This window comes from Rhodococcus sp. IEGM 1381 (assembly GCF_030056795.1).
Lineage (GTDB): Bacteria > Actinomycetota > Actinomycetes > Mycobacteriales > Mycobacteriaceae > Rhodococcoides.
Window position 1 is genome coordinate 1 of sequence record NZ_JASHKQ010000005.1, and the last position, 57,671, is coordinate 57,671.

The following is a 57,671-nucleotide window of genomic DNA, read 5'->3' on the forward strand; positions in this document are numbered from 1 at the left end:
TTCGGCACTGACATTCATCGACACACTGTTGAGTTCTCAAAGAACACGCACACACCATTGCAACCGTTGAAACGGTAACGCCGGGGCTTACACGCTCGAACCCCAGACATGGCTCATCACTTTCAAGCCTTGCCTGGGTTGTTCAGTGCATACTCCGTACAACCTCGTTGTCCCAGTCCGTGAAGACCGGGTCGGTGTCCGTGTCGCTCTGACTCGACAAAAGTTACGCGAAGACCAACACATACGCAAATCGCCTGGTCAGATGTAATTTCTGCGTGAACATCTGACCAGGCGACCCGGTGCGAGGTCCGTCAGACGATCGCAACCGCATCGATCTCGACCAACATCTCTTCCCTCGGCAGTCCTGTGAACACCGTGGTGCGGCTCGGCAGTACGTCGCCAGAGGTGTGTGCGGAGACAAAAGCGCCATAAGCGTCGTTCATGATCGAGAAGTCCTCACGCTTGGTGAGGTACACGCGCAGCATCACGACGTCGTCGAACGTCGCACCGCCGGCCTCGACGATGGCTTTGACGTTTTCGAGAGTGCGAGTGGTCTGTGCAGCGACATCGCCTGGGTACAGGTATTCGCTGGTGACGGGATCCACCGGGCCTTGTCCGGATACCTGCACGAACGGGCCCTTCCGCACTCCCTGGGAGAACGTGTGGGCGGGTGCCGGGGCCCCTGTGGTGCGGATTTCGATCTTCTCGCTCATTTTTTTCCTTCCATCGGGCTCTTGTCGGTTGTCAGACGGTCCTGGAGTTCCTGCGGCTGCCAGCCCAGCCCCTCGGAAATTGCGTCCACGGTCCGTTGCACCTCGGGCAGCGTCTTCAGTACTTGTTCATGGTCGAGCAGCATGTCGGGTACCGACATCGATACGGCTGCCACGACGTCGCCGGTTCCGTTGCGCACAGCGGAGCCGACGCAGTTGACGAACGACTCGTGCTCCTCGCGGTCCTCGGCGAATCCTTGCGAGAGCACGAGGTCCAGCTCACGCAGATATTGCTCTGCCGTTGTGATGGTTCGTTCGGTGAACGGCGTGTATGTGATGCGCTGCGCAATCTGCTCACGCTCTGCCCGTGGGCGTGCAGCGATCAATATCTTCCCGACGGCTGTGCAGTGCAACGGCGCAGGCTTGCCGACCCGCGAGTACATCCGCACACTCTGTTTGGCGTCGAACTTGTCGATGTAGATCACCTCACCGGCTTCGTACGTCGCCAAGTGGATGGTCTGACCGGTGATCGTGTTCAGTTCCGCCAGGTGTGGCCGGGCAATGCTCCGTATGTCGCGCTGTTCCAGTGCGTGGTTGGCCAACTCGAACAGTCTCGATCCGAGTTGATACCGGTGATTGGCATCGTGCTGAACGAATCGGTCGCTTTCCATGGTGCGAAGTAGTCGCAGCACGGTGGTCTTGTGGACGTCGAGAACTGTCGCCAGCTCGTCCAGCGATCTCGATCCATCACCGAGCAAGCCAAGGATCGTCAGCGCCCGCGAGAGACTCTGACTCACTGCGACACCTCTGAACAGCGGGCGGCAGTGGCCGCGTAGTCCAGTGTTTCCCACTCGACTTCGTCGAGTTCGGCCAGTCGGATCAGCACGTCGAGAGGAAGTACAGACGCGATATCGCCGTGCCCTGTGAGCGCACCCGCCGCACACAGGTGGCCGAACCGAACACGCTCGACAGCACTCCTTCCGAGCAGCAATGCCGTCAAGTAGCCACCCGCGAAAGCATCTCCCGCACCGATCTTTTCGACGACATCGAGTTTCAGTGCCGGTACATCGACTCGAGCTGAGCCCTCGAACGCCGTCACTGTGTGCGCGTCGTTCTTGATCACCAAATGCTGCGGTTGGGGGAACATCTGACGCAACTCGGCCGGATCCGACGTCCCGAACACCAGCGCAGCTTCGTCGGCTCCCATCGAGACCACATCGCTTCCGCGGACATGCTCGCCGAGTACGTCCGCGGCTGTGCCCGATCGCGACTTCCACAGCGCCGGCCGATAGTTGAGGTCGAAGCTGACGGTGGTGGATCGGTCCATCAATGCTCTGGTCAGTTCGGCCGCACTGTCCGAGATGGCCACTGTTATTCCGGTGAAATGAATCAGGTCGGCTCGGGACACCAGTTCCGAAGCCACCTCGCCGATTTCGCTGGGCGACAGTGCGCTCGCGGCCGATCCGGCACGAAAGTAGGTCATCGCACTTTCTCCGGACGCGAGGTCGTATCGGTCACCGGAGCCCGAGCCGCGCTCTTTGATGTACATACCCGTGGGGCGCTCGTCGTCGATCGCCACACCCGAAGTATCGACGCCTGCTTCCGCCAATTGCCGGGCCAGGTACCGGCCGAAGCCGTCGTTGCCGACCCGAGAGACCCACGCGGCGTCGACTCCCAACTGAGCGAACACCCTGGCCACGTTCGCTTCGGCACCTCCGGACGTGCGATGGAACGTTTCCGAGCTCTCCAGCGGACCCGCTTCGCCAACCAGAACGACGAGGCCTTCACCTACACACACCGCTCGGGGTGTTTTCACGTCGATCTCCTCGAGGTCTTGCGGGAACGCTGCATGTCGTTGCAGACTACAAAGCATAAACATATTGCGCAACCAACGTTGCGCATCGCGCAACGCAAACGAGATCTGTCAAATGGAGGAACGAACGTGATCGACACGGATGCCGTCGAGGAACTGAGTCGACGAACCCTCGGGCCCGAGCACAAATCCCTTCCCCCACGGTCGTGGGGCCATACCGTCGAGAGTTTTCTCGCCACGTCTCCCCTGCTTTCCGAATTCACGACCCCGGTGCTCACCCTCGATCGTGCGCGTATGGCGTCGAACATCTCGGTCATGGCCGACTGGACGGCACGCGCGGGGGTGTTGCTCGCGCCCCACGGAAAGACATCGATGGCTCCTCAACTGTGGAAACAGCAACTCGATGCCGGAAGCTGGGCGATCACCCTCGCGACCGGGTGGCAAGTTCAGGTGGCACGCGCATTCGGGGTCGGACGTATCGTCCTCGCCAACGCCGAGATCGACCCCGTCGCGTTGACGTGGGTTGCCGCCGAACTGGATTCACATCCCACGTTCGAGTTCTACTGCTGGGCAGACAGTGTTGCGACGGTGCACGAGATGGACCGCATTCTTGTGACACAGGGGCAGCGTCCCATTCCAGTCGTCGTCGAACTCGGAGGCCCACACGGCCGAACCGGCGCACGCACGATCGAGGAAGCAGTTTCGGTTGCCCGTGCGATCGCGGACTCGTCACGCCTGACCTTGGCCGGCGTCGGCGGCTACGAGGGAGCACTGAGCCACGACCGCTCCGAGGGCGGCCTCGAAGCAGTCCGACACTATCTCGACCAGGTCGCAGATCTCCATCGCGCGCTCGACGCCGAGGGGCTGTACGGCGAGCATGCGGTGGTGACCGCGGGCGGCAGCGCTTATCAAGATCTCGTTGTCGAGCGACTGCATTCGCTCACCACGGAAAACGGCGTACGTACCGACGTGGTGCTTCGCTCCGGTGCCTACGTGGTGCACGACGACGGCTTCTACTCACAGATTTCTCCGCTCACTCCCGCCCGCACCGACGCGCCACTGACGTCGGCGATGCACGGATGGGCGCGCGCTGTCTCCCGCCCCGAGCCAGGTCTCGCATTGCTCGACGCCGGTAAAAGAGACTTCCCGTTCGACGAGGGAATGCCTGTGCCGCAACACATCAGAGGGAACGAGCTGCTCGATCCAGGAGCCGAGGTGACCGCTTTGAACGACCAACATGCGTTTCTACGACTACCGGCAGAAGACGCGGCGGCGCTTCCGGTGGGATCGGTGGTTCGACTGGGTCTGTCACATCCCTGCACCGCATTCGACAAATGGCGTCTCGTTCCCGTGATCGACGACGCAGACAGCGACGATCCACGAGTGGTCGATCTCGTTCACACATTCTTCTAGAGAGCCGAAATACTATGCCCAGTACTCTCTTTCGAGGTGCCGACGTCATCGACGGCACCGGATCGCCACGACTGCGGCGCGACGTCCTCGTACGCGACGGTGTCATCGTGTCGATCGTCGAGCCCGGAACTGTGCCCGGGGCCGGCAGAATCGTCGACGCCTCGCCCGGTCAGGTCCTCTCCCCCGGGTTCATCGATATGCACGCCCATTCCGACCTTCGTCTGCTGACCGACCCCGATCATTTCCCGAAAATCAGTCAGGGCGTCACAACCGAGGTCATCGGGCAGGACGGCATCGCATACGCCCCGATCGACGACGCCACACTCGACGTGGTGCGACGTCAGATCGCCGGATGGAACGGCAATCCCGTCGACCTCGACTTCTCGTGGCGGTCGGTCTCGGAGTATCTCGCTCGGCTGGACCAGGGCATCACCCCGAACGCTGCATATCTCGTCCCTCAAGGCACATTGCGATACCTCGCGGTGGGTGCGGACCAGCGCCCGGCGACGCCGTCCGAGATCGTCCACATGCAGGAAATGTTGGCGCGAGGCCTGCAGGAGGGTGCCGTCGGGATGTCGAGCGGTTTGACCTACACGCCCGGAATGTATGCGGACACAAGCGAATTGCGGGCGCTGTGCGAGGTCGTCGCCGAATTCAGTGGGTTCTACGCACCGCATACCCGGTCGTACGGTGCCGGAGCGCTCGACGCTTACCAGGAAATGCTCGATCTCTCCCGGGATACGGGATGCGCGCTGCATTTGACGCACGCCACGATGAACTTCGGCGTCAATCGTGGAAGGGCACGTGAGTTCCTCGACCGCGTCGACTCCGCGATCGCCGACGGATGCGATGTCACCCTCGACACGTACCCGTATCTGCCTGGAGCCACCACACTGTCTGCGCTACTGCCGAGCTGGGCGATGTCCGGTGGCCCGGACCGAGCCCTGGAGCGGCTCGACGATCCGGACATGCGGCAACGCATCGAGCGGGATGTCGACGTGAACGGGTCCGACGGTTGCCATGGAGTCACGGTCGAGTGGGACACCATCCAACTCAGTGGTGTGGCCAATCCCGAACTCGATCGCTACGTCGGCCGAAAGATGTCCGACATCGCGGCCGACGAGGGACGGTCACCAGTGAACGTGTTCTTCGACTTCCTTCGCCGCGATGCGCTGGCCACGACGATTCTGCAGCACGTCGGGCACGAGGAGAACGTGCGCGAGATCATGGCGCATCCACACCACATGGGTGGCAGCGACGCCATTCTGGTGGGCGAGAAACCGCACCCTCGGGCCTGGGGCACCTTTCCTCGCTATCTCGGTCATTACGTGCGTGACGAGCAGCTTCTTTCGCTGGAGGACTGCATCAATCACTTGACCGGACGCCCGGCTGCGCGGCTACGGCTGCGCGGACGCGGCACGATTGCCGAAGGCCATGCAGCCGATCTCGTCCTGTTCGACCCGGCGATCGTGCGTGATACCGCCACCTTCGAGAACCCGAAACAGCAAGCCGAGGGAATCAGCCACGTCATGGTGAACGGCGCATTCGCCATCGACGATCGCCGCTCCACCCACTCATTGGCAGGCCGCGCCCTGCGCATGGATTCCACCCGAAAGCAGACGTCATGAACGCACTGTCGACAATTCTCGAGGACCGCGCACTGTCGGTGGTCCGTGCCCCGCACATCTCTGATCCCGCGGCGCTGGCAGATGCGCTCGCGCGCGGGGGAATTCACGCACTCGAGCTGACCTTCACCACTCCGGGAGTTCTCGACTTGATTCGGGCCGCGTCGGATGCGGGTGCCGTCGTGGGGGCCGGTACCGTGCTGACCGCCGATCAGGCACGGTCCGCGGTCGACGCGGGTGCACGCTTCGTAGTCACGCCCGGGCTGCGACCCGGGGTCGCCGAAGTAGTCACGGACGCAGGGATCCCGCTGATGATGGGCGCGCTCACCCCGTCCGAGGTGATGACAGCCCTCGATCTCGGGGCGGACGTGGTCAAAGTCTTTCCGGCACGGACTGTCGGTCCGGCGTATTTCAAGGATCTGCTCGGCCCCTTTCCGGACGCCCGACTCGTTCCGTCCGGCGGCGTGAACGCAGGCAATGCCGCCCAGTTCCTCGCGGCCGGTGCCGTGGCCGTGGCCGCAGGCACCGATGTGGTTCCACCGGCATCGGTCGCCGATGCCCAGTGGGACGACATCACTGCACGAGCGAAGGCGTTCGTGGCAGCTATCAGCGCAGACATCAAGGAAGGCTCATAATGAATTCTGTGGTCGACTGGCTCAGAACCTCCACACCCGGTCTACTCGTACTGTGCGGCATCGCAATTGCCGTGCTGCTGGTAGTCATCATCAAGGTCAAGCTCGAACCGTTCATCGCGCTCCTCATCGTCGGTCTCGGGCTGGCCCTCGCCGCTGGTCTGCCGGTCAACGAGATAGTCGGCACCGCGATCAAGAGCAACGAGTCGTTGCTCGAAACCGGCTTCGGTGGAATCCTCGGGCACATTGCGGTCATCATCGGATTGGGTACCGTACTCGGCGCGATCCTCGAAAAGTCGGGTGGTGCACAAGCATTGACCGCAAAGCTCCTGGGCGTGTTCGGAGAACGCGGTGCACCCATAGCGATGGGCCTGCTGGGCTTGATCTTCGGTATTCCGGTCTTCTTCGACATCGGTATTTTCGTGCTGGCACCGCTGGTCTACGTGGCGGCACGCCAGGGCGGAAAGTCACTGGTCCTCTACGCGCTGCCGATGCTGGCAGGTCTGTCCATGACACACGCCTTCCTACCGCCGCATCCCGGGCCGGTTGCCCTCGGCGGATTGCTCGAAGTGAACTTGGGTTGGCTGATCCTGTTCGGGTTCATCTGCGGCATACCAGGTTTCATCGCGGCAGGCCTGGTATGGGGTAATTGGATCGGCAAGCGCATCATCGTCGACGTTCCCGAGGACTTCATCAACGACGGCGACGACACGACCGCCGTGGGCGGTGGCGCAGGCACGGTAGCAACCAAGCGTCCGGTGATCACGACGCCACCGTCGGTGGGAACCATCGGAGCAATCATCGCTGTTCCTCTGGTCTTGATCCTCGGTGCCACGTTCGGCAGCATCCTGCTCGATCCCGGCAACCTACTCGAAGTACTGACGTTCTTCGGCACCCCGGCCGTCGCGCTTCTCATCGCAGTCCTGATCGCGTTCTACGTGCTGGGCATTCGACGCGGATCCACGGTGCAGGAACTCAGTAAGCTGACCGGAGAGTCGCTTCGTCCGGTGGGCATGCTGCTGCTCGTCGTCGGAGCCGGCGCGTTCTTCGGAAAAGTCATCTCCGCCACGGGAATCGGCACGGCCCTGGCCGACACGATGGCGGCCGCGGGTCTGCCGATCATCGTGTTGGCGTACATCATCAGCTGTGCGCTCAGGGTCGCCCAGGGGTCGGCAACCGTGGCCATCGTGACTACCGGCGGCATCGTCGGACCCCTGGTGGCAGCCCAGGATTACTCCGCCCCGGCCGTTGCGCTGATCGCCATGTCCATCGCAGCGGGCTCGATCATCGCCAGCCACGTCAACGACGGCGGATTCTGGATCATCTCGAAATTCTTCAATCTCACCGTCAAGCAGACACTGCAGACGTGGACGGTCCTCGAGACGATCCTGTCGGTGGTCAGCTTCGCCGTCGCGGGAATCCTCTTCGCTATCATCGCGTGAGTTCGGTGGCGCGGTTATGTGCCTCTAGCGGCACTCGATCGCGCCACTGCGCCAGCACTTAATCGCGCCACTGTGTCCGTACCTGATCACCGACGAAATGTGTGTTCTCGGCAGACATTTCTCGGCTACCCGATCGGCCCACCAGATCGTCGATCCGATCGTCCAGGCTGTGGGCACGGGTCATCGCGTCGGAAGTTCGAGCCTCGGTTTCGGACGACTCGACCAGATTTGCCAGGCGGACCAGCGCGGCCACCCTGCCGGTCAACTGCGTCCACACCACTTCCAGTGCGCCACGGCGTGATTCGACCTGAGCAGCAGTCTCCTCGTCGACCATCGTCTCACCGATCCGGTTCAGCTCGGTCGCTACCGTGCGCAGGGACGTAGCGTCGACCGAAATTTCGGTGAGCTCGACGAACAGGTCGAGTTGATTGCGCTGAATCTCGAAGTACGTGGACTGCCATGCCGGCGAACGACGCACTCTGTCGAACGCTGTGCCCGCCAGAAACAGCAGAGTGTCGTATCGATCGACGAACCGATCGTCCTTGCGATCGACGAATTGATCGACCACGCCGGTTGCCCACTCGACCCGGTCACCCACAGGAGTTCGGCGCGCAAGCATGCTCACGCGGTCCGTGGCCGCGTCCACCAACGACAAGCCGCGCTCCGCAACTGGACCGAACCTGCGCGGTGCAGGCGTCCTCATCAGCGCGTCGAAGACCGAATCCCGCTGGTCGAGATCGAGATGCAGACCTTCTCGACGCTCCTTCCGTGCCGCACGCACCCCGGTGGCGTAGTGCCGATTCGACATCACCACGGTGGTGCGTTGATGGTTGATGCGCTTGGTCAACTCGGCAACCCGCACTCGGTACACGAGCGCCGATCCTGGCTTGCTCGTCGTGTCCTTGGCGAGCCACCGATCGCGCTCGTCGACCAGATTTCGCAACGTGCCGAACCCCCCGATCGACGGCAGTGTGCGGCCGGAATGCCATCGATTGATCAGCACTGCACGCGTAGTCTCGTCCACCCGCCCGGCCGCGACAGCGATGGCGGCCGCATCGGACAGCGGCTCGGAATGTCCGGGCAACCGGCAGTCGGCACAGCGGCTGTGAACTTCGTCGTCGAATCGGGCGCGCTGCTCGGCCGACCCACTGCCATCGAACTCGGACATCGTCTCTCCTCGGTCACGCCCAACTGTCGCTGGTCCGCTCGCTTTCGAGTGTTCCAGATATTCAGATCAGCCCGCGGAGCGATTGCTCGGTCTGCGGCTTCTTCTCTGCGAGAAGCGTGCGCGCCTCATCGAGACCTTCCCAGACGTTCCACATCAGCACACCGCGAACGACGGCCTCGTCGTCGAGGTAGTACACGACGCCTTCCTTGCCGACCGACTTCCAATCCTCGACGGTGCTCAATGACGTGGACATTGTGCCGATGGCCTGATATCCGTCGTCGTAGATATCGGAGTAGAAGTACGGGGTGTACGAGTACGGCTCGGCTGCGCCGGCCATGTTGCGTCCGGCGGCCTTGCCCATCTCCGTGGCGTTGTCCACGTGCTCGACGCGTCGACGACCGAGAATGGCGTCGGGATAGTTCGCCACATCACCGGCCGCGTAGACGTGGTCGTCCTCGGTCCTCAAGAATTCGTCGACGACGATGCCGTCGTCCACTGCCAGTCCGGCCGCGTCGGCGAGCTCGGTGCTGGGCCGCACACCCAGACCGAATACGACGCCGTCCGCCTCGAGTGCGGAGCCGTCGTCGAGTTGCAGCTGGACGCGAGCCGACGCCTCGGCACCGGAGGTCACTTTCGTTCCTCGGCGCACGGTCACTCCGTGATCGGCGAATCCCTTGTCGAAGACGGCGGCCAGGCTCGGCGGAAACATGTGCCCACCGACTACGGCGTCGGATGTCACGAGAGTGACCTTCACGCCCTGAAGAGACAGGGCAGAGGCGATCTCGGTGCCGATATATCCGCCACCGACCACGGCGATGTGATCGGCGGTCTTCGTCAATTCACGCAATGCCCGGTAGTCGGCGAAGGTGCGGAAGTACACCACCCGCGGACTGGGTGCGAGCTCGATTCGCGTCGGTTCGGCTCCAGTGGCCAAGAGCAGAGTCCCATACTCGTAGCGCTCTCCCGTATCCGTCGACACCGAGGAATTCGACCGGTCGATCGACGCAACCCGCGTTCCGGTGTGCACGTGCGCGTCGGCCTCGGAGGCAGTGCCGAGCGGAACCTGATCGCGACCGAAGTCCGAGTCCGTCCACAGCTTCTTCGACAGCGCGGGCCGGGTGTAAGGCTCGTCGGAATCCGCCCCGAGAATGCCGATGGAGCCGGTTGTGTCGTGCTCGCGGATTCCGCGGGCGGCACTGTCGGCAACCATTCCCCCGCCGATGATCAGGTAGTCGTACTGCATCGTTCACTCCTCGATGTCGACGTGATTCGACGATCCGGTTACCCGGAACGGCGCAGTCGCAATCCCACGGACAGGCAGGCAGCAATAGCTGCAGGTCCGGGAGAACCGACCGGACTGTATCGAGCATCACACCCTCGAAAGGTTGGCCCAGGCCGGCCGAGTGGGCATCTTGGACTGGGCGACGAAACATCGTTTTAACTCGAGTCGGGCTGTAACGGTTCCGTTCGGCAGAACGACTCACACCTCAGGACGCGAACAAAAGGAGACGATGTGACTGTTCAGATCGATTCGCTGGCAATTGGCACCGACACCGCCGACATTGCGACAACCGACGTCGACCAGCTCTTCGAAGAAGTATCGACGCTCGACGCCACCATTCTCGACGCCATCGAGCGTCGCACGCGCATGGCGCGCACCCTCGCCGCGGCTACTTCCGACACCACCACGACGGATTCCGCTGCCGATCCTTACGTCGATCTCGGCAACGACGGCCACGTGGTCTCACGGATGCTGTCCCGTCTTGCACAGATGACGCGGTAACACCTCACACCCCCTTTCAGCTTCGCAGTCCGCGACCCCGTCGAGCATCGCTCGGCGGGGTCGCGTCGTGTCGGTGGGTACCTGCCCGGTGACTTCCGGGATCGGCCGCTGTCAATAGGAGCAAGACCGTCGTTCGACGGTTCCAATCGGCTTTCCGGAAAAGGTGCTCACATGTCTCGTTTGCTGTTCGCCAACATGCCTGTTCGCGACGTCGTCGCCACACGTTCGTTCTTCGAGGGACTCGGGTTCGCGTTCAACGACGTCTTCAGCGACGAGAACACCGCCTCCATGATCGTCAGCGACCACGCGACGGTGATGTTTCTGGCCACATCGCGTTTCGAGGACTTCATCTCCGACTCGATCTGCGACACGAGCTCGGCTCGCGAGGTCCTGATGTGCATCTCGGCCGACAGCCGCGACGAAGTGGATTCGCTGACCGACGCCGCGATCGTTGCGGGTGGGTCATCGTGGATGAAGCCCCAAGACCACGGCTTCATGTACGGCCGGGCATTTCGAGATCTCGACAACCATGTCTGGGAAGTGATGTGGATGGACCCGTCTGCGGTTCCGCAAAGCTGACCAGCAGTTCAGAGGCGGTCGGGAAGGCTGAATCGATCGAACAGAGTCAGATCGAAGAAGCAGGCCACGTGCCCGACCCCTCTGGCATCGACGTCGAGGACGTGCAGCTGAAACGCCCGATGGACACCGTCCTCGCCGAGCATGTAGAGCCCGTATGCGGGTTGACCGTTGGCCGACGTGGGCACCATTCTCATGTCGCCAGCGCCGTTTGCCGGGCAGTTGTGTCGGATCAGTGACCCGATCGTCTCGGCACCCTGGTACCACCCGACGAACGGTGGCATCTCCCACACCGCATCCGAGGTGAACAGAGTGACCAAGCGGTCGATGTCGTAGTTCTCGAAACACTCCACATACTGCGTCAGCAGTTCCTGCAGCTCGTCGGATCCGATGGGCTCGACATCGTCGAGTTCGGGCGCAATCTCGTCGAGGCGCTCTCTGGCTCGCTGCAGCAAGCTGTTGACCGCGGTCGTCGTCGTGGCGAGAACCTCGGCGACTTCCGATGCCTTCCATTGCAATACCTCGCGCATCAACAAGACCGCCCGCTGCCGGGGAGACAGGTGTTGCAGGGAGGCCACCAAGGCGAGCCGCACCGATTCACGCGCCACCACGATGGAGGCGGGATCACTCGAGTCGGCCAGATCCGAATCGGCGATCGGTTCGAGCCATGGAACCTCGTTGTTCTGTACGAGTTCGTCGGTAGGGCCGGAACTCGGTGCCCCCAAGCCAGTCGGGAGCGGACGCTTCGACCGACCGTCGAGAGCAGTGAGACAGGTGTTGGTGGCGATTCGATACAGCCAGGTGCGCAGCGACGAGCGCCCCTCGTATTTCGCGTACCCCCGCCACGCGCGAATGTACGTTTCCTGCAACAGATCCTCGGCGTCGTGAATCGATCCGGTCATGCGGTAGCAGTGCGCGAGCAGCTCTCGACGGAACGGATCGAACTGCGCGAGGAAGTCGTCCTGTTGCACGGAGGCCACGGTCATGCGGCACAGCCTAGACCGGAGGCAGACGCGTCACAGCTCGAATGCGCGCCACGTAAAGGTTTGCCCACATATCTGGGTTAACCTCGGCATCGTGACATCGGCAACGAGCATCGACGACTTGGTCGAGGAGCTGTACCTGCAGCGCCGCCGGGCGTGGGAAGCCGCTCTCGTCACCGCACAGAACTTCCTCGAGACCATCGCCGACGAGATACTCGAAGACGTCGATCGAGATCGACTGAATGCGCAGACGGCGCGCATCAAGGACCCTGGACGATCCGCCGACAAATTGCGCCGCTATGTCTCCGAGGGCCGGATCACCGAACCGACCGACGCGGATGCCGTCGCCGAAGCCCTTCCCGATCTGGTCGGCGTCAAGGTGCTGTGCAAGACCCCGCGCGATCAACTGACGTTCGTCGCAGCGCTCGAGCGTGCGTGCAACGACCCGAAATGCTCGGTGCGGTTTGCGCAACCACCCACCGATTACGTCGCCTTTCCCAAGCCCAGCGGCTACCGCGCCTATCACGCAGTTTTGGTCGTTCGAGTTGCCACGCATCAGGGCGACCTCGATGTGAAAGTAGAAGTACAGGTCAAGACACGCCTGCAGGACGCGTGGGGCGAGCTGACTCACGAAGACATGTACAAGCCCGGCGAGGCACTGAAGCCAACCAAGAAGCACACCGACTACGCCGCACACATGGCCCACCTGCTCGACCAGGTGGATGCAATGGCCGACGATCTCGCGGCACAGCTCGATTCGTTGACCGCCGCCTCGAAGGACGGCAACGTCCTCGCGGCCGACCCCATCCCGAAGGATCCGGATTTCATTCGTGCTCGGATCACGCGCACCGGCCCCCGGTACGCCCTCGCAGTCGGCCCGGACGGACGCCGAGGGCTGGTACCCGCCCGTTCGGTGAAAGCCGTCATCGGCTCGACCGACAGAATTGCCGTCGACGACTATCTGGAGGTAGGCGACTACATCGATGTGGTGGTCGAGGATTCCGAGGACGCTCTCTACTACCACCTCACCTCTCAGCCGCCTCGACACAAGCCCGCGAAGAAGCGCAAGCGCTGACCTGCGGTTCTCAGGAACATCTCACGTCCGTGCTGTAGACATCGGTCCTCGTGACCACTATCGAGAAATCCACGGTTGTCACCGACATCGACAACGCGACCCTCGACTGGCGTACGAAGTTTCGTTCTGCCGAGGCTTTCGTGCCGGCGCTCGCGTTCGTCGTGTTGGCATCGCTCTACGCGACGATGTCCGTGCTCGGCCATCGGCAACTCCGCACGTCCGGATTCGATCTGGGGATATTCGTCCAACAGGTCGCGTCGTATTCGCAGTTTCGTGTCCCGACCTCCGACCTACTGGGCACCGGCTACAACACGCTCGGCGATCACTTCTCGCCCATCACCGCGCTGCTGGGACCCCTCTATCGGGTGTTTCCACACGCCGAGACGTTGCTGATCGCGCAGGCCGTGTTGTTCGCGCTGGCCGTGATCCCGATCAGCCGATTGGCGGTGCAGAAGTTCGGCACGGTCGTCGGTGCTGTGATCGCCGCAGCCTTCGGGTTGTCCTGGGGCGTTCAGGCCGCGCTGAATTTCGACTTCCACGAAGTCGCGTTTGCGATGCCTCTGCTGGCGATGTCGATGGTCGCCCTCGTTCGTCAGCGTTGGCTGCCTGCCCTGGCCTGGGCTCTGCCATTGGTCTTCGTCAAAGAGGACATGGGTCTGACGGTCGTCGTGATCGGCGCACTGGTGGCACTGTGGACGAGCGGTCGAACCCGAATCTTCGGGGTACTGGCAGCGGTCTGGGGCCTGACCTGGGTAATTCTTGCCGTCAAGGTGATAATCCCGGCGCTGAGCTCAGACAACTCGTACGACCAGGGCTCGAAGCTGCCCCCGCTGGGTGAAGGCATCGCAGACACCGCGCACGGCCTGGTTGCCGGTGATTCCCGGGCGGCCACAGCCTTTCTGCTGCTCGCGGTCACCGGATTCTTCGCCCTGCGCTCCCCGCTCCTGCTGATCGCCGTCCCGACGGTCGCATGGCGCTTTCTCAGCGACAACACCAACTTCTGGAAGCCGATCTATCACTACAACGCGATCCTGATGGTGATCGTGTTCGTCGCTCTGCTCGACGCGTTCGCACGCAGTCACCGACATGGCCAGCTCACCGAACGCGGTCGTCATTACATCGTCGCGTTCGTGGCCGCCTTCGCAGTCGTGGCGTTGCCGTTCCTACCGATGGCGCGCATGGTGCACGCACAGGAATGGACGATCGATCCGCAGGCTGCGACCGCCCGGGACATCTCGGAGTGGATCCCCGCCGACGATCGGGTTGCAGCGTCGAACAATCTCGTGGCCCAACTCGTCGCCGATCACGACGTCTCGGTCTTTCCGCAACGCGCCACCGATTCGACCGTCCCGGACTGGATCGTCGTCAACCGGGCACGGCCGGCCGGCTGGCCGACGGACGAGGCCGGCGACCGTCAGGCGATCGACCGCGCACTGTCCGACGGGTACGACGTCGCCTACTCGGTCGACGGTATCGAGGTCCTGCACCGCAGCTCGAGCGGTCCCCACTAGGGTTTGAGAAGGTTCGACCCTCCACCCGTCACAGACCGTGACGACGGCAATTGCAAGGCAGGTACAGGACATCGACGCTGCAACCGGCGATCTCGGCACCACCAAGGCCGCACCCAAGCGATCACCGTGGAATCGGAAGAATCCCTATCGCGCACAGGTTCTTGGCAACCGACGCCTGTCCGGTCCCACGTCGGCCAAGGAGGTTCGGCACGTCGCGATCGCGCTGGGCGACAGCGGTATCGCCTACCAAGCCGGGGATGGTTTCGCCGTCAAACCCGTCAACGACGCGGCACTGGTCTCGGCCGTAGTCGACCGCCTCGGAGTGCCCGCCGACACCGCCGTGCACACCAAGTCCGGTGAGATCACGCTCGCGCAGGCGCTGACGACAGAGTACGAAATCGGTATCCCGTCCATGGACCTGATCGAGGCCGTGGCCGAACATGCCGGCGACGCCGAACTCGATCACGTTCTGCAGAACGGCGACCGAGCATCGTTCGACGCGTGGACGTGGGGACGTGACGTCGTGGACGTTCTCGATCTCGACCGCTCGCCCGCCTTCGATCCCGGCGAATTTCTCGGCTTGCTGCGTCCACTGCAACATCGCGTCTACTCGATCTCGTCGTCACCGATCGCCCACGAAGGCACAGTGCACCTCACGGTGTCCACCGTCCGATACCGGTCGGCCGAGCGAGACCGCGGTGGCGTCTGTTCGACGTACCTCGCCGATCGAGTCGGCGACGGCAACGAGGCAGGTGTGTTCCTGTCGGCCAACAAGTCGTTCCGCCTGCCCGAGGACGACACCCCGATCATCATGATCGGGCCCGGAACCGGAGTGGCACCGTTTCGAGCATTTCTGCACGAGCGGCGCGCGCGTGGCGCCGCGGGAGACAACTGGCTGTTCTTCGGAGATCAGCATCGGTCGAGCGATTTCCTCTACGAGGACGAGCTCGTCGAGTTCGAGCGCGACGGTCTGCTGAGTCGACTCGATGTGGCGTTCTCCCGCGATCAGCACGAGAAGATTTACGTGCAGCACCGCATGATCGAAGCCGGCAAGCAGCTGTACGGCTGGCTCGAAGCAGGCGCGCATCTCTACGTCTGCGGTGACGCGGCCCGTATGTCGAAGGGCGTCGACGAAGCACTGCACGAGATCGTCGCCGAGCACGGTGGCCGCTCCCCCGACGCCGCCGAGGACTACGTCAACGAACTCAAGCAAACCAAGCGCTACCTGCGGGACGTCTACTGACACCAAGGTTCTTGTCGGACCCCCTCGCTACCGTCTGAACCCACAGGCATCAGTTCTCGTCCGAGAAGAGGGTTTGCACCGTGACCGCACTGCAGAACGGCCATTTCGACTTTACTACCGCGATCGCGTGGGCCAGGTTCACCGAGAATCTGCACGCGTGCCTTCGGTCCCTCCCGAGACGGGACTACATCACGGTCACGGCCGCTCAGGCCAGCCCCGGCGAACGTGGTGTGCGGCCGTACATCGATGTGGCGGCGACGCACACCGGGGTTCTGGTCACCGTCGCGGCAATTCCGTCGCTGCTCTACCCCGACGCGCCGGACACGTCGACCATGGACGTGCAGTTGGTCGAATTCGGTTGGCTGAACCGAGGTAAGCCGATCGCCGACGGATCGGTCATCGATCTCACGCGAACCGACTCACGAGCCGATGCCGCGCTCGTTGCCGAGATGATCACGCTTGCGTTCCGCGAGATCTGGAACGTTCCGCACCCCTCGTTCCTCAGTGTCTGGGGCGTCGCAGCCGATGGCGTGTCATCCGGGCCGAGGGACCTGCAGCGGGGGCTCGTCGCCTCCGCGGCCGAGACCGCCACGTCGGCCGACGCTTCCGAGACGCCCACCGAGGTTCCTGCCGAGCTGGGCTCGCTGCAAGCGCTGTGTCAGTTGACAGGTCGCCGAGTCGACCCGCACACCGTTCGATCCGTCTGCATCGACAGTGACCTCGACGATCTGACGGCTCGTGCCGTGGCCCTCCATCGCTCGGCGGCAGGGCAGGCCCGTCGGTCGGTTGCCGCGGGTCGAGACGACTCGGTGGCTGTGTGGTCCAATCTGGCCCGCACCTGGCTTTCGGTCGCACGAAGCATCGACGCCGCGATGAATGAGGCCCGGCACGCCTGCCGCTGACCGAAGCTACAAGATCGTTCGTCGTAGACCGCTCGCCCGTAGTACCTGACGCTCGACACCCGCGCGAATGGCATCCTCGGTACCGATCACCCGCACGTGCGATCGCGCGCGAGTGATTGCGGTATAGAGCAATTCTCGGGTCAGCAGTGTCGATGCCTCGGCGGGGAGAAGAACCGAGACGGTGTCGTACTGACTGCCCTGGCTGCGGTGGATCGTCATCGCATACACCGTGTGAACCGACGAGAGCACGTTCGGGTGGATCAGCACATGACCGCGGCCGCGAGCGAACGCTGCCATCGCGGTTCCGTTGTCTCCCAACACCACAACGCCGGTGTCACCGTTGTATATCCGCGCTTCGTGGTCGTTTGCCGTCACCAACAGTGGCTGACCGGGGTACCACAGTGACGGATCGAGAAACGTTCCGCTGTGCTCTCCCACCCACTCCATCGCTTGCCGATCCCATCGAGCGACACCCCATCGGCCCTCGCGGTGCGCGCACAGCAGGCGATGCTTCTCCAGACCCAGAAGTGCCGCGGAGGCATCTCCGGCTGCTGCGGCGGCGGTGACCTCGGCTGCGGTGTCGATCACGTCGGAACGCAGCGCATCCACGTCGTCGGGACCGTGGAATGAGATTTCTTTCGCGCCGGACTCGAGCAGGGCCATCACGTCGTCGCCCCGGCCGTCTCGCACGGCCACTGCCAACTGGGCGATTGCCCCGCCGAATCGTCTGCCTCGACTGAGCCGCACGACGCCGCCGCGCAGTCGGTCTCGCTCGAACGGGCTCAGGGCGGCCTCGGCCGGATCCTCGGTGGCGGCGAAATCCTCGTCGACGAGCTGCGCCAGCACCGGGTTCTCGATGCCCGTGACCGGCCGGGCCACGAGGTCTGCCAGCACCGCGCCTGCGTCGACAGACGTCAGCTGGTCCGGGTCACCGACCAGGATCAAGCGTGATTCGGGACGGACGGCTTCGAGCAGTCGGCACATCATCGTCAGTGACACCATCGAGGTTTCGTCCACGACGATGACGTCGTAGGGCAGGCGGTTCTCCCCGTCGTGCCGAAACCTCGTCTTGCTGCCGGGCTTCCAGCCCAGAAGCCGGTGCAGTGTCATCGCCTTCAGGTCTATCGGCAGTCCGAGGAGCTCCGCTTGTTCGGACACCGACTCCTGCAATCGGGCTGCGGCCTTGCCGGTGGGTGCCGCCAACCCGATGCGCAGATCGCTTCCGTGTTCCCGGACGAGTAGCGCCAGAATCCGAGCCACCGTGTGGGTCTTACCGGTACCCGGCCCGCCTGCGATGACCGTGGTCCATTGGGTCGCCGCCAGGGCCGCCGCTATCCGCTGACGATCCGGAGCAACAGTGGGCGCACCCGATTCGTCGACGAACAGCTCGGTCAGAGCATGGCTGATCTCGGCGACATCGGACTGCGGGTGAGACTTCGACCGCTGCTCGAGACCATCACGGACTATGCTCTCCTGCAGGTGATATCGATCGAGATACAGGAGTTCACCCTCGTCGGTGTGAACCAGCTTCAGCGGCGTCAACGGTCCGTTCGCACTGCCGACGACGAGGGGACTGACCGACAGCGCGCCGAGGACCTCGACGAGATCGGGCCACGGAAGCGCGGCCGGATCGACGTCGGAATCCTCGTCTACCGTCACATCTCGCAGTCGTCGCAGGTCCAGGCACACCGATCCTGATCGCACGGCGCGCACCGTCAGCGCAGCGGCCAAAAGCACGTGCTCCGACGACTCCCCGGCAAGCGCACCCAGACGTAATGCCACGTGCACGTCGGCGGCCGTGAGTACACCTGCATCGTTGAACGTGCGCAAAAGGCCGCTACCGCGCAGTGCGGTCGTCACGCTCGTCATCGAGTCACCTTTCCGGCGAGCAGGTTCGACAGCTCGACCACCAGCGCCGCCGTCGGATTCCAGTCGAATACCCCGCAACCGTCAGGAGTATCCGGCCCCACCATGCCCCGCACGAACAGGTACCGAACTCCTCCCAGGTGTACCTGTGGGTCGTATCCCGGTTGACGCCACCGCAGATAACGATGCAGCGCAACGGCATACAGAATTGCCTGCAGCGGATAATGCGAGCGCATCATCTCCTGAGCCATCTTCTCCCGGGTGAAGTTGCCTGTTGTCAGATCACCTCGGGCGAGCCGGTTGGTCTTGTAGTCCACCACGACGTAGCGCGGTCCGGGCACTCGTAGAACCGAGTCGATGCTTCCGGTGAGAAAGCCGCGCAAGGGTGTTTCTTCGATACCGTCGAGCAGATCGGGGTACGACGCGAGCGGGTCGGCAACATCGAGGTGCCGACGCATCAGCCGCGCAACGGATTTCAGGGTGACCGTCGCCGCCACCGGATCGTCACCGCCGGCCAACGGAAGCTCGAAGTCCAGCTCTGCCAAATGATCGGAAGGCGCGATGTCGGCAAGTGTCCCGAAGCCCAACGGCGTGTGCATCACCGGCAGAAGGGCTGCGGCCAACTCCACCGGATCGACCTCGGCCATGCGCGACGCGACCGCTGCACTGCACCGAAGCTCGAGCTCGGCGAGCAAGTCGGGAGCGGAGGTGTCCACGTGTTCGAGCGCCTCGTGCACGAGCGTTCCGAATGCGGCACCGGCGGGCATGCCGTTCATCGGTGACTCGATTCCTTCCAACCTGGAATCCTCTGTGTAATCACTGTTCGACTGAGGTTCGGCCGGCTCGTCGGTCTTCTCGGGATGCTCGGCCTCGCTTGTCACCCCCACCTCCGGCTGAACGTGTGCCGCGTCGTGAGCGTGAGCTGTCAACGCGGAGTACGACGTTCGACGCCACAGCAGGTCCAGAGTTCGATCGAACCGCGCGGCAGCCACGTCGAGCAGTGGTTCCTCGGGTCTGACCCAATGCTGCGTGGACGGCGCACCGGGCCCCACCGGTTCGATCGAGATGATCTCGGCAGCGGACCCGACCCAGGACTGCAGTCGGTTCGCAGTGGTTGCATCGTCGAGCACCTTGTACGACGGCTCCGGTTGGGGAATCCCGGGGATGCGACCGAACAGCATGCGATGCAGCGACGATGTCGAGGTTTTGTAGCCCGGTGCCCACCACAGCACGATCTGGCACTCGGCACGGGTGAGGCCGACGTACAGCAGCCGCAGTTCCTCGCCTGCTTCCTCCTGGTCGTTGATCATCTTTCTGGCCGCATAGCCCACTCCTGACGGTCCACCGACGTCTCGAATCCGGTCGCCGTTCTCGTGCAGCAGGAGCGTCGACGGCTTGCTGAAGAACAACGTGTCCCAGGCGTACGGCAGGTAGACGACGGGGAATTCGAGCCCTTTGCTGCCGTGTGTCGTCATGATTTGCACCGCGGCGGAGTCGCTGTCGAGTCGACGGCTGCGGTCGCTGGATCCACCGGCTGCCGGTTCCTTGATACGGTCGGTCAGCCAGCGAGTGAGTGCGGTGATTCCGAACGACTCGGATACTGCTGCGCGATTGAGCAATTGAGCGATATGCCGTAGATCGGTCATGGTCCGTTCGCCCGCGTCGACCGCGAGCAGCCGCGCGTCGAGTCCGGACTGGGCCGACACTCGCTCGAATACTGCAGCGAACCCGGCCTCGTCGAACAGTATCGAATATTCACGCAATCGGCTGCTGACCTGGGACAGGGCATCTTCGGCTCCGGAGTCGAGCTGAGCGGCAGTCCACCCGAGCAAAGGGGTCAGGGCGGCGAGTCGAACGCGGTCGGTGCGATGCGGTTGCTCGATCGCCTGCAGCAGCCACAACCAGTGTCGGGCACTCTCGGTGCCGAACACGCTGGTGCTGCTCGACACGACCGACGGGACGCCGACTGCGTCCAGCGCGTCTCGAATCAGCGCCACCTGCTTGGTAGTTCGGGTCAGCACGGCGACGTCTCGCGGTTCGATCGCCCGGGGTCCGTCCGGTCGGTCGATCGTGGCACGGTTGGACAGCAGCTCGACGATGTCTGCCGCGACGTCGGCCGCGACCTTGGAACGGAGTCGATCGACTGCCGGAAATCCCTGTCGCAGGGGGCCTGCACCGGTTCGCGGAAGATAGCGCAGCCTGAGCGGGGTGTGTCCGACCATCCGCGACGGTGGATTTCGGGGTTCGACACGGTGAGCCATGATGTCGTCGTGTCCGAGGGCTGCGCCGCCGTACAGATGGTGCAGCGCATCGAGTAGCCCGGAATCACTGCGCCAGTTGGCAGTGAGCTCGTACAGGTGGTCCGCCGATTCCACCGCATCGAGGTAACTGAGCACCTCTGCCCCACGGAATGCGTAGATTGCCTGCTTCGGATCGCCGACGAGAATGAGTGTCGTCGATCCGTGAAACGCCCGTCGCAGAATGTCCCACTGCAGCGGGTCCGTGTCCTGGAACTCGTCGATCAGCACTACTCGGAACCGGTCTCGCACTCGCGCACAGGCGGCCTCACCGTGCACGGGATCGGACAACACCGAATGCAGGAGTCCGAGTAGATCGCTGTAGTCACGCACCCCGAGCAGCCGTTTGCGACGTTCCATTTCCCGCCGCGCTTCCTGGGCGAACCGCACACGCAGCGCCGGCTCGCGGTTACCGTCGTCCCCATCGAGGTTTGCGGTGTCGGGGTACAGAATCGACTGCTGGTCGCCCACGGCCGCCAAGGCCAACTGGTGCGCATCCCGCCTGCTGAATGCCGGCGCTTCGTCGTCGCCACTGAACATCTGCAGATACAGGTCGTCCACGACCTGCTCGAGTAGATCGGACACGGATTCGACGAATGCCGATTCCGGTTCGCGCTCCCCCGCGATTCCGAGCCCGTCGAGCATGCGCTGACAGAAGCTGTGGGTGGTGACGATGGTCCCGGCATCGAAGTCCGACAGCGCCTTTCGTAGTCTTCTGCGACGGCGGTCCACCTCGGCATCGTCGACCGATGCCAGGAACACCACCAATGGATCTCGTTCTGCACGAGCAGCTTCCGGGTCTGCAAGATGCCGCGCGATCGACGCGAATCTACTGCGAGTGCGATCGCGGAGTTCTTGGGTTGCCGCCCGGCTGAACGTCACCAGAAGCAGGTCGGAAATTTCGGCGATGCCCTCGGCGATGTAGCGCGCGGCCAGTCCGACAATTGCGTACGTCTTGCCGGTACCGGCGCTGGCTTCGAGCACGGTGGTTCCGGTAGGCATTGGACCGAGCAGATCGAATCCGCGAGGGGTGGTCATGCGTTCCCCATGTTCTCGGCCGTGAGCAACGGGTCCCACAGTGTGCGAGCGAGGACACCGAAGCGGCTCGTCTCGTTGGACGGGTCGGTTTCATCGGAGAGCGGGGGCGCGGCCAGCAGTGTCTGGAACGACAGGGTCGGACCGTGCACGTACCGCAGCGAGCGATCGTTTCCGTCGCCGAAGTCTCCTCGCCATGCCCAGGTGGCGGAGTCGTAACCGTCCTCGATGGATCCGCCACCGAACCGCTTCTCCGCGTACGCCGATGCAGTGCCGGTCGATATCGGCAGCGGCGACGCCAATCCGCGATCGCGCAGCTTCACCAGTTCGCGCAGGGTGGCAATCGGATCCTGCGGTGCCGTCAGTCGCGATCGACGAGGAGGCCGCATGCCGCTCGCCCGTCCGATGGTGACGGCGCTCCACTCCCCCGGCTCGGATGCGGCCACCGCCAGCAACCGCACCCACGCGGCCAGTCGGTGCTTGGCGGCGAGTCGAGAGTAGGACGAACGCGCCAGAACACGGCCATGGATTCCGGTGACGGTTCCGGTCAGGCGTCGTCCGTCGCCGAGATCGACCGCGACATCTGTGGTGTCGGCCGGGCCTTCGTGGAATGGCGCGGCCGCGTCGGCGATGATTCCGACGATCTGTCGGATGTCGGACATCTCGCGTCGGCCCTGATGAAATGGCGGAAGAGTCCCGCGGCGCCATTCGGCGTCGGCGAATTCTCCGATGTCTCCGCCCGCGATCACCGCGGCAAGCATCCGATCGCCGATGTTCCACCGAGACAACGGGTCCAGCTCGATGTCGAGATTGTCTGCCAGGTCGCCCTCGAGCTCGGGAACGCGAAAGCCGAGCCGCTGGCGGAGAAACGCCTGCACCGGGTTCTCGACGAAGGCGATCACATCGGCGAGTTCCACATCGCCTCGATCTGCCGGCGGGAGCGCAGCGGGTAGGAAAGGAGCCACGGGTTGGGGCGCACGTTGCTTGGAGACCGCTCCGGCCAACGCGACGGTGTCGAAACTGAACGGATGTTCGGCCTCGAAATTGTGAGGATCGAACGGCTGCAGCGGATGCCGACGTTCGACGCTTCGACCCGCGGTCACCTCGAGCGCATCCATGAGTTCGCGCAGTGGAATCGCGGGCGGCTTGACCGAACCGTCGACCGGGTCTGCACCGGTGTAGAACAGCAGGAGCTTCTCCTCGGCCGACATCACCGCGTCGAGCAGCAGTTGCCGATCCTCACTGCGAATGTCTCGTTCACCGAGTGCCGGGTCGCGGGCGAGGATGTCATCTCCGTCGATACTTCCCACTCGCGGGAAGACCTCGTCGTCGAGCCCGAGGAGCACCACCACTCGGTGCGGTACCGAACGCATCGGAACCATGGTGCACACGGTCAGCTCGCCGGTACGGAAGTTCGCTCTCGTGGGTCGTCCGGCCAGTCTCCTGGCCAACATGGCGCGCACGTCCGCCAGTCGCAGCTCCACCGACCCTCCGTGTTCGGTGGCGTCGGCGATCTCGCGATGTGCTTGTGCCAGTTGCCATTCGTCGGCTGTGGACACGTCGGCGAGCAGATCGAGTGCGCGGCCAAGTTGCCGCGTCCACTCGGTCACCGACGCCGGACCGGCAAGAGCTCGTAGTACCGAGGCGAGCCGATCGACCAGCTCGGCGAAACGGCCGGCGAGGTCGATGTCGTTGCTGTCGACGTCGTCGAGAGGCAGTGCAAGGTCGAGGTACTCGTTGTGGGTCTCGTCGGCGGCCACGCCCAGGAGGATCCGGTCGAGGGCCGATTTGAAGGTGTTCTGCCGAAAGCCGTTCAAACCGAATGCTTCTCGTTGCCTCACGGTCAGACCCCAGCGCGCACCGGAGGTCGTCACCCATTCGCGGAGTCGCTCGAGATCGTCGTCGCTGAGCGAGAATTTCTCGCGGACCGGACCGCTGGCAGCGAAGTCGAGCAGCTCGCTCGCCGTCACCCGGCCTTCGGAGAAGTCGAGAACAGTCGCGATGACGTCGAGCACGGGGTTGGTGCGGCGCAAGCCCCGATCAGCGAGTCGCACACGCAGGCGGTGTCCTGGATGCACCAGCGCAGCCTGCCCGAAGTTGGCGCGAATCAACGGCGCGTAGGTCTCGACGTCCGGGCACATCACCAGCACGTCCCGCGGTTCGAGCGTCGGATCACCGGCGAAAAGATGCAGCAGCGACTCACGCAGAACCTCGACCTGCCGGGCGGGTCCGTGACATGCGTGGATCTGCACGGTGCCATCAGTAGCCGGCACTTTGCCATCGGATTCCGTTGCGGCGGTGGGCGACACGTCAGCGGCTATGTCCGATTGGATCCGGCCGAGCAGGGTGTTCGCGATCTCGGGACCCTCGTGATGGACGGAGTTCGCCGCGACCGATCCGGTGGTGGCCTGCAGTTCCCGGACGTCCCGAGACAGACTGGCCAACAGCGGATGCTCGACGACAAGGGCCGTCGCGTCGTCTCGTCGCCGCGTCACGGCGGGAATGTTCTCCAGGGCGGTCCACATGGACGGGCTGGGATGCGGAACCCAGATGTGTACGTCGCGGTGCTCCGAGAGCGCGCCCAGTATGTCGAGTTGGTCGGTCGTCAATCGGGTGGGACCGAAGACAGACAGCCGACTCGGTAGGTCCACCGAGTCCGGCTCATCCCGTAGCCGAGCGCACGTCTCCGGCAGCCGCTCGGCGGGGCTGGGACTGCCGATCCGCTCCCGCACCAGTTTCCACACTCGTGGTTGCCACTGCAGGTCGTCGTCGAGATCGCCGCCGAGGCCGTCGGTGAATCGTCCAGCGAACCAATCACGAAGCATCTGAGGTCGTTGAGAACCGTACGCACGGAACAGCTCAGCCACATGGGACGCCGTCGACCAGCGACGTCCTAGACGGTGGTCCTCGGACCCCGCACCCAGATGCTCGAACAGCACCGCCGCCCACGGTTGGGTGCGGCACTCGTCGATGACGCTCAGAGCAGTCCAGAGCACTCGGCCCATTGCCCACGGATCGTCGTCGGGGTCGATGTCGTCGACCGCACCGACCGCACGTGAGACCAGCTTTGCCGGGCTCGGAAAATCGATGTTCGCGGCGATGCCGTCACCGTCCGGACTGCCCAAGGTGCTCGAGAGTCGTTGAGTGAGCCACCGCTCGACACCCTTGGCCGGAACCGACACGATCTCGGGGGTGAAGCAGTCGTCCAACGGCACGGACAGGACATCGGCGAGCGCGTCGGCAAGGGTTCCTGCGCGCTCGGCGCGGTGGAGCGTCAACACCGTTGCGACCCCCTGCCTGTTCGTAGCGGAGAGCCCGATTTCGGACTCGTGACGACCCTACTCGAGCCTGGCGACAGGTTCTGCGCGATGAGTCCGGCCGCCGATCCCGGTCAGTATCCGTGAACCCCTTGCCGACACGAAGGAGAACGACATGATCGAACATGTCTTTGCAGTGATCGCGGTACGCGACATCGATTCGGCCGACGCCTGGTATCGCCGGCTGTTCGATCGGCCCGCAGACGACAACCCGATGCCGAGTTTGGTGGAGTGGCAGGCCGCCCCGACTGCCTGGGTGCAGGTGACAGTCGATCCCGAGCGAGCAGGCGCGTCGCAGTTGAACGTCGCCGTCGACGATCTCGAATCTTTCGTCACTTCGGCGCGCTCACGTGGGGTCGAGTTCGGCGACATCGTCGACGCGAACAAGGGCGTTCGACTGAGCACCGTTGTCGACCCCGACGGCAATTCCATCACCGCGATCGGCGGCTTTCGCGAACGCTATTGATCGATGCGGTTGTCGTTGTCCGGTCGGGTGTAACGACAAACGCGGTGAATGCGACATGGTGAACGGAAATGCGACCGACCGGTTCGGACGGAATCGAGTGGTTGCTTCCGGTCTCGCGGTACATCGTTTCCGCGGTATCGACACCATTCGCGACCCGAGGACGAACTACATGACAAGCGCCTACCCACCACCCTTCCAGCGCCCCGCACCCGAGCCCGAGACTCCACGCCGCCCCCTGTTCGGGAAGGTATTCGCCTGGGCTGCAATCATTTTCGGTGGGATATTCTCGATCGGCGCACTCGTGTCGTTCGAGTTCGGTGCGTTGCTCGTGGGCGCACTGATGGTCGGAGCCGGCATCGCATATCTGTACTTGTCGCCCAGTCGAGGTCGCCGAGGGTGGGCGGTACCGGCCATCGCAGTCCTCCCCGCCTTGATCTTCATGGGACTGACCACCACCACAGAACCCGAGACCCCCGCCGTTGCCCCGGTCGCGGCCGTGCCCGCCTTGCCGACCGTCACGACGACGTCCGCGCCGCCGTCGACAACCACACCGGCACCGACCACCACGACCACCGTCGCCCCGACGACCGAAGCAGTAGCCGCCATCGTCGAGGTGCCGACGACAACGGAGTACATTCCATTGCCTGATCCTGAGCCCGTGTACATCCCCGAGCCGGTCTACACACCGGAGCCCGTTTACACCGCTCCCGCACCGCTTGTTGCAGTGCCGCCCGTGGTCTCGTACGCCAATTGCGATGCGGTCCGCGCGGCGGGCGCTGCCCCGATCTACGCAGGCGAGCCGGGGTACAGCTTGAAACTCGACCGCGACAAGGATGGAATCGGCTGCGACACCTGATCGCTGTTCAACCCACCAACCGCCGCGTCAGGTCGGCGCTTGCGCGGGAGAACGCGACCAGCATGACCAGTTCGACCGACGGCCGCGCAGCTTTCACGGCCACCACTTGCTGAGTGACTGCGTCGTGCATCGGCCATCCGAAGGATCCGCCGGATATCAGGGGAAATGCGATGGACTTCAGATTCATCGACGCAGCGAGCGCCAGACTTCGGGCGTAGCACGAGCGCAGCAACTCCGATCTGTCCTCGTGCTGTGAGTACCGCGGACCGACGGTGTGGATGACACAGTCTGCTCGTAATCTGCCGGCTGTGGTCGCGACGGCTGCGCCGACGTCGAGGCCGTGCGGCAGGGTGGTGGCCCGCAGCGCCTTGCATTCCGCGAGGATCGTCGGCCCACCGGCGCGATGGATAGCACCGTCGACCCCGCCGCCGCCGAGCAGACGTGCGTTGGCGGCGTTGACGATCGCGCTGGCCGCCACGTCTGTGATGTCGCCCTGAACGATGTCGATGATGGTCATGAAAGTTCCTTCACTGCAGTGATGTTCGAGGTGATTCGGTCAAGATCGTCGGCGCGGAAGCCTGGGTAACCGTGGACGATGTCGCGCCAGCCGCGCGGTACGGCCGAGGCTCCCCAGCGCGCTCCGAGGAGTCCTCCTGCAATGGCCGCTGTGGTGTCTGTGTCACCGCCCGCACGAACACACAGTTCGAGGGCGGCCGACAAGGGCCGTGCCTCGCCGGCGCTGCGATGGATTGCCCACCACGCCGTCTGCAGCGCGTGCACCACCCAACCGTTGTTGGAGAAGTCGGCAGGCTCGCCCACCTGTGCCTGCTGAATCAGCGGGCACCAGTAGTCCCGCACCTCGTGCGCAGCCTCGTCGAGGAACTCGGCGACGCCGTCGTATGTACCGTACAGAACTGCGTATCGGATTGCGTGACTCCACAATTGACACGCCTCACCGGCCCGCGGGTCGGAATGTGTCAGTGCACTGATGCGAGCTGCGGCAGCTCGGCAGCCGGCCGCATCGTCGAGGTAGGCCAGCGCGACGGGCGCGGTACGCATGAGCGATCCGTTGCCGCCGGTTCTCCCGGGCAACGCCGCCGCCGCTGCAGTCATGTCTGCGCCAGTGCGTGTGGTCTGCGCGAGCACGGCGCGGGTTTGATTTCCTACGTCGGGCGGGTTCTGCGCGAACCACGCGCGAAAGTTCTCGGCAATGTCGTCGACGTCCCCGCCTGCTTCCAGTGCACGCGCGACGCAGAGTGCCATCGAGGTGTCGTCGGTCCATTCGCCCGGAGCCCAGTCGAACGTTCCGCCGCCGATCATGTCGATCTCGGTCTCCGGAGAGGGATATCCGAACTCGTAACCCGCGCCCAGAGCGTCTCCTACTGCGGTTCCGAGCAGAACGCCCCTCGCTCGATCCTGCCGAATGTCCGTCAACTGCATGCCTACCCCTTAGCTCGATGTTGATCTAAGCTTAGATCATATTCACGCTAAGATGCAACGCATGACCTGGCGAGACCGAGACGGCAAAGCTCTGACCGACTACCCCCGCCCCTCCGTGGCTGTCGATGTCGCAGTACTGACCGTCCGCGAACGTCGATTGCACGTGGTCGTGGTGCCGACCGAACGGGGCCGCGCTCTACCGGGCACATTCCTGCGACCCGAAGAGAATCTCGCCAACGCTGCAGACCGGGCACTGCAGACCAAGGCCGGCATCGTCGATCTCACATTTCACCAACTGAGAATGTTCGACGCCCCGGATCGGGACGACCGTGGATGGGTTCTGTCGATGGCGCACAGCGCTGCGGTCTCGACCCGATCACTTTCTGCAACAAACGAATTCGTACCGATCGACAACGGAAGACCGGCGTCACCGCTCGCCTTCGACCATGGCGAGATGGTGGCCGAAGCCGTTCTCGACCTGCGTCGACGCTATGCACGCGAGGTGGATCCCGCGCTGCTGATCGACGAGGAATTCACACTTCTCGAATTACGTGAGCTCTACGAGATCGTGTTCGATCGCCCGCTCCCGAAAGACACATTTCGACGCCATGTCCTTGGCTCCCTCGAGGGGACGGGCACGACGTCGGCCGCGGGCGGCGGCCGGCCGGCCGAGCTGTATCGCCGTCTTCCGAGACCGACTCTTCCGCCGTCGGCCGGCGCGTTCCTGCTCGACTGAGGCATGGACCGACGAAACCGGACATCCCAGCAGATAAGCTGCCACTCATGGGATCGAAGCGGCCTGCCAACCGCGGACAGAAACGTGCAGAAAAGACCAAGGCCCGGCAACGGCGTCATCAGCAGTCCCGACCGGCTCCGGCCGGTGTCGACAGCGAACGGATCGCCGATCTGATCGACGGTTTCGTGGAGTGGCTGGACGCGAGCGAGATGTCGGAACAGTCGGAGGCGATCTCACGGCTCGTCTCGTCGACGCTGACCCAGCTTTCCGGAGCCCGTCAGGGCTTCTCCCCCAGCGCCTGGCTGCCGGCCGATGCGCACCTGCTGGTGGACGCCGCGGAACGCATCCTCCAGGAGGAGTCCGACACGGCAGAGGACACCGCGGTCAATCTTGTGCTCACGTCCCTGCAGTACCTGACCTTCCTCGACGAAACCGATCTCTGGGACGGCACACCCGAGGACTACGCGCACTGCATGGAAGATCTCTCGGACTTCCTCGAGGGCGACGAGCCCGACATGCTCGACGCCGACGACATCGACCTCCCCGACGTGTCTCTCGCACAGGAGCTGGCGGCCATCTCGGCGCTGCCACTGTTGCCGGCACTGGACGACATAGTCGCGCGGGTCGCCGATGGGCTGGCAGTATCGGACGATGCTCATCTGCAGCGCGCAGCCGGTTCGGCGCCGTTCGATCCCACAGAAGTCGGCGCGGGCGTCGCCACGGTCGATTACTGGTCGACGGCCATCGCGACCGAATTGATTCGCATCGACGGTGACACTGCGAGGCCGGGCGACAATGCCCATTCATTGGCCGGCCGCGGCGCGGAGACTGTGCACGAACTGGTTGCCGAGCATGTGCGGGTGCAGCTGTCCGGAGATGCCGACGACCCCGACGTGTCGCGGTCACTGGCCAATACCTTTGCGGTGCAGACGTTGCTCGCCGCCATGACCGAAGAGCTACCCGTCAACAACGAGGGCGAGGACTACGCCGATCTGGAAGGCGAGGATCTGCGTACGGCCCAGTTGATCGATCACCGTGTTCGATCGTTGATCGAACAGGGCATTCTCGTCAGGATCGAGGAAGTACTGGCCGTTCCGCACGCTCTACGTCCGGCGGTGTTGGACGGTGTGGCCGAGGCACAGCCCTTCGGTGCGCTCGACGACGATTCTCTCGATGACCCGCTGACACGATCGCCCGAGGATTCGGCATCGTCGTGATCGCCCCCGCGAGCGCCGAGATCGTGTCGGTGGTCGCCGCTAGCGTAATCGAGTCCGCGTTACGTCAGCGCGATCTGGGTAAGGAGCCGACATGAGCGATTCACTCGAGTTCGACTTCGACGTCGATGCCGCCTGGATGCAGTTCCAGCGCACGCTCGGCGACTACGTCAGCGCCATGCGCGACGGCGATGCGTTGGTGATCGAATCGCGATACGACACCACCGACGGCGTCCCCGACACCGCCGCCTGCGTGCAGTTCTATGCCTGGGATCTCGATATGGTCCGCTGCGAGATACCGGCGAACGAACACCTGCACAGCAGCCGAGCCATCACCGGCGATCAGCGAGATGCATTGAGTGCGTTAGGATTCCGCATTTCGCACAACGACGAGCCGACGGCACCGCACGTGGACCGCAATCGCTCGTGGTCCGACGATCTGGCGAAGAAGACCGTCGCGGTCTTCCGCGACATCTGGGGCTTGCCACACCCGTCGTTCCTCAGCTCACGCGCCACCGGGCGCTACGACGTACCGAGTTTCGAGATCGCCATCACGGAGGCCGACGTCTCCGTGGTACCGCTGTGCGTGCAGCCCAAGGGCAAGGAACACCTGCAGCAGTTGGTCGATCGCGCGCTGGAACCGTGGTTCGGCTTCCCGCCGGATCATGACCCCGACGGCGACATCCCGCTGCGGTTCGTGGGCGGCACCGCGTACGTATCGGTCAAACCCACCGAACCGGTGGTCGAGATCAATTCGACGCTTGTCCATGCCGTGTCCGGCCGCACTCGCGCGGCGGAATTGTTGGTCGACCTGAATCTGCAACTGCCGGATGTGATGCTGCACCTGGTCCAGGACTGCATCGTCGCTCAGGTACGAGTCAGCGGGTCGCCCTTCGTCGCAGATCACCTGTTGTGGGCGGTGCGCATGCTCAGTCACGTGTGGGAGCAGGTCGACGACAAGTTCGCGGAGGATTTCGGAGGCGTGCTCGGGGAGCCGACGCCGCCCACCGTCGACGCGGACGACTTTCCCGACGGTTTGCTCGAACTGGTCGATCTGCTCGCCGCGTCCGAAGAAGAATCGCTCGACCTGCACGTGGTTCTCGAGTGTTGCTCGTCCGATCGCGATGTCGTCGTGTCGTATCTGCGGATCAGCGCCGAACAAGAAGCATCGTGGCGTGGGATGGCGGTTGCCGCGGATCTGGGCGACGAGCACTGTGACGTCGCCGAGGCAGATCGCGAAGCGGCCAACTGGGGCCGGGCCGTCTCTGCCCTCCGTGATGTGCTGCGCAGCACTCCCGAGCAGGTCACACCGGTAGTCGATCCTTCGGCGATCCAGCTGCAACTGTTCGAGACCGACGAAGTGGCCGAGGTGTCCGACGAGCGTTCGGACGACCAATAGACGACCGCTGATCAGAGTCTCCCCAACAGGCTTCCCTTTTGTGTTAACCCGGGTTACATTAACCCCATGTTCGCACTTCGTTTGGAGAAACCATGACACTGACGACAAGCAATACGTCCGTTTCGGTCGACGCCGACACTGCGGACGAGCAGCAGTACGTCGAGACGCTCACGTTGCTGTCCGAGGGCTCGGTGCACAAGCACTTCGACCCCTACGTGGACATCGACTGGGAGTCCGAGAAGTTCGCAGTACCCGCGAACGATCCTCGATGGGTTTTGCCGGCCAAAACCGATCCGATCGGCGGCCACGCCTGGTACCAGGCACTTCCACTCGACAGGCAGATCGAGATCGGCATGTGGCGTCAGGCCAATGTCGCGAAGGTCGGTCTGCAATTCGAGAACATCCTGATCCGCGGCATGATGCAGTACGTCTTTTCATTGCCCAACGGCTCTGCCGAGGCGCGCTACTGCACCCACGAATCGATCGAAGAGTGCAACCACACCCTGATGTTCCAGGAGATGGTCAACCGCATCGGTTCCGATGCGCCCGGCATGAGTCGGCCCATGAAGATGCTCTCTCCGTTCGTTCCACTGTTCGCCACGCTGCTGCCAGAACTGTTCTTCGTCGGCGTTCTCGCAGGCGAAGAGCCCATCGACCACATTCAGAAATCGGTCCTACGGTCCGGTGAAGACATCCACCCGATCATGCAGAGCGTCATGGCCATTCACGTTGCCGAGGAAGCGCGACACATCTCGTTCGCGCACCAACTGCTACGTCGTCGAGTCCCCAAGATGTCCAAGGCCGGACGGTTCTTGCTCTCACTCGCCTTCCCGATCACGATGCGCATCCTGTGCGACGTCATCGTCATTCCGCCGAAGAAGTTCTGGACGAAATTCGACATCCCGAAGCAGGTGAAGAAGGACCTGTTCTGGGGTACCCCGGAATCGCAGCACGCGCTCCAGGACTACTTCGGCGATGTCCGCATGCTGGCCACCGACACCGGCATGATGAATCGTGCCGCTCGTCTGATGTGGAAGATGTGCGGAATCGACGGCAAGGCCTCACGTTTCCGTAGCGAGCCCGATCGCAGCTCGAGCCAGTTCGCTGCATAGCCCTCTCGCCGCTCAGCCTTTCTTGCCTCTGCCGTCAGGAACCCCTCATGCCCCACGTCGTCACCCAATCATGTTGCAGCGACGCGTCGTGCGTCTACGCGTGCCCCGTCAACTGCATTCATCCCACCCCCGACGAGCCTGACTTCCTGACGGCAGAGATGCTGCATATCGATCCGCAATCGTGTGTGGACTGCGGCGCATGTGTCTCGGCCTGCCCGGTCGACGCCATTGTGCCGCAAGCAAAACTGACCGAGGCTCAACTGCCGTTCCTGACGATCAATGCGGACTTCTACAAGCAGGAACGCCCGCCTCGGCCGATCTTGGCACCGGTCACGCCGGCGGCATCGGTCTCGCGTGATCGTCAACCCCTTCGAGTCGCGATCGTCGGATCCGGACCGTCGGCGATGTACGCGGCGGACGAGCTGCTCACGCAACCGGGTGTGAAAGTCGATGTCTACGACAGACTCCCGCAGCCACACGGCCTCGCTCGCCTCGGCGTCGCGCCCGACCATCAGAAGACGCGTCAGGTATCGCGCCTGTTCGAAACCATCTCTGCGCAGAAGGGATTCACCTTCCACCTCGGCGTCGAGGTCGGCAAGGACATCACCCACGACCAGTTGATGGACACCCATCACGCAGTGATCTATGCAGTCGGGGCATCGTCGGACCGGGAACTCCGCATTCCCGGTGCCGAATTGCCAGGCCGCAGTTCGGCAACCGACTTCGTCGCCTGGTACAACGGCCACCCCGATCACGCACACCGCACGTTCGATCTCTCGCACGAGCGCGCCGTCATCATCGGCAACGGCAACGTGGCGCTGGACGTCGCCCGCATCCTGACCATGGATCCGGAATCGCTCGCCCAGACCGACATCGCACCCCACGCCCTGGACGCTTTGCGCCACAGCTCTATTCGTGAGGTGGTCGTCGTCGGCCGCCGAGGCGTGGCCCAGTCTGCATTCACCGTTCCCGAGTTCGCCGGATTGCTCACCGTCCCCGATATCGATCTCGCCATCGACCGCACCGAACTCGCACTCGACCCGGTGACGGTCCGCCTCGCCGCTACCGATGACCTACCTCACGCCGTGGCACAGAAGCTTCAACTTCTTCGCCACGTCGACGAATCCCCCGAGCACAGCGACGGCCGTAAGCGCATCACACTGCGATACCTGCTCTCCCCCACTCGCATCCTCGGCACCGATCGAGTGACGGGCATCGAGTTCGAGCGGATGGGTCTGACTGCCGACGGTGACGACGTGGTGCGCAGCACTGCGACCGGTGAAATCGACACCCTCGACGCCGGACTGGTCCTCACATCCATCGGCTACCGCGGAGTTGCGCTGCCCGGGGTTCCCTTCGACGATCGCCGCAGCATCATTCCCAACACCGGCGGCCGTGTATTGCAGGAATCCGGCGGGCAGACTTCGGTCGGCAGCTATGTCACCGGTTGGATCAAGCGCGGCCCCTCGGGATTCATCGGCACCAACAAATCCTGCGCCCAGGAAACCGTCGGACATCTGGTCGACGACTTCAACGCGGGTCGCCTGACCGATCCGATCGAGTTGCCCAGCACCTGGCCCGCCGAGTCGAGCCGAGGGCCTCTGCGACGCTCGAGAGAGATGCTGTCGACGCTGCGCCGGTCCTGACCACCCGGTCCTGAGCACCCTGCCCTCTGTATCCGGCGGTGTGGCGCCCGCTGACTGGATCAATGCGCCCACCAGTCACTCCAACTGCAACAAAGCCACATTCATCCAGGTGACGAAGGCCGCAGAACCGGAGAAAGCGGCGCGAGGTTGAACCGTCTACCATCGGGGTAGATCGAAACATCGGCCACCGAACAGCGGCGGGCCTACACCTCGAGGAGACCGAGATGCCGGGCCTACGACGCAACGTCCTCAGAAACGCTGTCCCAATTGTCGGTATTGCGCTAGCTCTCACTTGCGCAGCTCCAGCGCAGGCTCTGCCGACACCCGCTGACCTCGCCGACGTGCCATCCCGAACCTCGATCTCGTACGAACACGTGCCGACAGGCACGTACGTAGGCAGTGCCGAGGACAACTCCGCCCGCCCGGGTTTGTCGACGGTCAAGCTGTACATGGCCGACTACGTCGTACGACGCGGCGACGGTTCTGCACGTGATCGCGACCTGGCCGCTCGAATGGTGCAGGTCAGCGACGACAGCGCCGCCTCTGTGCTCGACAACAAGTACCCCCAGGCCATCGATGCGACGGCCGCGGAATTCGGACTCACCTCCACCTCACGCGGAGGCTTCTGGGGCAGTTCGTACACCAGCACAGCCGACACCGTGCGATTCCTGGCGGCGAAGAAGCGCACCGATCCCGCCAGCCCGGTACTGGCCTGGATGACCACGGCGGCTCCGGTGGCACGCGATGGAATGGTTCAGGACTGGGGCACTGAGCAGTTGCCCGGCGCGATCGGGACCAAGTGGGGATGGGCCGACGACCGATCGAGTGTGGTCGCGTCGGCGTCGATCGGCGATGATTTCGTAATCGCATCCAATACATACGGACCGACCAGGTCCAATACCGACGACGTGTTGGCAGCGCTCGGCGGCGTCGAGTTGACGGCACCGCCCGCCCCCGCTCCTGTTCCGAACCTTCCCGCGATTCCCGGCCTGCCGTCGGTCGAAGAACTGCTGCAGATGCTCGCTCCTCGCTGACACGTTCGAATAGTTTGTCGTACCCCTCCCCTAGTCTGCGATTCACCGAAAAGTTCGGGGACCACACCGGGGGACGTGGAGGGGACGACGATGAGTCGTATCAATCTGGACAGTATTTTCAAGTATTCGCGCGCAAACAATGTGCGAGACGGTGCCGATCCGAACGAGTTGCTCGACAGCGGAATCGGTTTCGCCCAGTTGGGGTCGTCGGCGAAGGACATGACCCAGCTGATCGCGGAACGCCTGTCCGCTGCGGACGAAACCGATCGAGCTTGTTCGGTGCACGATCGCGCAGCAAGAATACTCGACGACGCTCTCGACACGGCTTTCGAGAACGGTTGGCAGCCTGCCGAACTGGTACACGTAACCCGTCAGAGCGCCGGAAGCGACGGCGCGGTGGTCATGGTCGAGGCTATCGGCTCCCACATGGCGCGAAGTTCCGCCGACAGCCTTGCTCCGGATTTCTGGCGAGATCAGTTGTCCGAGCTGAACGTCGAATCTGCAGGCGGCACCACCGCCGACCGTCTTCGGCGGTTGCGTTCGTACAACCGGCGATCGTCGGCACAATCGTGGTACACCCTGTTACTCGTACTCGGTTGCGCAACATGGTTGTTGCCCCTAGAGACACTCCTGCCCCCTCCCACTCGATGGACATCACGCACCACGCCTACGGGTCCGCGGCAGATGGCGGACTCGAAGATGCTCGGCAGAATACGAGGGTTGCTGGCCAAGGCCGAGTCCACGCAATTCCCCGCTGAAGCCGAGGCATTTTCGGCCAAGGCTCAGGACCTGATGACGCGCTATGCGATCGACAGCGCGCTTCTCGACGAGGGGAACTCTCGCAGCTTGATCGACGATGTCGTCACTCGTCGCATCATGGTGAGCAATCCGTACTCGAAAGCTAAACTGCTTCTGCTGCACAGCGTGTGCAAGGCCAACGGTGCCAGAACAGTGTGGAAAAAGAAGTACATGCTGGCCACCGTGATCGGTCTACCCGTCGATCTCGATCTTTGCGAACTTCTGTACACCTCGTTACTGGTCCAATCGGCACGCGCACTCGATGAGGTCGGCGAGTCGCCGACCTCGCGGACTCGCAGCTTTCGTCATGCATTCCTGATCGCCTACGCCCACCGAGTCGGCGAACGATTGCACGACGCACGCACGCGAGCTACTGCGGCGGCAACGCAACAGCACGGATCGGCTCTGGTGCCGATCATGGCGAAGCGATCCGATGCCGTGGACCGCGCCTACGCTGCCCGGTACCCGTCGACGAAAACGATCAAGTTCGGCAGCGACAATGCTCAGGGGTGGCTTGCGGGCCGGGCCGCCGCCGAACTCGCCGACCTTACCGGTGGGCGCGAACGAATCGACAAATCCGATCTGGCCTCGTAGTGCGGGCTACATTGACTGACATGACCGGTCTGGATACTCCGCTGACACCACTTCGCTTTCTCGAACGCGCTGCGGAGGTTCATCCCCACAAGACCGCCGTGGAGGATGGTCCGCGCACCTTCACCTACGAGCAGTTCGCCGCCGCCGTCACCAGGCTCGCGCATGCCCTGCGCGCGTCGGGGGTCGGCCACGGCGATCGGGTGGCCTACATTGCGTCGAACTCGGCGGAGCTGCTGTTCGCGCATTACGCGGTGCCACTGGCCGGTGCCGTTCTGGTCGCGATCAACACCAGGCTCTCACCGGACGAAGTTCGCTACATCTGCGATCACTCCGGTTCGGTTCTGTTGTTGGGTGATTCGGCACTGCTGGCCGGGCTCGGAACAGATCCCATCGCAGATTCGGTCACCGAGATCGTCGAGACTCCCTCGGTGGACGGCACGTACGACAAGCTGCCGCACACCACGCGATACGACGCATTCCTCGAACGGGGCACCGACGAACCGATGGAGTGGGAGGTCGACGACGAGACGTCGACCATCACGATCAATTACACCTCGGGCACCACCGGTCGACCCAAGGGCGTGATGTACACCCACCGCGGCGCCTACCTCAATTCCCTGGGAGAACTGCACCACCAGGGATTCGGCGTCGACACCCGCTATCTATGGACTCTGCCGATGTTCCACTGCAACGGATGGTGCACCACGTGGGCGGTCACGGCCGCCTCCGGCACACACGTATGCCTTCGCGGAGTGCGTGGCGACGCCATCTGGTCGGCCATCGACAACGGCGTCGATCACCTTGCCGGTGCGCCGACCGTGTTGACCACGCTCGCCACTGCTGCAGAGGCACATTCACTCGACCGACCGCTGACCATCGTCACAGCAGGAGCTCCTCCGAGCCCGACGATCATCGCCAAGATTCGAGCATTGGGAGCAACGCTCGTACACGTCTACGGCCTCACCGAAACCTACGGTCCCTATTCGGTGTGCGAGGCGAAGCAGGAATGGCTCGACCTGGATGCAGACGAACAGGCTCGTCGCTTGGCCAGACAGGGAGTCGGCATGCTCACTGCAGACCGTCTGCGCGTGGTACGCGACAAGCCCGGTCCCGGTGGAGTTTTGATCGACGTCGAACCCGACGGCGGTGAAATGGGCGAGATCGTCATGCGCGGCAACAACGTCATGAAGGGGTATTACAACGACACTGCCGGCACGACACAGGCTTTCGCGGGCGGCTGGTTCCATTCCGGTGACCTCGGGGTGATGCATCCCGACGGCTACGTTCAGCTACTCGATCGCGCCAAGGACGTCGTCATTTCCGGGGGCGAGAACATCTCGACCATCGAGGTGGAGCAGGCACTGGCGAGCCATCCCGCCGTCGCCGATGTTGCGGTGATCGGGGTGCCCGACGACAAGTGGGGAGAGCGGCCTAAGGCATTCGTGGTTCTGGTGCCCGGCGCGGACGCCTCGGAAGCCGAGCTCGAGGCGCACGTAAAATCGGCCATCGCGTCGTACAAAGCCCCGCGCAACGTCGAATTCATCGTCGAGCTGCCGAAGACATCGACCGGCAAGATCAGGAAGAAAGAGCTGCGCGACGCCGAGTGGGGCACGTCCACATCCAAGATCAACGGGTAGCCCACGAGGTCACGCCATTTGCACACCGGCGATTTCGGTGACGCCGCCCTTGCCGTCGAACGACAACTGCCGAAATGCCACCTTCTCGACGAAGAACCTGTCGTGGCTCACCAGGATCACCGCGCCGGGAAAGGCCATCAGCGCGCGTTCGAGCACCTGGGTGCTCTGCAGGTCGAGGTGGTTGGTGGGCTCGTCGAGCACGATGACGCCTGCGCCGAACAACAGGCACTGCGCCAATGCAACTCGTGCCTTTTGCCCACCGGACAGCACCCCGATCTTCGACTTGAGATCCAGCTCGGAGAACTGCAACAACGTGAGGAAGCGGTGGACTTCCTTCTTCGTCGCGGTCAGAGCGAGACTGCCCGGCATCGCGTTCACCGAATGCGACACCGTGTCGTCGAGATCGAGATCGGCCAGCACCTGGTTGTAGTAGATGAACGACGGCGCTTTGGTCTTCCATTTGATCTTGCCGCTGTCCGGTTGCTCGGCACCGACAAGAATGTCGACGAGAGTGGTCTTTCCACATCCATTGGGTCCAGTGATGGCGATGCGGTCACCGCGGTGCACGGTGAATGAGATGTTCTCGAAGAGTCGTTGCTCGCCATAGCTTTTGGCGATCCCGTTGATCTCCGCCAGGTTGTCGTGCACATGCAGACCGCCGTAGATGGCGGTGACCACCGTGTCGACAGGTCGTGGACTCTTGCTCTTCTTGATGTTCGCCAGTCGACGCTTGAGCACCCCGCTGGGGTTCTTCACTGCTTCCTTGCGATCACTGATCGCTTCTTGCTCGTAGGCCAGCAGCTGTTGCTCGTTGCTGAACTCGCGTTCGAGGTTCTTGAGTCGAAACTGCTTCTGCTGAACGTATTCCGAGTAGCTACCGTCGTACGTCTGCAGGTGATGGTTCTCGATTTCGACGATGCTGGTGACGACCTGCTCGAGGAATGCGCGGTCGTGCGAGACAACGAGAAGCGCACCGCGGAAATCTCGTAGCCAACGTTCGAGCCATGCGATTCCGGCAACATCGAGGAAGTTCGTCGGCTCGTCGAGGAGCAGGACGTCCGGGGCCTCGATGAGGATCTTGGCCAACGCAGCGCGGTTGCGCCAACCACCGGACAGTCGATCGACGGGCAGCTCACGTCGTTCGGCGTTGAATCCGAGCATCGACAGCACTGTGTCGATCTGCTGGTGGTAGGTCCAACCGCCGCTGTTCTCCATGGCGTCGAGCAGTTCTGCTTGACGGTCGACGAGCTTGTACATCTGCTTCTCGTCCAGGTCGCCGCCCAATGCGGTCTCGACCTCGGCCAATTCGGTCTCGATTGCGTGGACAGCGCCGAAGAGAGATTCGAGCTCCGTTTGAATGCTGCGATCGCCGTCCAATTCGGAGAACTGCGAGAAGTACCCAATCCGTGCGCCCTCTGTGACGTCGACGGTCCCGGAATCGGGTGTCTCACGCCCGAGAAGAAGCTGCAGCAGGGTGGTCTTTCCCGTTCCGTTGCGGCCGATCAGCCCGATGCGATCACCGTCGGCGAGACGAAAGAACACCTCGCGCAGCATCACCTTCTGGTCGTATCCCTTGGCAACGTCGTTCAAGCGGATCCAGCTCAAGCGTTCACTTCTCCTGAAACTCGGGTCCGCTGAGTCGTCGAACCGGGCTCGCTCACTCTAGCCGCGCTTCAGCCTGCGTCTTTCACGTCGACTGTTCTGATCGGCTCCCCAGTTTCGGATAACCGACGCCGATCGGCGGCACATATTCAAAACTGAGTAGCGGATCGCCTGTGCGCTCGCGGAACACTCATTTGCCGGTGATGGTCGCGAGCGAATCGACGGGCGGGGACACAACGACGGGATCACGTCCGGACCACAGATCGAGCACTGCTTTGGGGCGCGCCAACAACTCTCGCGCGTAGTTGCGAACCACCGCGAGTGTATTGCAGTCGATGCACTCGGCAGTCACGCCGTCGACCTCCAAGCCCATGTCCTCGCACAGCGCCACGGCGCGCGAGACGTGAAGGGGCTGGCTGATGATCAGGCCACGTTCGACGCCGAAGGTCTCTTTCGCCCGAGCGCATGTGTCGTAGGTGTCGACGCCGTGATCGTCGCCGATGATCACGGCAGGGTCGATGCCGTGCTCGATCAGATAGTCGGTCATGGCCTGAATTTCGTTGCCGGAGTTGCCGTCTGCGTCGCCGGAGACCAGAATCGCTTTGATCTTTCCGGTTTGCATCAACGCGATCGCGGCGTCGAGGCGACCGGCGAGAAACCGCATCGGTTTGCCGTCGCGCACCTGCGCGCCGAGAACGATCGCCACGGGCGCATCCGGTGCATCGTCGACGTCGTAGACCTTGCCAGCCGTCGCATAGGCAACCCAACCGGCCGAAGCCAGAACGATCGCCACCAGTGCTGCAACGAGTGCAGACACCGCTCGCAGGAGTCGCCGGACCAGTCCTCGGGGTTTTGCTTTCGTACTCATGATCTCGTTTCGTCGGCGGCAGAGAACTGAACGTAGCCGATGAAAACGGCGCATTTTCGACACCGCGGCGCACCCACATCGATTCCACAGTGAACCCTCAGAAGAACCCTGCCCAGCTGCCCCGGATGTCCGACGAGTACCGTACTAGCAGTGAATCCGCTGCTGACCTCTCGACGCTACGTCGATTTGCGTCTGCAAGCCAGCGCTACCTGTTGACGGTCCTCTAGACCTCAACCTCTCCGTCGGGCATGTCGGCCCGATGAGCATTCTGTCGCACATCTCTGTCGGCACTTCTTCGTTTTCGAAAGGCATAACCATGTCTGCGCCCAGCGCTACCCGTACGCGCCGTGTCCCTACCTGGGCAACCGCGTTCGGTCCACAAATCGTTGCCGGTCTCGTGCTCGGTGTCGTGTTCGGGCTGATCGCTCGTTCTATGCCCGACGCCGACGGCGGCGACCCGAACTGGTTGGTCGGAACTCTGTCGACCATCGGTTCGAGCTACGTCAAGCTGCTCACCGTCGCAGTCATTCCGCTGGTCTTCACGGCAATCGTCAGCTCCATCGCCAACCTCCGTGAAGTCACGAATGCCGCCCGCCTCGCCATTCAGACGCTGTGGTGGTTCGCTATCACAGCGTTCATCGCCGTCATCATCGGCATCGTGATCGGTTTGGTCGCGCAACCGGGCTCACGCACCAGCGCGGGGATGGACTCGGCGAAGGATCCGTCCAGTGTCGGATCGTGGTGGTCCTTCCTCACCGGACTCGTGCCGAACAACTTCTTCGCGCTCGGCGCAAAGACCACCGTCACCGAGGGCACCGCAACCACATCGTTGAGCTTCAACATCCTGCAGTTGCTGGTGATCGCGGCTGCTATCGGCATCGCGGCACTCAAGGTCGGCAAGAAGGCCGAGCCCTTCCTCGCATTCAACGCCTCGTTGCTGGCCATCGTGCAGAAGGTGCTGTGGTGGATCATTCGCTTGGCACCGATCGGCACTGCTGCTCTGATCGGTAACGCGGTTGCCACCTATGGCTGGGATGCGATCGGATCGCTCGGTGTGTTCACCGTGTCGATCTACATCGGTTTGGCTGTGGTGTTCTTCGTGGTGTACCCGTTGATCGTTCGCGCCCATGGCCTTTCGGTGCGCAACTTCTACTCGGGCGTCTGGCCGGCAACGCAGCTGGGGTTCGTGTCACGTTCTTCGATCGGAACCCTGCCACTCACGGAGCGTGTGACAGAACGCAACCTCGGCGTGCCGCGTGAGTACGCATCGTTCGCGGTCCCGCTCGGGGCGACGACCAAGATGGATGGTTGCGCGGCAATCTATCCCGCAATCGCGGCTCTCTTCGTGGCTCAGTTCTACGGCATCGATCTCACCATCACCGACTACCTGCTGATCATCGTTGTGTCTGTGATCGGTTCTGCTGCAACAGCAGGAACGACAGGCGCGACGGTGATGCTCACCCTCACGCTGTCGACACTCGGGTTGCCTCTCGCCGGTGTCGGTCTGCTGCTCGCGGTGGAGCCGATCGTCGACATGGGCCGCACCGCGGTCAACGTGACCGGCCAGGCGCTGGTGCCGACCATCGTTGCCAAGCGCGAGGGAATCCTCGACCTCGAGCGGTACAACGCTCCGCGAAACGGCGATCCCTTCGTCGACGAGGAAGCCGAAGTGGAACTGGCTCGCTAGCAGCACTTTTCGAACGATCGATCCCGACGACCGAGCAACTGGGTCGTCGGGATTTTTCGTCTATCGCGGTGGCGATAGTGCTTCGACTGATGCCGCGGTGTCACTGTCTGCGGCCTCGACACTCGCGAAATAGTGTTGAAAAAACTCGCGCATCGTCTTGATGATCTCGATCTGCTGCTTGATCGCAAAGCGAGCGGAGCCTTCTTCGCCCACCGCGAGGCGATGAAACTTGGCTCCAAGTTGCTGAGCGGACGGCAAGTCGCCGAAGGCTTCAGGCGACGACAGGCCGATGGTCATCTCGAACATTTTGTCCAGTTTTTCGAGGTAGTCGGAACACGCCTTGTCGCAGGCCACTGCAACATCAGCCTCGACGTAGAGTTCGCCGGCATCTGCCTGATCGCGCAATGATCGCCAGTAGGCAAGGTTGTCGGCCAGACCTAGAGTCCTGTCGGTCACTGGGGCGTGCCTTTCATTTCGGCAAGTAGGACTGAAGGTCCTCGGCATGCTTGTTGACTTCGGCGCAGGGATCACCCATCAAGTCTTTCGAGCCAATTTTGTGAAGGATGAAGATTACGAGGTTGCCGCTTGCCTCGAGCGCAATACTGCAACCCTCTGGCGGTTGGCCGTCCTCGGAGAGGTGGAACTGAACTGCTGCGCGAGGGCCTATGTGGACTGGAACCTGATTTTCATTCTGCGGACTGCCTAAGAATTGATCGAGCGAGTTGATCGAGGACTGGACGATGAAGAAGTACCACGGCGTCTCGGTCGGCCCATCCCACGCACAGTTCTTCCAACCGGGGTACGTCGTAATGCCCGCGAAGTCCGGCCGCTCCGTACTCACGTCCAGCCCACTTGCGGTGACCGCGGACTTGGGGATCGTGCATGGGTCGAACGGTTCCCCGGGGACCGACGCCACAGTCGTCTGTTCGGTCGAAAAATCTCCACTCGCGACAGGGCTCCCCTGCGTCGAGGCGGCGCATCCTGTCAGCAACAGCGCCGAAGCGCAAGCTGCCGCAAGCAGATGCCTACCCGTTGACCGCATACGTTCACCCTCTCGCCACCGACGTCACTGACGTCACTGAACAGTTGGACGCGACAGGAGCCCGATCGGTTCCCTAGACGGGCTGCGAGGCCCTGATCTCCTTTGAGTCGACAGAAGCGAGACTCCTACGTTCAGCTGCCCACACCCACAGCGCCAGCGAGATCAACGCGATTACTTCGGCGACGACGAGCACTCGCTCCACATAGCCGAGGGTGACCACCCGATACCAGGGTCGCGAGCCGGTGGCTCCGATCGCGAGTGCGTACACGATGGGCAGCAGCGTCACGACCGACAGCATGCTCAGTCCCACAGTGATTCGTGCGCGGGCTGCCCACACGCCGTCGCGAATCCAGGGCCGAGAGAACGCGAAGACTGCGATCGGGATGCTGACGAACGCCACGGCGGCACCGAGCCGGTGGATCGTCCCGCCGAGGCTCAGTGACGCGTCGTTCGACCAATCCTGTTTCGGCACAGCGACGACGGCCACGAGTCCTACGGTCCACAGCGTCAGGCAGATCGATGCGGCCGATGCGGGCCGAGTGAGGCGATGCCGAAGCGCGGACGCGAGTGTGAGTGCCGAGCCGAACGCGAGCAGGACGACCCCGATCGAGAACACCCACTGCTGCGCGCCGAGTCCGTATTCACTGATCGTGCGACGCAGATGCGATGGCGTCTGCCACGCGGTGTGGAGATCGAGAACCAGCACGACCAACGCCCCCAACACGATCAACAGAGCGCCGATCATGGCCGATCGAATCCGCACCTTGGCACTCCTCTCGGACGACGAGGGTCGCCGTCCACACTCCATGTTGCCCGACAAATCGATGTGCCCCCTTGACGGAGGACCGAGCCGCGAATAACGTACAACCACATGGCTGTAGATCAGTTGGGTGATCCGGAGGTGGATCGCCTCTTTCAGGCGTTCGCAGACACGACGCGTCGTGACATCGTCGCCAAGGTCACCGTGGGCGAACAGTCGGTCTCGGACTTGGCATCTCACTACGCCATGAGTTTTGCCGCCGTGCAGAAACACGTCGCAGTGCTCGAACGCGCAGCGGTGATCACAAAGCACAAGCGTGGACGGGAGCAGATCGTGCGAGTTCGATTGGACACCATCGCACATGCCCGCTCATTGCTCGGCACCTACGAGGAGATCTGGCGACACCGTGTCGACCGGATCGACGACCTCCTATCCACGGACGAGAAAGGCTGAATCATGCCGTTCATCAGCTCATACAAGGATGCGGAGAACTTGACCATGACCGTGGTCGCCGAGTTCGACGCGAAAGTCGAACGGGTTTGGCAAATCTGGGAGGACCCACGCCAGCTCGAACGATGGTGGGGTCCACCGACGTGGCCCGCGACTTTCGAGCGCCACGACTTCGTTCCGGGCGGCAAGGCGTCGTACTACATGACCGGGCCGGACGGCGAGAAGGCCGCCGGCTGGTGGCTTTTCACCGATATCTCCGCGCCGACGACGCTCTCGTTCGACGACGGATTCGCCGACGACTCGGGCAATCCGTCGTCGACGATGCCCGTCACCCACGCCGTCGCGACCCTCGAAGACGTCGACGGTCGGACACGGATGACCATCCAGACGCGATTCGACAGCCTGACACAGCTCGAAGAACTCGTCTCGATGGGCATGGAAGAGGGCATGGGGCTCGCCCTCGGCCAGATCGACGCCATCGTCGCCGACTGAACGTGGTGCACAAAACCTCGGTCTCTGCTACGAACTTCCGTGCACATGCGGCGAAGCCGCTCCACGGTCAACTCACCCCGTCACCTCGACCGGAATCGCTCCGATTGTCTCGACAGAAGATCCGTTCCACTGGTAGCGCACCAGGGCCGGCCCACCACCCGGGGAGACAGGGTCGTCACCCGGGACTCGCCACCTGTACGCGATGGTGATGAAGTCGTAGCCCGAATCGGCGACACTCATGTTCGGATACGGAACGTCATTGGCCATGCCCAGATACTGGCCGTCGTGAAAGAAGAGCAAATACGACGGGTCGTCATTCATGTTGCGGCCGTCGGGTCGCGTAAGAAATGTAACCAGGGGTAGGCACGGGTAGGACCTCGTGCCGTCGATCCAGCCTCTGCCCTCGAAGGGTGGGAGCGATGCAAGAGCCGCATCTCGCGCCGAGTTCTCCACACACACTGATCCGGTCGCCGGATCCACGTTGCCAGCAGGTGCAGGACCGGGTGCAGGACCGGGCGCAGGACTGGGCACTGGGTTCGCGCGCGGCGGGTTCAGCACTTCCGGCGGCAACTGGTCGAGCATGTCGACCGATGACCCGTTCCACTGGTATCGCACGAGCGCGGGTCCGCCAGTCGGGTTCGCGTTCGCGTCACCAGGATTGATCCACTTGTACGACACCGCGACGGTGTCGGGGAGCTGATCGACCACGGTCGTGAACGCGTATTGCTCGGCCGTCGCGGTTCCGAGGTAGGTGTTGTCGTGAAAGAACAGGACGGTTTCCGGGCTGCTGCTGGTTGCACCCGCGATGCGCGCGGTGGCCCAGGCCAGCGTTGCGCAGGGGTCGCCTTGCTCGTCGAGTTGCCAACCACTGGCCATGAACGGAGTGAGGCCACCGATCGCGTCCTGAACTACGGAGTCTTCGAGACAGGTGATCGAACCTCCCCCGACAGGCGTGCCGGGAGTTGTCGATGATCCCGGTGACGTCGTCTGGGCGGCGGACGAGGTGGGTGGTGCTGTTTTTCCGGACCCAGAGTTTTCGGCCCCTGGGGTGTCCGAATCCGGGCTCGAACACCCGCTCACGATCAACGCGACGACGGCCAGCCCCGCACACACTCGTAGTTTCATACTCGGGTGTCGAGCGTCACGAACCGACCGTTACTTCAGATCACGATCCTTCACCGAGTCGAGATCCAATCGAGTCGAATCCGCTACCGGTGAGTGCTGCCGACCAACGCTCGACTGCTCCCCCACAGGGCGAAGCCGAGCAACAGGAAGCCGGGGAGGATTGCACCGATCGCGTCGATAGAGCTGTCGGCGGCACCCGCAGCGGCGAGAATCAGGGCGAGTACGCCGAGCGCGGTCAACGCCACGCCGAGGCCGGTGAAGAAACGTAGCTTCCACACCAGAGCAAGGGCGACGAAGTGCACGCCGACGACCGTCGAAATCCACGCGACCGCAGCCTGCGGTGCATCGAGTGGACCGTTGATGATCGCGAGACCGCCGAAGATTGCAGCCACCTCGACGGCGACCACAACCCAGTACCCGCGGCCGAAGCCGCCGCGGGCTGCGCCCTCCGGAGCAGGGGCCGGCGGCACTCGCCACACCGAGAGAAGCACGACGACCAACGCCACCACTGCGACGACTCGCACCCCGATGGTCAAGGTCGTCGAAAACGTATCCGAATTGACGAAGACGAAGACCAATCCGAAAACGGCTCCGATGATCGAGCCGATTTTTTCGGGAGCCATGCGTGCTCTGGGTTTCATGTGGCCCACCGTCGCACAGTTACAGCGCGTGTACAGCGGTTCTCGCCGATCGATCGTGGTGCGCGGAACCTCGGTCTCTGCTACGAACTTTCGTGCACATGCGGCGAAGCCGCTCTACTCCGGAACAGAGCTGACGGTGAACGGCTCGACGGGCTCGCCCCCGCGCTTGTCGAATTGACTGTTCACAACCAGCAGTCGATCATCCACTGCTGCAACGGTTGTGGGGTAGGCAAACGATGCGTCGGTGATCTCGCCGGTGATCGATCCGCGTCGGCCGTCGTCGTCGAGGTCGACCTTCGAGATCAGACCGTCGCGATTACGGACGACGTAAAGGGTGTCGTCGTCGGTCTCCATGCCGTCGCCGTTCATGAGTGTTGCTCCGCCGAGATCGACCTGGGTGACCTCCTTGGAGGTCTTGTCGATCCGATACAGATTTCCGGTGCTCGACTGCACGACGATCAACGCCGATTCGTCGTCGTTCTCGACGATGCCGTTCGCATTGAACCCCTCTCCGTATGCAAACGGAGTGCCATCGAAGCTCACGAAAGTTTCCAGGGGTCCATCCTGCGTCCCGGCAGTCATCTGCTCGAGGGGAATGCGGTACAGCGCCGGGCTGCGTGAGTCCGTCACGAAGGCATCGCCATTGTCGGCGATCGCGACGTCGTTGAGGAACGTCGCGTCGGTGCCGAGCCCGTTGGTGAAGGTGGCCACCAGCGCAGCGGAGTCGGCGTCGTATACCCACACTTTGCCGGTGGCTCCGCCCGCGATCACCAAGTAGTCGGCGCGATCGTCGTCATCGGTGACGTCGAGTCCTGCAGCACCGGTACGCCCGTCCGCACCGCCGGGAGAGAATACCGAGACATCCGGGGATCCGACGGTTCCGCGGAACACTGCACCGTCGGAGGTGGATGTCACGTAAAACGTGTCGTCGGCGGCGGTGATGCCTTCGGGGAACACTCCGGTTCCGGGCAGGTTGTAGGTCGTCGCGGAACTCGAACTCTGCGACGTCGACGCCGAAGCGGTGGAGTTGCCCGTAGTACTCGTTGCCGGCTCCGCCGAATCCGAGGACCCGCAGGCACTCAGCAGCAGTGTGGCGACGGCAACAGCAGGGATTACTCGAGAGACTCGGTTCACACGATCGAGTGTTCCATATGCCTCAATTTCCTGGCATTTTTGCTGGTGAGGCAATTCGGTGCTGATCTGTTTCGTACAGTCGTTGTCATGAGCGACCTCTCCACCCTTGCCGCAGCCGACACCGAACTCGGAGGAATTGCCGGTTGGGCAGTGGGTCTGATGGAGGCCATCGGTGGTCCCGGCGCAGGTATCGCGGTGGCCGCCGAGAACTTCTTCCCGCCGCTGCCCAGCGAGATCATCCTGCCGCTGGCGGGATTCACAGCATCGCAGGGCGGGATGACTCTGTTCGGTGCGTTGTTCTGGACGACGGCAGGCTCGGTCGTCGGTGCCTTGGTTCTGTACTGGCTCGGCATCAAGCTCGGACGTGACCGGATGTACGCCATCGTCGAGAAGATCCCGTTCGTCGGCACCGAGGATCTGACCAAGGCCGACGACTGGTTCACTCGCCACGGCCGATCGGCAGTGTTCTTCGGCCGCATGATCCCGGTGGTCCGTTCGGGCATATCCATCCCGGCCGGGGTGTCGCGCATGCCAATTCTGCAATTCTTGCTCTACACCACCCTCGGCAGCTTGATCTGGAACTCGATCTTCGTGCTCGCTGGTTACTTCTTCGGCGAGAACTGGCACTACGTGGAGAACTACGCCTCGGTGTTCCAGTACGTCGTCATCGGCATCGTTGTGGCGTTGATCGCGTGGTTCGTGGTGAAAAAGATGAAGTCCAGGCGCGTCGAGGTGCGGTAATTCCTCACAGCTCGTCGATATCGATGAAACCGTCCTGCAGAGCACGTACCAGCAACGTCGCTTTTGTCGGTGCCGTTCGTCCCACTGCCGTGTACTTGGCTCTGATGCGAGTCAGATGTGTGTTGACGGTTCCCATCGAGAGATAGAGCGAGCGCGATGCCTCCGCTTTGGAATCCGAGATGAGCCAGGCGGTGAGTACTTCGATTTCACGAGCGCTGAGCCGTGGATCGGGGGCGTCGCCGATGCGGATGTCGAGAACTGTCATGGAGATCATTGAGTTCGGGCACCACCGCTGTCCCGGCGGTGCGATCACCGCCAATGACACCGCACTCGCTCCGTGGCGTCACTCCGACGAATGACCGAGGTGGCTCTCAACCGAGAGTGAATACTGTCACCGCCACCGTCGCGGTCGGCCTCACCTCGGTAAAGTCCGTCCCTATGAACGAGCTCGACGCGACTGCCACCCATTTTGTCGAGGCAGCTGTCACATTGTTGGTCGCGGATCCTCGAAGGATTCTCGAACGCGGTGTGCGCGTCGAGGACGTCGTCCACGCATCCGACTCGTCGACGGCGACGTTCTTCCGCAAGTTCAGCACCAAGTCCGACTTTCTCGACAAGATCATCGAGCGTCTTTCCCGCACAACACTGCCCACCGACGTTCACCAGACTGTTCGCACGCAGGCGACCGACAGCAGTGCATCGATTCGCGCGACGGTGTCGGCGCTCGTTGCGCATTACTTTCCGGCACTCGTCGACCGAAGGAGCATCACCGAGTCTCTTCTCGACCACGTTTTCAGCGGGCCGTCTTCTCCGACCCTCGCCAGTAATTACAGCGTCCGAGACCAAGCCGTACTGGACGCATTCGAGGCATTGTTCGATCCCGACGGTGGGGCCTTTCGCCGTCCCTTCACGGCCCGATCGTTCGCCGTGACAGTCAACGCCATCATCGACGGCTTTCGCATCCGCAGTCAGGTGGGCGACAAATCCGTATCGGCCGATGTGATGTCCGACGCGATACTTGCCTTCCTCGGGGCCGTCGTCGACACGTCGGGACATCATCAGCACCTCGATGACGTCGTGAGGGAAGTCGGTGTACCGGTAGAGGACCGCCCACTCCCTCGAGATCCGCGTGCGGCGATCGTCACCGCGGCGCGCGACGAGTTCGGAAAGCGCGGCTACTTCATGACGAGTATGGACGACGTCGCCGACATTGCAGGAGTGCCGAGGGCGGCCTGCAAGACGCTGTTTCCGACCAAGCCGTCCCTCATCGTGGCAGCACTGCAGAATCGAGTCGATCGTCTTCGCGAGTCTGTAGCCGACGACCAGTTACTGGGCCTCGACGAGCTCACGATTCTGCGACATCACATGCTGCGGTGCGCGCAGCTCGCCGCCGACGAACTCGAATTCATGGACGCTCTCCTCGTCGCCGTCGCACACGACACGTACGGCGAGCCGGAGGGATTGATCTCGATCAAGGAGAAGCTCAACCTGCCGGCGATCATTGCACCGGTCATCGCGCGGGGTCAGGACGGCGGAATCTTCCGAAAGAGCTCGAGCCCAGTCGATCTCGCAGCGGGCATCACCAATACTCTGCTGATGCGGTGCTTCACACGACGACAGAACAGCCCGCAGGACAACGCGAACTTCGTCGCTGAACTTCTCCTCGACGGCCTCGGTGCGCACTGAGCAACGACCGAGTGCGGGTCATCGTACCCGCCGAATTCCGTCGGCGAAGCGGTCGAGCGCAGCGAGAATCTCATCTGCCTGCCATACCCGGTTTCGTCGCCCCTTCGATGTCTGGTGCAGTATGTCCGCCTCGGCCAGCTTGTCGACTCTCGAATTCGACCGCGGGCCATCGGCTCGCGTCCTGATCATCTGCCATCGACGGGATATACCAAACCTTATTTCCCTAAGGTTTGGTATATCCAACTGATACCCACCTCAGCGCTTGCCGGTATCCCCGAGCTTTTCTGCCGCCTCGCGCAATTGCACTCCGATGCGATCGGTCGCCTCGTCGAACAGGTCACGCGCTGCACTGAGATTCAAGGACGCCAGCTCATCGCTCTCGCGCTCCTCGAGTTCGGCGAAGTCCGGAGACCCGTGATGCTCGATCCACCGCATCTTCTCGAGTTCCTTCTCGATGTCCATCAGTCCGTCCAGATACGAGCGCAAGGCAGTCAATCGCAGTATCAGGGTGCGCTGGCGATCGGCGAGTGCTTCGGTGCGTCGGGCGTACATCGCTTGCACCTCGGCATCTTTGGCGAGATGACCCGATGGTGGGCCACCGAGACGATCGAAGGCAGCCTGCAGCAGCCCTGCACTGCGCGCTACCGAGGCCACTTCCGCAGACAGGTCGATGCGCACTATCCGATGCGCTACGTCATCCGCCGTCCACGCCGCTAGGCCTTCGATAGCAGTGGCCAGAGCAGCGACGACGTAGACGACACTGCCGGTGACCGTCTTACGGAGGCTCTCGAGTTCGGCGATGTCGGCCTGTCCTCGACTTGCCGGCTCCCGATCTACGACCTTGCGCACTCTGTCGAGCCTGGTCGCAGTCGGGGGATCATGCAGAGTCGAGGTGGCAGCAAGACGCCAGGAGGTGAGTGCATCTCGGACGAAGTGGCCATGCGCACCACGCCACGCCGGCTTGCCGAGGTCGACCAATGCGCCGTCGATCGCGCGCTGATCCTTCGACCGCCGATCGAACGGGTTCCATCCCATGTCCACTCCCCACTCAGTCAGTCCTTCGGAATACGGTAACGACTGCCCATGAACACGAAGGCCGCGTATCCCAGAATCGCCACCACATAAAGCACAGTCGGCACCACGAAGACCCAGACGCTCACCGACGCACCAGTGGTCGTGCCAGCAACGACGCATATCCACGCGAACAGCATTGCGGTGACGACACCGATCCAATCGAGGTCCTCGGACATCTTGCGATTCAGTTCGGGTCGATTCTCGGCGGAAGTCCAGTACTCGTGCAGTCGTCTACTCGGCAGATTCACCATCTGTGCCGGAAGCTTCGGCAGCCACCAACCGACGCTGACGAACAATCCGATCATGACGAACCCGGTGCCGCCCATCGTCTGGAGGAACGACAGCTTCGAGTCCATCCGATCCACCTGACCGGATCCGTCGAAGTGCGCGGGTATCTCGTCGCCCGCGGTGACGGCGACCCAGACGAGGCTACCGATGAAGACGAGACTGGACAGCAGTGAGGCAGCGCGAGAGAGCTTCATCCCAGTTCACTTTAGTGCCTGCGACAGTGGCGTGGTGCTGAGTCTGTGGGTAGCTCCGCAGGCTATGCTCCTGTGCCACCGAAGGCACCTATCCGCACCACTGCCGGAGGCACCGATGCCCAACAACGAGTTCGGGGACTTCCAGACCCCGATCGAGTTGGCGCGCGCGTTGGTGAACACCCTGCCGCGTCGCGAGTGGACCCGGGTTCTCGAACCCACCTGCGGTGTCGGGAACTTCCTGTCGGTGATTGCCCGGAGTCACCCCGAAGCAGAGCGCGTCGGGGTCGAGGTGCAGCCCGAGTATGCCTCGTCTGCATCACAATTCGCCAGGATTATCACTGCGTCGATCTTCGACTTCGACCTGGCGTCCGATGTCGACTGGACATCGGAGCCAGGCCCGACCCTTGTCATCGGAAACCCACCGTGGGTGACCAACTCTCAACTGTCGGTGCTCGATTCCGCCAATCGTCCTACCCGCGCGAACACCAAGAACGCCCGCGGAATCGACGCGATCACCGGCAGCTCGAATTTCGATATCGCAGAATACATCTGGATCAAACTCCTCACCGAGTTCAGCGATAGCCCGGTGACCATCGCGATGATCTGCAAGACCCAGGTCGCGCGCAATGTTCTGTTGCACTGTGCGCAGCAGCAACTGCCGGTGACCGGTTCGAGTCTACGAATCATCGATGCGAAGAAATGGTTCGACGCAGGGGTCGATGCCTGCTGGTTCACCGTGGAACTCGGGCCGGGCAAGGCCGACTACACCGCGCAGACATATCCGAGCATCGATGCGTCACAACCGGACAACAAAATCGGGGTCGTCGACGGCCAACTCGTCGCGAACGTCGATGCGTACCAGCGCAGCAAGCAATTCGACGGTGCCAGCCCACTCACCTGGCGGCAGGGCATCAAGCACGACGCCGCCGCGGTGATGGAGTTGATCGAAAACGACGGTCCACGAACCAAACTGGGAGGCAGCGTGGACATCGAACCCGACTACCTGTTCCCACTGTTCAAGTGCACCGATGTCTACCGCGACAAGCTGGACGTGGTGTCGCGCTGGATGATCGTTCCGCAATCGCATACCGGTGACGACACCGAGCTACTTGCGCCGACTGCACCGAAGCTGTGGAAGTACCTGACCGACAATGCCACCGCGCTCGACGGGCGGAAGTCGTCGATCTATCGCAACAGGGCCCGTTTCTGCATCTTCGGTGTCGGCCCGTACACATTCGCTCCCTACAAGATTGCGATCTCCGGGTTCCACAAGATTCCACAGTTCAGGATGGTCGGCCCCTACGACGGCAAACCAGCGGTGTTCGACGATGCCACGTACCTACTCCCCTTCGAGGACCCTGCAGCCTGCGCAGTCGCGTACGCGCTACTGACCGGACCGGAAGCCACCGATCTCATTGCCGCCCTGGCATTTTGGGACAGCAAACGACCGGTAACGAAGAAGCTCCTCCAACGCATCGACCTCTCGGCCATCGCTCGCGAAACCGAGCAGGACACATTGCGATCTCGAGCCCTGACTGTGCATCCGAACGGCAGCGCGGTCGATCAGGCCATCGATGCCTTCACAGATCGGTCTTGATTGTCTCGGCCAGTCGATCGAGGTATTCGGCATTGCGTTTGTAGTGCACCCAGGGCCCGATTTTGGTGCTCGTCACCAGGTGGGCGCGTTGTAGTACCGCCATGTACTGCGAGGCCGTGGATTGAGACACGCCTGCTCTGGATTGAATGTGCTTGAGGCACACCCCTACCTGTTCGGCCGGTTCGAGCTGCGGCGGGAAATCGCTCGGGTCCTTGAGCCATTGCATGATCGCCAATCGCGCCGGGTTACCGAGGGCACCGAACACTGCCGCAAGCTCCGCGGGGTCCAATTCGTCAGCCACCCTGAGAGGGTACTCCAATATCGCAATATCCCGATCTATGGTCTACTTGTCCACACATCGCAATATCGCGATATCCGGATAAGGAGTAGCTCATGCAACGAGCAGTAGTCGTGGGGGCCAACGGAGTGATCGGCGGAAATCTCGTCGCCCACCTGCAGCGAAGCGGGGATTGGGACATCATCGGTCTGTCACGCCGCGGAGGTATCGACAGCGAACGCGTCCAGCACATTGCGGTGGATCTTCTCGATGGCGAGGAGACTCGACGCCGGCTCTCGCACCTGACGGACGTCACACACATCTTCTACGCCGCGTATCAGGAACGCCCCACGTGGGCCGAGCTCGTGTCTCCCAATCTCGAGATGCTCGTCAACGTGGTCACCGTGATCGAGGACAGCTCACCGAATCTGGAACACGTCAGCCTGATGCAGGGATACAAGGTATACGGCGCGCATCTGGGCCCGTTCACAACGCCTGCCCGCGAATCAGATCCGCCGCACATGCCGCCCGAGTTCAACGTCGACCAACAGCACTTCCTCGAAACCCGCCAGGTCGGCAAAAGATGGACCTGGTCGGCTATCCGGCCATCCGTGGTGTGCGGTGTGGCGCTGGGAAATCCGATGAATCTGGCCACGGTCATCGCGGTCTACGCAACCATGTGCAAGAAGCTGGGCGTACCGATGCGATTCCCGGGCAAGCCCGGTGCGTTCGGATCACTGCTGGAAATGACCGATGCATCGTTGCTCGCCGAAGCGACCGTATGGGCCGCAACCACTCCCGACTGCGCGAACCAGGCGTTCAACATCACCAACGGAGACCTCTTCCGCTGGAGCGACATGTGGCCTCGCATCGCGAACCTCTTCGAGGTCGATACCGCCACGCCATTGCCGATGTCGTTGGCCGATGTGATGGCCGACAAAGAGCCGCTGTGGAATTCGATCGTTGCCGAGCACGATCTGAAGCCCACTCCCTACCGCGATGTATCTTCCTGGAGTTTCGGTGATTTCGTGTTCTCCTGGGACTACGACGTCATCTCCGACGGTTCCAAGGCGCGCCGCATGGGCTTTCATCGTTTCGTGGACACCGACGCGATGTTCGCCGGAATAGTCGCCGATCTGAGGAGACAGCGCATCATCCCGTAACCACACGCCGGTCCTGATTCCGCACCCGGACGGCAACGGCCGCATAGGCTGCCAGTGTCGGTACAGGATGAGGAGATCGCCATGTCAGTGAAGTCCGAATCGACGTCCACCCGGCACGTGATGCCCAAGAAGCAACTGCTGGCAGTAAGTATCGGCAACGCGGTGGAATGGTACGACTGGACGGTCTACGCGACGTTCTCGATCTACTTCGCCACTCAGATCTTCTCCGGCGACAACCCGGCTCTGGCGCTACTGAGCACCTTGGCCACGTACTCGGTGGCTTTCTTCTTCCGGCCACTCGGCGGATTGTTGATCGGACGCTTCTCCGATCTGAAGGGCCGACGCCAGGCGATGATCCTGACGATCGCGATGATGTCGGGTGGGTCGTTCGCGATCGCCGTTCTGCCCACCTTCGCCGTCGCAGGCTGGATCGCTCCGATTCTGCTGTTGCTGGCCCGGATCGTGCAGGGCATGTCGATGGGCGGTGAGGTCTCCAATGCGTCGGCCTACCTCGCCGAGATCGCCCCGAACGACAGACGGGGCCGCTACTCGTCCTTCTACTACATCTCTACCGGCACAGCCATTCTCCTCGCTTCATTGCTCGGCGCGTACCTGACCTTCGCGCTCGACGACGCGCAACTGAGCTCCTGGGGCTGGCGCGTTCCGTTCCTCATCGGCGGTCTGCTGGGGGTCGTCGGACTGTGGATGCGACGCGGTATGGCCGAGGCAGACAACCAGGAGCGCAACGCAGTCAAGGCGAGGGCCGTACGAAACCCGTTGTGGATGACCATGAAATACCACCCTCGTGCGGTCCTCCAGGTCGTCGGCTTCGTTCTCCTCGCAACCCTCGCCTACTACACGTTCTTCTCCGCGATGACGCCCTACGCCGTCAAACAGCGTGGGGCCGATGCGAACGACGTATTCGTGGCGCTGTCGATCGCCACCGCGATGTTCGTCGCGTTGCAGTACCCGATGGGCGCCCTCGCGGACCGCATCGGCCGGAAGCCGCAATTGCTCACCTACGCTGCGCTGTTCGCGATTCTGATCATCCCGCTCTCCAAGCTGATCGGGCCGTCGTTCGTCAAACTGCTGATCGTCTTCTGCGTCGGCTTGCTGCTGTTCGCGATGTGCTCGGCCATCATTCCTGCCGTTCTGGCCGAGGCCTTCCCGGCAGAGCTTCGAGGCGTAGGTATCGGAGCTTGGTACAACCTCACCGTTGCGCTCTTCGGCGGCACCGCTCCCCTACTGGTCAACGCTTTGTCCGAGGCGGGCCACGCCGACTGGTTCTTCTACTATCTCGCTGCCGCCGCTGTGATCTCGTTCCTGACGATGGTGTGGATGCCGGAAAAGCGCGGCCAGGACCTGGACTGAATGCCGACGACACTACGATCGGATGGCACACACCGTCCGAGGCAGTAGGAGAACCATGCATCCGTTCGACGAGGCAGTCGCGCTCGAAGTAGTCGGCGACGGCACCTACAACGGAAAGACGTCGCCGCCGTACAACAACATGGTCGGCCCGTTCGGTGGCGTCACCGCGGCGACGTTCATCCGTGCTATCGAACTGCACCCGGAACGCCTGGGAACGCCGGTCTCACTGACTGTGAATTTCGCCGGACCGGTTGCCGAGGGCGATTTCGAGATTTCCGCCCGCCCGGTGCGGACCAACCGAAGCAACCAGCACTGGTATCTCGAACTGACGCAGAACGGTGCGGTGGCCACGACCGCAACAGCGGTGTTCGGTGCTCGACGCGATACCTGGGACAACATCGAGGCAACGGCCCCAGCCGTTCCCTCCCCCGCCGACACGAAGCAGGGCGGGTTTCCCGATGCCATCGCGTGGGCTCGGAACTACGAGATGCGTTTCGTGGCAGGCGCACTGAGCGATCAGGAATCAGCAGACTCGACAGAGACCCTGTGGATTCGTGATACCCCGCCGCGGCCGCTGGACTTCGCTGCCCTGACCTCGCTCAGCGATGTGTTCTATCCGCGGATCTTCCAGCGCCTCGGCAAGTACGTTCCGGCGGGCACCATTTCCCTGACGACCCACTACTTCGCGACGCCCGAGGATCTCGAGCAGCACGCCGACGGATATATCCTCGGCACCGCTCGAGCGCGCCGCTTCCATCAGGGCTACTTCGACCAGACAGCGGAATTGTGGACCGAGGACGGGAGTTTGCTGGCCACCAGCCACCAGGTGGTCTACTACAAGGTGTGAAGCCTGCTTGCAGGCAGGCTGGGTAGCGTGAAACCCATGAACGACGTCTCGAAGCACATCGACATCATTGCCGCGCCTGGAGTATTCGCCGATCTCGCTACCGCGCAAGAACTGGTGGCCAGGGCTCTCGATGCACGCGGGCTGTCCGGCGGAATCGTGGACGCCGCAACCGGATCCGATGAGGTGATCGCTGTTCCCGGCGACAGAATCCCCGTCGATGCGTCGTCCTACAGCAGTGTCGTTCGAGTCGACCTGGGGCAGTGCGCACCGGACAGGTCCCCAAGCATCCGCACTCATATTCGCGGCCGT

The 57,671-nt window shown here is 62.9% G+C and carries 53 protein-coding genes (1 of these 53 running past the window's edge); 30 read left to right on the forward strand and 23 right to left on the reverse strand.

What is annotated here, in order from left to right:
• Positions 1-311: 311 nt before the first annotated feature.
• The 3 genes from QM797_RS14415 to QM797_RS14425 are packed head-to-tail and all read right to left on the reverse strand — an operon-like array spanning position 312 to position 2,526.
• Positions 312-713: a RidA family protein gene (locus QM797_RS14415; RefSeq protein ID WP_094619720.1), complete on the reverse strand. Its 402-nt coding sequence runs from the start codon at positions 711-713 to the stop codon at positions 312-314.
• Positions 710-1,507 (reverse strand): IclR family transcriptional regulator, encoded by a 798-nt coding sequence (locus tag QM797_RS14420; RefSeq protein ID WP_283276320.1) that lies wholly within the window; start codon positions 1,505-1,507, stop codon positions 710-712. The genes QM797_RS14415 and QM797_RS14420 overlap by 4 nt, the downstream gene beginning before the upstream one ends.
• On the reverse strand, positions 1,504-2,526 hold the full coding sequence (locus tag QM797_RS14425; RefSeq protein WP_283276321.1) for a sugar kinase: 1,023 nt from the start codon (positions 2,524-2,526) through the stop codon (positions 1,504-1,506). Before QM797_RS14425 ends, QM797_RS14420 begins: the two co-directional genes overlap by 4 nt.
• A 126-nt stretch (positions 2,527-2,652) precedes the next feature.
• Between QM797_RS14425 and QM797_RS14430 the strand changes: the two genes are divergently transcribed.
• The 4 genes from QM797_RS14430 to QM797_RS14445 are packed head-to-tail and all read left to right on the forward strand — an operon-like array spanning position 2,653 to position 7,635.
• Positions 2,653-3,936: a type III PLP-dependent enzyme domain-containing protein gene (locus tag QM797_RS14430; protein ID WP_283276322.1), complete on the forward strand. Its 1,284-nt coding sequence runs from the start codon at positions 2,653-2,655 to the stop codon at positions 3,934-3,936.
• A gap of 14 nt (positions 3,937-3,950) precedes the next feature.
• Positions 3,951-5,564, forward strand: coding sequence for an N-acyl-D-amino-acid deacylase family protein (locus QM797_RS14435; RefSeq protein WP_283276323.1), 1,614 nt, complete (start codon positions 3,951-3,953; stop codon positions 5,562-5,564).
• Positions 5,561-6,196 (forward strand): bifunctional 4-hydroxy-2-oxoglutarate aldolase/2-dehydro-3-deoxy-phosphogluconate aldolase, encoded by a 636-nt coding sequence (locus QM797_RS14440; RefSeq protein WP_283276324.1) that lies wholly within the window; start codon positions 5,561-5,563, stop codon positions 6,194-6,196. Before QM797_RS14435 ends, QM797_RS14440 begins: the two co-directional genes overlap by 4 nt.
• Positions 6,196-7,635: a GntP family permease gene (locus QM797_RS14445; protein WP_283276326.1), complete on the forward strand. Its 1,440-nt coding sequence runs from the start codon at positions 6,196-6,198 to the stop codon at positions 7,633-7,635. Before QM797_RS14440 ends, QM797_RS14445 begins: the two co-directional genes overlap by 1 nt.
• Positions 7,636-7,693: 58 nt before the next feature.
• Here QM797_RS14445 and QM797_RS14450 read toward each other — a convergent pair whose 3' ends face one another.
• Together QM797_RS14450 and QM797_RS14455 are read right to left on the reverse strand one after the other, a co-directional pair.
• Positions 7,694-8,803 (reverse strand): hypothetical protein, encoded by a 1,110-nt coding sequence (locus tag QM797_RS14450; RefSeq protein WP_283276327.1) that lies wholly within the window; start codon positions 8,801-8,803, stop codon positions 7,694-7,696.
• Between the two features lie 61 nt (positions 8,804-8,864).
• Positions 8,865-10,046 (reverse strand): NAD(P)/FAD-dependent oxidoreductase, encoded by a 1,182-nt coding sequence (locus QM797_RS14455; RefSeq protein WP_283276328.1) that lies wholly within the window; start codon positions 10,044-10,046, stop codon positions 8,865-8,867.
• A gap of 270 nt (positions 10,047-10,316) precedes the next feature.
• Between QM797_RS14455 and QM797_RS14460 the strand changes: the two genes are divergently transcribed.
• The gene (locus QM797_RS14460) at positions 10,317-10,586 is read left to right on the forward strand and encodes a hypothetical protein (protein WP_283276329.1); all 270 of its coding nucleotides are present in this window, start codon (positions 10,317-10,319) and stop codon (positions 10,584-10,586) included.
• A gap of 171 nt (positions 10,587-10,757) precedes the next feature.
• On the forward strand, positions 10,758-11,165 hold the full coding sequence (locus tag QM797_RS14465) for a VOC family protein (protein WP_283276330.1): 408 nt from the start codon (positions 10,758-10,760) through the stop codon (positions 11,163-11,165).
• An 8-nt stretch (positions 11,166-11,173) separates the two neighbouring features.
• On the opposite strand, the gene QM797_RS14470 is transcribed toward QM797_RS14465, so the two are convergent.
• Entirely contained in the window at positions 11,174-12,148 is a 975-nt protein-coding gene (locus tag QM797_RS14470) for a sigma-70 family RNA polymerase sigma factor (protein WP_283276331.1), read from the reverse strand.
• Between the two features lie 91 nt (positions 12,149-12,239).
• Here QM797_RS14470 and QM797_RS14475 point away from each other — a divergent pair, with 91 nt between their 5' ends.
• The 4 genes from QM797_RS14475 (at position 12,240) to QM797_RS14490 (ending at position 16,876) form a co-directional block, all read left to right on the forward strand.
• Positions 12,240-13,220 (forward strand): GTP pyrophosphokinase, encoded by a 981-nt coding sequence (locus tag QM797_RS14475; protein WP_283276332.1) that lies wholly within the window; start codon positions 12,240-12,242, stop codon positions 13,218-13,220.
• Between the two features lie 50 nt (positions 13,221-13,270).
• Entirely contained in the window at positions 13,271-14,731 is a 1,461-nt protein-coding gene (locus QM797_RS14480) for a DUF2079 domain-containing protein (RefSeq protein ID WP_283276333.1), read from the forward strand.
• Between the two features lie 37 nt (positions 14,732-14,768).
• Positions 14,769-15,974 carry a sulfite reductase subunit alpha gene (locus tag QM797_RS14485; protein ID WP_283276334.1) on the forward strand — a complete coding sequence of 402 codons (1,206 nt, stop codon included), beginning with the start codon at positions 14,769-14,771 and terminating at the stop codon, positions 15,972-15,974.
• Between the two features lie 80 nt (positions 15,975-16,054).
• On the forward strand, positions 16,055-16,876 hold the full coding sequence (locus QM797_RS14490) for a TY-Chap domain-containing protein (protein ID WP_283276335.1): 822 nt from the start codon (positions 16,055-16,057) through the stop codon (positions 16,874-16,876).
• Between the two features lie 6 nt (positions 16,877-16,882).
• On the opposite strand, the gene recD is transcribed toward QM797_RS14490, so the two are convergent.
• The 3 genes from recD to recC are packed head-to-tail and all read right to left on the reverse strand — an operon-like array spanning position 16,883 to position 25,355.
• Entirely contained in the window at positions 16,883-18,745 is a 1,863-nt protein-coding gene (gene recD, locus QM797_RS14495; protein WP_283276336.1) for an exodeoxyribonuclease V subunit alpha, read from the reverse strand.
• Positions 18,742-22,077 (reverse strand): UvrD-helicase domain-containing protein, encoded by a 3,336-nt coding sequence (locus tag QM797_RS14500; protein ID WP_283276337.1) that lies wholly within the window; start codon positions 22,075-22,077, stop codon positions 18,742-18,744. The genes recD and QM797_RS14500 overlap by 4 nt, the downstream gene beginning before the upstream one ends.
• Positions 22,074-25,355, reverse strand: coding sequence for an exodeoxyribonuclease V subunit gamma (gene recC / locus QM797_RS14505; protein ID WP_283276338.1), 3,282 nt, complete (start codon positions 25,353-25,355; stop codon positions 22,074-22,076). Before recC ends, QM797_RS14500 begins: the two co-directional genes overlap by 4 nt.
• 151 nt (positions 25,356-25,506) lie before the next feature.
• Here recC and QM797_RS14510 point away from each other — a divergent pair, with 151 nt between their 5' ends.
• Together QM797_RS14510 and QM797_RS14515 are read left to right on the forward strand one after the other, a co-directional pair.
• Positions 25,507-25,857 carry a VOC family protein gene (locus QM797_RS14510; protein WP_283276339.1) on the forward strand — a complete coding sequence of 117 codons (351 nt, stop codon included), beginning with the start codon at positions 25,507-25,509 and terminating at the stop codon, positions 25,855-25,857.
• 169 nt (positions 25,858-26,026) lie between these two features.
• Complete coding sequence (locus QM797_RS14515) at positions 26,027-26,713, forward strand: excalibur calcium-binding domain-containing protein (protein ID WP_283276340.1); 687 nt, start codon at positions 26,027-26,029, stop codon at positions 26,711-26,713.
• A gap of 7 nt (positions 26,714-26,720) precedes the next feature.
• On the opposite strand, the gene QM797_RS14520 is transcribed toward QM797_RS14515, so the two are convergent.
• On the reverse strand, positions 26,721-27,230 hold the full coding sequence (locus tag QM797_RS14520) for an O-acetyl-ADP-ribose deacetylase (RefSeq protein ID WP_283276341.1): 510 nt from the start codon (positions 27,228-27,230) through the stop codon (positions 26,721-26,723).
• Positions 27,227-28,153 carry an ADP-ribosylglycohydrolase family protein gene (locus QM797_RS14525; RefSeq protein WP_283276342.1) on the reverse strand — a complete coding sequence of 309 codons (927 nt, stop codon included), beginning with the start codon at positions 28,151-28,153 and terminating at the stop codon, positions 27,227-27,229. The genes QM797_RS14520 and QM797_RS14525 overlap by 4 nt, the downstream gene beginning before the upstream one ends.
• A 61-nt stretch (positions 28,154-28,214) precedes the next feature.
• Between QM797_RS14525 and QM797_RS14530 the strand changes: the two genes are divergently transcribed.
• The 8 genes from QM797_RS14530 (at position 28,215) to QM797_RS14565 (ending at position 38,323) form a co-directional block, all read left to right on the forward strand.
• Positions 28,215-28,889 (forward strand): NUDIX hydrolase, encoded by a 675-nt coding sequence (locus QM797_RS14530; protein WP_283276343.1) that lies wholly within the window; start codon positions 28,215-28,217, stop codon positions 28,887-28,889.
• Positions 28,890-28,936: 47 nt separating this feature from the next.
• On the forward strand, positions 28,937-30,106 hold the full coding sequence (locus tag QM797_RS14535) for a hypothetical protein (RefSeq protein ID WP_283276344.1): 1,170 nt from the start codon (positions 28,937-28,939) through the stop codon (positions 30,104-30,106).
• A 91-nt stretch (positions 30,107-30,197) separates the two neighbouring features.
• Positions 30,198-31,502, forward strand: coding sequence for a T3SS (YopN, CesT) and YbjN peptide-binding chaperone 1 (locus tag QM797_RS14540; RefSeq protein ID WP_283276345.1), 1,305 nt, complete (start codon positions 30,198-30,200; stop codon positions 31,500-31,502).
• Between the two features lie 92 nt (positions 31,503-31,594).
• Complete coding sequence (locus tag QM797_RS14545; RefSeq protein ID WP_283276346.1) at positions 31,595-32,614, forward strand: AurF N-oxygenase family protein; 1,020 nt, start codon at positions 31,595-31,597, stop codon at positions 32,612-32,614.
• 47 nt (positions 32,615-32,661) lie between these two features.
• The gene (locus QM797_RS14550; RefSeq protein WP_283276347.1) at positions 32,662-34,260 is read left to right on the forward strand and encodes an FAD-dependent oxidoreductase; all 1,599 of its coding nucleotides are present in this window, start codon (positions 32,662-32,664) and stop codon (positions 34,258-34,260) included.
• A 374-nt stretch (positions 34,261-34,634) separates the two neighbouring features.
• Positions 34,635-35,294 (forward strand): serine hydrolase, encoded by a 660-nt coding sequence (locus QM797_RS14555; RefSeq protein WP_283276348.1) that lies wholly within the window; start codon positions 34,635-34,637, stop codon positions 35,292-35,294.
• Between the two features lie 90 nt (positions 35,295-35,384).
• Positions 35,385-36,686, forward strand: a complete 1,302-nt coding sequence (locus QM797_RS14560) for a DUF2786 domain-containing protein (RefSeq protein ID WP_283276349.1) — start codon at positions 35,385-35,387, stop codon at positions 36,684-36,686.
• Between the two features lie 20 nt (positions 36,687-36,706).
• Positions 36,707-38,323, forward strand: coding sequence for an AMP-binding protein (locus QM797_RS14565; protein WP_283276350.1), 1,617 nt, complete (start codon positions 36,707-36,709; stop codon positions 38,321-38,323).
• 9 nt (positions 38,324-38,332) lie between these two features.
• Here the strand turns inward: QM797_RS14565 and QM797_RS14570 are convergent, their stop codons facing one another.
• Complete coding sequence (locus QM797_RS14570; RefSeq protein ID WP_283276351.1) at positions 38,333-39,928, reverse strand: ABC-F family ATP-binding cassette domain-containing protein; 1,596 nt, start codon at positions 39,926-39,928, stop codon at positions 38,333-38,335.
• 187 nt (positions 39,929-40,115) lie between these two features.
• Complete coding sequence (locus QM797_RS14575) at positions 40,116-40,793, reverse strand: SanA/YdcF family protein (protein ID WP_283276352.1); 678 nt, start codon at positions 40,791-40,793, stop codon at positions 40,116-40,118.
• A gap of 316 nt (positions 40,794-41,109) precedes the next feature.
• Here QM797_RS14575 and QM797_RS14580 point away from each other — a divergent pair, with 316 nt between their 5' ends.
• Positions 41,110-42,480, forward strand: a complete 1,371-nt coding sequence (locus QM797_RS14580) for a dicarboxylate/amino acid:cation symporter (protein WP_283276353.1) — start codon at positions 41,110-41,112, stop codon at positions 42,478-42,480.
• A 60-nt stretch (positions 42,481-42,540) separates the two neighbouring features.
• On the opposite strand, the gene QM797_RS14585 is transcribed toward QM797_RS14580, so the two are convergent.
• The 3 genes from QM797_RS14585 to QM797_RS14595 all read right to left on the reverse strand — a co-directional run bounded on the left by QM797_RS14585 (position 42,541) and on the right by QM797_RS14595 (position 44,285).
• A complete protein-coding gene (locus QM797_RS14585; protein WP_283276354.1) occupies positions 42,541-42,936 on the reverse strand; it encodes a hypothetical protein in 396 nt (131 codons plus the stop codon).
• Positions 42,937-42,949: 13 nt separating this feature from the next.
• Positions 42,950-43,522, reverse strand: a complete 573-nt coding sequence (locus QM797_RS14590) for a DUF3558 domain-containing protein (protein WP_283276355.1) — start codon at positions 43,520-43,522, stop codon at positions 42,950-42,952.
• Positions 43,523-43,595: 73 nt separating this feature from the next.
• Positions 43,596-44,285 carry a DUF998 domain-containing protein gene (locus QM797_RS14595; RefSeq protein ID WP_283276356.1) on the reverse strand — a complete coding sequence of 230 codons (690 nt, stop codon included), beginning with the start codon at positions 44,283-44,285 and terminating at the stop codon, positions 43,596-43,598.
• Between the two features lie 108 nt (positions 44,286-44,393).
• Between QM797_RS14595 and QM797_RS14600 the strand changes: the two genes are divergently transcribed.
• Both QM797_RS14600 and QM797_RS14605 read left to right on the forward strand, forming a co-directional pair.
• A complete protein-coding gene (locus tag QM797_RS14600) occupies positions 44,394-44,735 on the forward strand; it encodes an ArsR/SmtB family transcription factor (protein WP_283276357.1) in 342 nt (113 codons plus the stop codon).
• A gap of 3 nt (positions 44,736-44,738) precedes the next feature.
• The gene (locus tag QM797_RS14605; RefSeq protein ID WP_283276358.1) at positions 44,739-45,224 is read left to right on the forward strand and encodes an SRPBCC family protein; all 486 of its coding nucleotides are present in this window, start codon (positions 44,739-44,741) and stop codon (positions 45,222-45,224) included.
• Between the two features lie 72 nt (positions 45,225-45,296).
• Here QM797_RS14605 and QM797_RS14610 read toward each other — a convergent pair whose 3' ends face one another.
• The 3 genes from QM797_RS14610 to QM797_RS14620 all read right to left on the reverse strand — a co-directional run bounded on the left by QM797_RS14610 (position 45,297) and on the right by QM797_RS14620 (position 48,124).
• Positions 45,297-46,100 (reverse strand): LppP/LprE family lipoprotein, encoded by an 804-nt coding sequence (locus QM797_RS14610; RefSeq protein WP_283276359.1) that lies wholly within the window; start codon positions 46,098-46,100, stop codon positions 45,297-45,299.
• Between the two features lie 332 nt (positions 46,101-46,432).
• Entirely contained in the window at positions 46,433-46,990 is a 558-nt protein-coding gene (locus QM797_RS14615) for a hypothetical protein (RefSeq protein ID WP_283276360.1), read from the reverse strand.
• Between the two features lie 114 nt (positions 46,991-47,104).
• Positions 47,105-48,124 (reverse strand): SMP-30/gluconolactonase/LRE family protein, encoded by a 1,020-nt coding sequence (locus QM797_RS14620; protein WP_283276361.1) that lies wholly within the window; start codon positions 48,122-48,124, stop codon positions 47,105-47,107.
• Positions 48,125-48,211: 87 nt separating this feature from the next.
• Between QM797_RS14620 and QM797_RS14625 the strand changes: the two genes are divergently transcribed.
• On the forward strand, positions 48,212-48,865 hold the full coding sequence (locus QM797_RS14625; protein WP_283276362.1) for a DedA family protein: 654 nt from the start codon (positions 48,212-48,214) through the stop codon (positions 48,863-48,865).
• Positions 48,866-48,869: 4 nt separating this feature from the next.
• On the opposite strand, the gene QM797_RS14630 is transcribed toward QM797_RS14625, so the two are convergent.
• On the reverse strand, positions 48,870-49,130 hold the full coding sequence (locus QM797_RS14630) for a LuxR C-terminal-related transcriptional regulator (protein ID WP_283276363.1): 261 nt from the start codon (positions 49,128-49,130) through the stop codon (positions 48,870-48,872).
• 173 nt (positions 49,131-49,303) lie between these two features.
• Between QM797_RS14630 and QM797_RS14635 the strand changes: the two genes are divergently transcribed.
• Positions 49,304-50,551, forward strand: coding sequence for a TetR/AcrR family transcriptional regulator (locus tag QM797_RS14635; RefSeq protein WP_283276364.1), 1,248 nt, complete (start codon positions 49,304-49,306; stop codon positions 50,549-50,551).
• A gap of 255 nt (positions 50,552-50,806) precedes the next feature.
• On the opposite strand, the gene QM797_RS14640 is transcribed toward QM797_RS14635, so the two are convergent.
• Positions 50,807-51,586 carry a hypothetical protein gene (locus QM797_RS14640; protein WP_283276365.1) on the reverse strand — a complete coding sequence of 260 codons (780 nt, stop codon included), beginning with the start codon at positions 51,584-51,586 and terminating at the stop codon, positions 50,807-50,809.
• 17 nt (positions 51,587-51,603) lie between these two features.
• Complete coding sequence (locus QM797_RS14645; protein WP_283276366.1) at positions 51,604-52,107, reverse strand: hypothetical protein; 504 nt, start codon at positions 52,105-52,107, stop codon at positions 51,604-51,606.
• Positions 52,108-52,222: 115 nt separating this feature from the next.
• On the opposite strand from QM797_RS14645, the gene QM797_RS14650 reads away from it, so the two are divergent.
• Complete coding sequence (locus QM797_RS14650) at positions 52,223-53,704, forward strand: SAM-dependent methyltransferase (protein WP_283276367.1); 1,482 nt, start codon at positions 52,223-52,225, stop codon at positions 53,702-53,704.
• Here QM797_RS14650 and QM797_RS14655 read toward each other — a convergent pair.
• Positions 53,688-53,930, reverse strand: a complete 243-nt coding sequence (locus QM797_RS14655; RefSeq protein WP_371128986.1) for an ArsR/SmtB family transcription factor — start codon at positions 53,928-53,930, stop codon at positions 53,688-53,690. The two genes, QM797_RS14650 and QM797_RS14655, sit on opposite strands and share 17 nt — an antisense overlap.
• A gap of 167 nt (positions 53,931-54,097) precedes the next feature.
• Here QM797_RS14655 and QM797_RS14660 point away from each other — a divergent pair, with 167 nt between their 5' ends.
• From QM797_RS14660 to QM797_RS14675, 4 genes are all read left to right on the forward strand, one after another.
• Positions 54,098-55,144, forward strand: a complete 1,047-nt coding sequence (locus tag QM797_RS14660) for an SDR family oxidoreductase (protein WP_283276369.1) — start codon at positions 54,098-54,100, stop codon at positions 55,142-55,144.
• 81 nt (positions 55,145-55,225) lie between these two features.
• A complete protein-coding gene (locus QM797_RS14665; protein ID WP_283276370.1) occupies positions 55,226-56,515 on the forward strand; it encodes an MFS transporter in 1,290 nt (429 codons plus the stop codon).
• A 55-nt stretch (positions 56,516-56,570) separates the two neighbouring features.
• Complete coding sequence (locus QM797_RS14670; protein ID WP_283276371.1) at positions 56,571-57,362, forward strand: acyl-CoA thioesterase; 792 nt, start codon at positions 56,571-56,573, stop codon at positions 57,360-57,362.
• Between the two features lie 36 nt (positions 57,363-57,398).
• Positions 57,399-57,671: the start of an alpha/beta hydrolase gene (locus QM797_RS14675; protein ID WP_283276372.1), read on the forward strand. The gene runs 807 nt beyond the window's last position; 273 of the gene's 1,080 nt are visible here — the first part of the coding sequence; the start codon lies at positions 57,399-57,401; its stop codon lies off the right edge, out of view.

Excerpts from the sequence above, each read along its gene's own strand:
- QM797_RS14635 (WP_283276364.1), top strand. The coding sequence starts at position 49,304 with ATGAACGAGCTCGACGCGACTGCCACCCATTTTGTCGAGGCAGCTGTC.
- QM797_RS14660 (WP_283276369.1), top strand. The coding sequence starts at position 54,098 with ATGCAACGAGCAGTAGTCGTGGGGGCCAACGGAGTGATCGGCGGAAAT.
- recD (WP_283276336.1), bottom strand. The coding sequence starts at position 18,745 with ATGACGAGCGTGACGACCGCACTGCGCGGTAGCGGCCTTTTGCGCACG.
- QM797_RS14415 (WP_094619720.1), bottom strand. The coding sequence starts at position 713 with ATGAGCGAGAAGATCGAAATCCGCACCACAGGGGCCCCGGCACCCGCC.
- QM797_RS14470 (WP_283276331.1), bottom strand. The coding sequence starts at position 12,148 with ATGACCGTGGCCTCCGTGCAACAGGACGACTTCCTCGCGCAGTTCGAT.
- QM797_RS14645 (WP_283276366.1), bottom strand. The coding sequence starts at position 52,107 with ATGAAGCTCTCTCGCGCTGCCTCACTGCTGTCCAGTCTCGTCTTCATC.
- QM797_RS14605 (WP_283276358.1), top strand. The coding sequence starts at position 44,739 with ATGCCGTTCATCAGCTCATACAAGGATGCGGAGAACTTGACCATGACC.
- QM797_RS14525 (WP_283276342.1), bottom strand. The coding sequence starts at position 28,153 with ATGCAGTTGACGGACATTCGGCAGGATCGAGCGAGGGGCGTTCTGCTC.
- QM797_RS14655 (WP_371128986.1), bottom strand. The coding sequence starts at position 53,930 with ATGCAATGGCTCAAGGACCCGAGCGATTTCCCGCCGCAGCTCGAACCG.
- QM797_RS14540 (WP_283276345.1), top strand. The coding sequence starts at position 30,198 with ATGAGCGATTCACTCGAGTTCGACTTCGACGTCGATGCCGCCTGGATG.
- QM797_RS14630 (WP_283276363.1), bottom strand. The coding sequence starts at position 49,130 with ATGACAGTTCTCGACATCCGCATCGGCGACGCCCCCGATCCACGGCTC.
- QM797_RS14670 (WP_283276371.1), top strand. The coding sequence starts at position 56,571 with ATGCATCCGTTCGACGAGGCAGTCGCGCTCGAAGTAGTCGGCGACGGC.
- QM797_RS14575 (WP_283276352.1), bottom strand. The coding sequence starts at position 40,793 with ATGAGTACGAAAGCAAAACCCCGAGGACTGGTCCGGCGACTCCTGCGA.
- QM797_RS14625 (WP_283276362.1), top strand. The coding sequence starts at position 48,212 with ATGAGCGACCTCTCCACCCTTGCCGCAGCCGACACCGAACTCGGAGGA.
- QM797_RS14515 (WP_283276340.1), top strand. The coding sequence starts at position 26,027 with ATGACAAGCGCCTACCCACCACCCTTCCAGCGCCCCGCACCCGAGCCC.
- QM797_RS14580 (WP_283276353.1), top strand. The coding sequence starts at position 41,110 with ATGTCTGCGCCCAGCGCTACCCGTACGCGCCGTGTCCCTACCTGGGCA.
- QM797_RS14640 (WP_283276365.1), bottom strand. The coding sequence starts at position 51,586 with ATGGGATGGAACCCGTTCGATCGGCGGTCGAAGGATCAGCGCGCGATC.
- QM797_RS14435 (WP_283276323.1), top strand. The coding sequence starts at position 3,951 with ATGCCCAGTACTCTCTTTCGAGGTGCCGACGTCATCGACGGCACCGGA.
- QM797_RS14535 (WP_283276344.1), top strand. The coding sequence starts at position 28,937 with ATGGGATCGAAGCGGCCTGCCAACCGCGGACAGAAACGTGCAGAAAAG.
- QM797_RS14560 (WP_283276349.1), top strand. The coding sequence starts at position 35,385 with ATGAGTCGTATCAATCTGGACAGTATTTTCAAGTATTCGCGCGCAAAC.
- QM797_RS14550 (WP_283276347.1), top strand. The coding sequence starts at position 32,662 with ATGCCCCACGTCGTCACCCAATCATGTTGCAGCGACGCGTCGTGCGTC.
- QM797_RS14650 (WP_283276367.1), top strand. The coding sequence starts at position 52,223 with ATGCCCAACAACGAGTTCGGGGACTTCCAGACCCCGATCGAGTTGGCG.
- QM797_RS14465 (WP_283276330.1), top strand. The coding sequence starts at position 10,758 with ATGTCTCGTTTGCTGTTCGCCAACATGCCTGTTCGCGACGTCGTCGCC.
- QM797_RS14440 (WP_283276324.1), top strand. The coding sequence starts at position 5,561 with ATGAACGCACTGTCGACAATTCTCGAGGACCGCGCACTGTCGGTGGTC.
- QM797_RS14450 (WP_283276327.1), bottom strand. The coding sequence starts at position 8,803 with ATGTCCGAGTTCGATGGCAGTGGGTCGGCCGAGCAGCGCGCCCGATTC.
- QM797_RS14615 (WP_283276360.1), bottom strand. The coding sequence starts at position 46,990 with ATGAAACCCAGAGCACGCATGGCTCCCGAAAAAATCGGCTCGATCATC.
- QM797_RS14590 (WP_283276355.1), bottom strand. The coding sequence starts at position 43,522 with ATGCGGTCAACGGGTAGGCATCTGCTTGCGGCAGCTTGCGCTTCGGCG.
- QM797_RS14600 (WP_283276357.1), top strand. The coding sequence starts at position 44,394 with ATGGCTGTAGATCAGTTGGGTGATCCGGAGGTGGATCGCCTCTTTCAG.
- QM797_RS14530 (WP_283276343.1), top strand. The coding sequence starts at position 28,215 with ATGACCTGGCGAGACCGAGACGGCAAAGCTCTGACCGACTACCCCCGC.
- QM797_RS14510 (WP_283276339.1), top strand. The coding sequence starts at position 25,507 with ATGATCGAACATGTCTTTGCAGTGATCGCGGTACGCGACATCGATTCG.
- QM797_RS14545 (WP_283276346.1), top strand. The coding sequence starts at position 31,595 with ATGACACTGACGACAAGCAATACGTCCGTTTCGGTCGACGCCGACACT.
- QM797_RS14500 (WP_283276337.1), bottom strand. The coding sequence starts at position 22,077 with ATGACCACCCCTCGCGGATTCGATCTGCTCGGTCCAATGCCTACCGGA.
- QM797_RS14520 (WP_283276341.1), bottom strand. The coding sequence starts at position 27,230 with ATGACCATCATCGACATCGTTCAGGGCGACATCACAGACGTGGCGGCC.
- QM797_RS14565 (WP_283276350.1), top strand. The coding sequence starts at position 36,707 with ATGACCGGTCTGGATACTCCGCTGACACCACTTCGCTTTCTCGAACGC.
- QM797_RS14445 (WP_283276326.1), top strand. The coding sequence starts at position 6,196 with ATGAATTCTGTGGTCGACTGGCTCAGAACCTCCACACCCGGTCTACTC.
- QM797_RS14610 (WP_283276359.1), bottom strand. The coding sequence starts at position 46,100 with ATGGCCAGTGGTTGGCAACTCGACGAGCAAGGCGACCCCTGCGCAACG.
- QM797_RS14665 (WP_283276370.1), top strand. The coding sequence starts at position 55,226 with ATGTCAGTGAAGTCCGAATCGACGTCCACCCGGCACGTGATGCCCAAG.
- QM797_RS14455 (WP_283276328.1), bottom strand. The coding sequence starts at position 10,046 with ATGCAGTACGACTACCTGATCATCGGCGGGGGAATGGTTGCCGACAGT.